30 protein-coding genes and 2 pseudogenes (1 of these 32 only partly in view) are annotated in these 49,463 nt (G+C 60.9%); 16 read left to right on the top strand and 16 right to left on the bottom strand.

The window, feature by feature from the left end; all coding sequences use genetic code 11:
• Window positions 1–161 (top strand): annotated as a pseudogene (locus M8J71_RS01290) (IS982 family transposase); the annotation flags it as partial.
• 20 nt (window positions 162–181) lie between these two features.
• Here M8J71_RS01290 and M8J71_RS01285 read toward each other — a convergent pair.
• Entirely contained in the window at window positions 182–997 is an 816-nt protein-coding gene (locus M8J71_RS01285; RefSeq protein ID WP_256246207.1) for an AAA-associated domain-containing protein, read from the bottom strand.
• Between the two features lie 516 nt (window positions 998–1,513).
• Window positions 1,514–2,740 carry an ATP-binding protein gene (locus M8J71_RS01280; RefSeq protein ID WP_256246206.1) on the bottom strand — a complete coding sequence of 409 codons (1,227 nt, stop codon included), beginning with the start codon at window positions 2,738–2,740 and terminating at the stop codon, window positions 1,514–1,516.
• Between the two features lie 300 nt (window positions 2,741–3,040).
• Here M8J71_RS01280 and M8J71_RS01275 point away from each other — a divergent pair, with 300 nt between their 5' ends.
• Window positions 3,041–3,364, top strand: coding sequence for a hypothetical protein (locus M8J71_RS01275; RefSeq protein ID WP_256246205.1), 324 nt, complete (start codon window positions 3,041–3,043; stop codon window positions 3,362–3,364).
• 7 nt (window positions 3,365–3,371) lie between these two features.
• Here M8J71_RS01275 and M8J71_RS01270 read toward each other — a convergent pair whose 3' ends face one another.
• Window positions 3,372–3,749, bottom strand: coding sequence for a VOC family protein (locus M8J71_RS01270; RefSeq protein ID WP_256246204.1), 378 nt, complete (start codon window positions 3,747–3,749; stop codon window positions 3,372–3,374).
• Between the two features lie 112 nt (window positions 3,750–3,861).
• Between M8J71_RS01270 and M8J71_RS01265 the strand changes: the two genes are divergently transcribed.
• The 3 genes from M8J71_RS01265 to M8J71_RS01255 all read left to right on the top strand — a co-directional run bounded on the left by M8J71_RS01265 (window position 3,862) and on the right by M8J71_RS01255 (window position 5,828).
• Window positions 3,862–4,644, top strand: coding sequence for a GntR family transcriptional regulator (locus tag M8J71_RS01265; RefSeq protein ID WP_256246203.1), 783 nt, complete (start codon window positions 3,862–3,864; stop codon window positions 4,642–4,644).
• A 118-nt stretch (window positions 4,645–4,762) separates the two neighbouring features.
• Window positions 4,763–5,296, top strand: a complete 534-nt coding sequence (locus M8J71_RS01260) for a hypothetical protein (RefSeq protein ID WP_256246202.1) — start codon at window positions 4,763–4,765, stop codon at window positions 5,294–5,296.
• Window positions 5,286–5,828 carry a DUF6036 family nucleotidyltransferase gene (locus M8J71_RS01255; RefSeq protein WP_256246201.1) on the top strand — a complete coding sequence of 181 codons (543 nt, stop codon included), beginning with the start codon at window positions 5,286–5,288 and terminating at the stop codon, window positions 5,826–5,828. Before M8J71_RS01260 ends, M8J71_RS01255 begins: the two co-directional genes overlap by 11 nt.
• A 126-nt stretch (window positions 5,829–5,954) precedes the next feature.
• On the opposite strand, the gene M8J71_RS01250 is transcribed toward M8J71_RS01255, so the two are convergent.
• On the bottom strand, window positions 5,955–7,244 hold the full coding sequence (locus M8J71_RS01250) for a S8 family serine peptidase (RefSeq protein WP_441338909.1): 1,290 nt from the start codon (window positions 7,242–7,244) through the stop codon (window positions 5,955–5,957).
• Between the two features lie 234 nt (window positions 7,245–7,478).
• Here M8J71_RS01250 and M8J71_RS01245 point away from each other — a divergent pair, with 234 nt between their 5' ends.
• Entirely contained in the window at window positions 7,479–8,504 is a 1,026-nt protein-coding gene (locus M8J71_RS01245) for a DUF695 domain-containing protein (protein ID WP_256246200.1), read from the top strand.
• Between the two features lie 28 nt (window positions 8,505–8,532).
• Here M8J71_RS01245 and M8J71_RS01240 read toward each other — a convergent pair whose 3' ends face one another.
• Together M8J71_RS01240 and M8J71_RS01235 are read right to left on the bottom strand one after the other, a co-directional pair.
• Entirely contained in the window at window positions 8,533–9,534 is a 1,002-nt protein-coding gene (locus tag M8J71_RS01240; protein ID WP_256246199.1) for a nucleoside hydrolase, read from the bottom strand.
• A gap of 25 nt (window positions 9,535–9,559) precedes the next feature.
• Window positions 9,560–11,002 carry an MFS transporter gene (locus tag M8J71_RS01235; protein ID WP_256246198.1) on the bottom strand — a complete coding sequence of 481 codons (1,443 nt, stop codon included), beginning with the start codon at window positions 11,000–11,002 and terminating at the stop codon, window positions 9,560–9,562.
• Between the two features lie 142 nt (window positions 11,003–11,144).
• Here M8J71_RS01235 and M8J71_RS01230 point away from each other — a divergent pair, with 142 nt between their 5' ends.
• Window positions 11,145–12,014: a ribokinase gene (locus M8J71_RS01230; RefSeq protein ID WP_256246197.1), complete on the top strand. Its 870-nt coding sequence runs from the start codon at window positions 11,145–11,147 to the stop codon at window positions 12,012–12,014.
• Window positions 12,011–12,547 carry a GNAT family N-acetyltransferase gene (locus tag M8J71_RS01225; RefSeq protein WP_256246196.1) on the top strand — a complete coding sequence of 179 codons (537 nt, stop codon included), beginning with the start codon at window positions 12,011–12,013 and terminating at the stop codon, window positions 12,545–12,547. The genes M8J71_RS01230 and M8J71_RS01225 overlap by 4 nt, the downstream gene beginning before the upstream one ends.
• 269 nt (window positions 12,548–12,816) lie before the next feature.
• Here the strand turns inward: M8J71_RS01225 and M8J71_RS01220 are convergent, their stop codons facing one another.
• Window positions 12,817–13,299 (bottom strand): hypothetical protein, encoded by a 483-nt coding sequence (locus M8J71_RS01220; protein WP_256246195.1) that lies wholly within the window; start codon window positions 13,297–13,299, stop codon window positions 12,817–12,819.
• 886 nt (window positions 13,300–14,185) lie between these two features.
• Here M8J71_RS01220 and M8J71_RS01215 point away from each other — a divergent pair.
• The 8 genes and pseudogenes from M8J71_RS01215 to M8J71_RS01175 all read left to right on the top strand — a co-directional run.
• Window positions 14,186–14,317: pseudogene (locus tag M8J71_RS01215) on the top strand (IS481 family transposase); the annotation flags it as partial.
• Window positions 14,318–15,001: 684 nt separating this feature from the next.
• On the top strand, window positions 15,002–15,319 hold the full coding sequence (locus M8J71_RS01205; RefSeq protein WP_256246194.1) for a hypothetical protein: 318 nt from the start codon (window positions 15,002–15,004) through the stop codon (window positions 15,317–15,319).
• Window positions 15,320–15,495: 176 nt separating this feature from the next.
• Window positions 15,496–19,674 carry a BREX system serine/threonine kinase PglW gene (gene pglW, locus M8J71_RS01200; protein ID WP_256246193.1) on the top strand — a complete coding sequence of 1,393 codons (4,179 nt, stop codon included), beginning with the start codon at window positions 15,496–15,498 and terminating at the stop codon, window positions 19,672–19,674.
• A gap of 2 nt (window positions 19,675–19,676) precedes the next feature.
• Window positions 19,677–23,282, top strand: a complete 3,606-nt coding sequence (pglX, locus tag M8J71_RS01195) for a BREX-2 system adenine-specific DNA-methyltransferase PglX (RefSeq protein ID WP_256246192.1) — start codon at window positions 19,677–19,679, stop codon at window positions 23,280–23,282.
• A complete protein-coding gene (locus M8J71_RS01190) occupies window positions 23,279–26,974 on the top strand; it encodes a hypothetical protein (protein WP_256246191.1) in 3,696 nt (1,231 codons plus the stop codon). Before pglX ends, M8J71_RS01190 begins: the two co-directional genes overlap by 4 nt.
• Window positions 26,971–29,718: a BREX-2 system phosphatase PglZ gene (gene pglZ, locus M8J71_RS01185; protein ID WP_256246190.1), complete on the top strand. Its 2,748-nt coding sequence runs from the start codon at window positions 26,971–26,973 to the stop codon at window positions 29,716–29,718. The genes M8J71_RS01190 and pglZ overlap by 4 nt, the downstream gene beginning before the upstream one ends.
• Window positions 29,711–31,006: a BREX system ATP-binding protein BrxD gene (gene brxD, locus M8J71_RS01180; RefSeq protein ID WP_256246189.1), complete on the top strand. Its 1,296-nt coding sequence runs from the start codon at window positions 29,711–29,713 to the stop codon at window positions 31,004–31,006. The genes pglZ and brxD overlap by 8 nt, the downstream gene beginning before the upstream one ends.
• Window positions 31,003–33,123: a DEAD/DEAH box helicase gene (locus M8J71_RS01175; RefSeq protein ID WP_256246188.1), complete on the top strand. Its 2,121-nt coding sequence runs from the start codon at window positions 31,003–31,005 to the stop codon at window positions 33,121–33,123. Before brxD ends, M8J71_RS01175 begins: the two co-directional genes overlap by 4 nt.
• An 820-nt stretch (window positions 33,124–33,943) precedes the next feature.
• On the opposite strand, the gene M8J71_RS01170 is transcribed toward M8J71_RS01175, so the two are convergent.
• From M8J71_RS01170 to M8J71_RS01135, 9 genes are all read right to left on the bottom strand, one after another.
• A complete protein-coding gene (locus M8J71_RS01170) occupies window positions 33,944–37,174 on the bottom strand; it encodes a helicase-related protein (protein WP_256246187.1) in 3,231 nt (1,076 codons plus the stop codon).
• A complete protein-coding gene (locus M8J71_RS01165; RefSeq protein ID WP_256246186.1) occupies window positions 37,171–39,039 on the bottom strand; it encodes a phospholipase D family protein in 1,869 nt (622 codons plus the stop codon). Before M8J71_RS01165 ends, M8J71_RS01170 begins: the two co-directional genes overlap by 4 nt.
• The gene (locus M8J71_RS01160) at window positions 39,039–40,280 is read right to left on the bottom strand and encodes a DUF6361 family protein (protein WP_256246185.1); all 1,242 of its coding nucleotides are present in this window, start codon (window positions 40,278–40,280) and stop codon (window positions 39,039–39,041) included. The genes M8J71_RS01165 and M8J71_RS01160 overlap by 1 nt, the downstream gene beginning before the upstream one ends.
• Window positions 40,281–40,573: 293 nt before the next feature.
• On the bottom strand, window positions 40,574–41,239 hold the full coding sequence (locus M8J71_RS23540) for a helicase-related protein (protein ID WP_374114789.1): 666 nt from the start codon (window positions 41,237–41,239) through the stop codon (window positions 40,574–40,576).
• Between the two features lie 85 nt (window positions 41,240–41,324).
• Window positions 41,325–41,627, bottom strand: a complete 303-nt coding sequence (locus M8J71_RS23535; RefSeq protein WP_374114788.1) for a winged helix-turn-helix domain-containing protein — start codon at window positions 41,625–41,627, stop codon at window positions 41,325–41,327.
• A 311-nt stretch (window positions 41,628–41,938) separates the two neighbouring features.
• Window positions 41,939–43,603 (bottom strand): DNA cytosine methyltransferase, encoded by a 1,665-nt coding sequence (locus M8J71_RS01150; RefSeq protein WP_256246184.1) that lies wholly within the window; start codon window positions 43,601–43,603, stop codon window positions 41,939–41,941.
• A gap of 139 nt (window positions 43,604–43,742) precedes the next feature.
• Entirely contained in the window at window positions 43,743–45,557 is a 1,815-nt protein-coding gene (gene drmB, locus M8J71_RS01145; protein ID WP_256246183.1) for a DrmB family protein, read from the bottom strand.
• Entirely contained in the window at window positions 45,544–48,615 is a 3,072-nt protein-coding gene (locus tag M8J71_RS01140; protein ID WP_256246182.1) for a helicase-related protein, read from the bottom strand. Before M8J71_RS01140 ends, drmB begins: the two co-directional genes overlap by 14 nt.
• Before the next feature lie 116 nt (window positions 48,616–48,731).
• On the bottom strand, window positions 48,732–49,463 hold the 3' portion of the coding sequence (locus tag M8J71_RS01135; RefSeq protein WP_256246181.1) for a nuclease-related domain-containing DEAD/DEAH box helicase. 792 nt of this gene lie beyond the right edge of the window; 732 of the gene's 1,524 nt are visible here — the last part of the coding sequence; its start codon lies off the right edge, out of view; the stop codon is at window positions 48,732–48,734.

The raw sequence follows: 49,463 nt of genomic DNA, 5'->3' as shown, positions 1-49,463 counted from the left end.
CCCTCAAGGGCCAACTCGGCCTCGAAGAACACGGCGGGCGGACCATGGCTGGCGTCTACGCCCGGGTGGCAGCCAGACTCCTCGCCCTCGCCGCAGGCATCTGGCACAACTGGCGCATCAACGCGCCCCGCAAGCGCTCACTCATTGCCTACGACCACTAAATCCAATAGGACTTAATCATCTAGTCAGGTTCGAGAACATATTTGCGCAAGTTCTTGAATATTTCTGCCACTGTTTCAGTGGTCGTATCCGCCGCTACATGAAATTCCAGAGTGATGTTGACGCTAGGACTATTAGGAACATGAACCACCGGGCTACCTACCTGCATCCGGCCCGCAGCGGGAGCCGCGATCACGTCCGGTTCCGCTGAAAGAGAGCTAAGGGTAGAGAACTCGTCGAGCGCTGGACCCGCAGCTTCGTTGCCCGAAGGAGTGTCGTCGGGCTGCGATTCTTCGTTGGCTAGCAAATAGCTGGCGGCGAATTCCTCTATCGCGGGCCGATCACCGCGGAACTTTGTCTCCGGACGGTTCTTTCCGGCTGTGATGAATTTGCCCAGCCCAGCAGCTTCCGCTACCCGCATGAAAAAAATGACGCCGTCGGTCAATGCTGCTCCCTGAGCACCTTGCAACAGGTTGGTGTGGTGCTTATGCCACTGCTCGCCCACGTCGGTTTTTGTCGGTTCAGACCTATTCGAGTGATACATCCAAGACACTGTCTCTCGGTACAGCGGCACCTTTGCCAGCTGCTCGCGCATGATGCGCGCTCCGCCCTCGACAGTCTGGGTGCCCGCATAGGCCCGCCCTTGGTCCGTGATGCGGATACTTTGAGTATCACGCTCGACAAAGCCGAGGTACTTGGCAGCCTCCAGCTTGCGGTTATCTGTGACCTTTGAACCCAAGTTTGCCTTGACTTTGGCGAGATCCACCCATCCGAAGGTGGGCCGAAGGAACTTGAGCAAGGAGTCCAGATCATCAATCGTTGCCTTGATAGGAATCATCGGATCTCCTCGGATAGTCGACTCAGGGATGCACAGTCTACCGCCGAGGGGCCTCAAGATGCACTCAGAATTTTCTATCGCAGGGACTGCGGCGCGGAAATTCGGCTACCTACAGTAATAAGTGATCAACACAGGCCATAAACCACAGTCGAATTTTTGTATATTCTGAGACAACCTTGAGGTCTCCCTAGCCTTCTTGCCGCGCAACCTGCCATCACTTCAAGAAGCTCACAGCCCGGCGGAGGCGCCGCCTCGTCCCCAATGGGGTGCACACACCGCGCGTCCACCACGATCTTCGCGCTCAGTCCTCGCTCGCCGCCGGACAGCCCAATGAAGCCCATCGCCCGGCACAGGTGGTAGCTGCCCGCCCGGCACATGTCACATTCGTCGCCGTCCGCAAGAAGGGTTCGACGACGACGTCGGCTGTGCAGCGCACTGGCGGGATGATGAGGGCACGGTGGTCTATGTGGCTGCCGGCCACCCGCTGCCTCATACCTAAGAAATGGCGGCACTACTTCAGGTCTTACCCCGTGAGCGCCTCTTCTGGACAGGTGGCACGTCTAATTCGGGTACGGCACGCAGCATGAAGCGGTCAAAATGAGGCACAGTGAATCCTGCGTAGCCATGGGAGGGTGTGTAAAGCAGCCCCATATTGATGAGCTCGGACCTGGTAGGAGCCAACTGCGTGGACTCGCGCCCCATGACAGCGGCCACATCCGCGGCTTTTTGTGACTCCGCACCGAGCTGTGCCATGGCCCGCATGTACGCGATCTGTAACTGTGTTGCCCTATCCAAACGGACGCGGAAGAAGGACGAGTCGAGCTTCGCCTCGTAAGCGTCTTTTGCATCCTCTACGTCCTCAAGCGTGATGACCTCGCCCTCAGCGACTGCCCACACCTGGTACCCAAGCTCTTGCACGAAGTATGGGTAGCCTTCGGTCAGCTCGAAAGCCCGATCCAGCGCATCATCGTTGAACTTTACGCCCTCAAGATGAGCCGGCTCAGCTAGCGCCTTTCTTGCGTCCGCCTTGTCCAGTGAGCTGATTTCTGGAAACTTGAAAAGCCGTTCAGCATAGGACTTTGCGTCCCCCGCCAGCTCTGCAATCTGAGGGAGCCCGGCGCCGACAAATGTCACGGGGAGCTTCCTTTGCACTGACTTGTGGATTGCCTGAATCACGGCTTCCAGCTGCGACGGGCTAAGGAACTGAACTTCGTCGAACAGCATGACCAGTCCCGTCCCATGGTCCTTTGCGGCTTCCCCAATGGCGACTAGTACATCGGTCATGTCCAGGGTGAGGTTGCCATGGTCTGCAAAGCCCTCTGCCGGCGTGACATCGAGGGATAATGTGGGCCCACCGGAGGCGGGATCAATGGACAGGCTGAAGGACTGGAGAACTTGGGCGGCTTTCTTGGCCTTTTCTCCCCACTTGGCCTTCGGTGAGATCTGAAAGAGAGCGGCGCGAAGCTGCGAATATACCGTCTGCCTGAAGTGGCTGTCGTCGTGTTTGCTAGCTTCTAGTTCGAGGACCTTCCATTTGAACTCTTCGGCAATTTGTCGGAACTCTCCCAGCAGCACCGTCTTGCCTACTCCCCGTAGGCCGGTAACGATCATCGATTGATTCGTTCGTCCACGGTCCAGGCGGCGAAGGAGCACACTGAAGTCCTCCAGCAACTCATCTCGTCCAATGACGATCTCTGGAGTCGCACCGGCGTTCGGCGTGTAGGGGTTGTTCACGGGATCCACAACGTCATCTTACAAGCTTTAGAAAGATTTATTAGGTTCAAATAAAGTCTGCAAAGAAGAATAAACCTGTCGACGCTGGCACGACTGCTCCCTGCCTCGTTGGTGGCCGGATCTCGTCGGAGCGCAGGAGGATTCCCGCCCCAGTCGGTCACGGAAACAGCCAGCGCCTGTCGCCGCGCCGAACAACCCATACGTCCGGCCTAAGAAAGCAAGGATGTAGCGAGCCGAACTGGGCCGCCGCGAAGTTCCAGATGCCCGGTGTCACACCCGTACTGCAGCCCCTCGTTCAGTCGGGCGGTAATGCCAGCCGTCCTGCGCTTCCCTCCGAACGCCATGGTGGTGTGGCTGTTCGCCTCAGCCATCCTCGCGCTCATGCCCACATCGAACGTGAGCACCGGTGCGCGGCCGTCATCTGCGGCAGCAGTCCTGCGCGGGCTGGTGGATGGCGTCGTCGCTGCAGCTACTCTGCCGGCTGTTTTCACAGCACTCGTCGTCATCATCGCCGCCGTCGTGAACTCCCGGGATGCTCGCCGCCGCGATCCGGTCCGCCGCTTCACCCGTCAGCGGCGGCGCGCTCCCCCTGACTTCAGTCTGGCCGGTAGCCTGGCGGCGTGCATCCTGTAGGCGCCGGTCAGGGGTCAAGCCGCCGGCGCAGGAGGCAGAACTCGTTGCCCTCGGGGTCGGCCAGGACGTGCCATTGCTCGTCGCCCGTCTGCCCGACGTCGGCCGGGCGGGCCCCCAAGCCAAGCAGCCGTTCCAGCTCGGCGTCCTGGTCCCGGTCCACAGGGTTGATGTCGATGTGCAGGGGAAGGCGCCCGGGCCGCGGGTTGCTGCTCGGGCTCAGGATGATGGTCGGCTGCAGACCGCCGAACCCGGCGTCCGGCGGGCCGATCTCGATGGCTCCGTCCTCCCTGTCGAGCTCGACATATCCGAGGACCCCGCTCCAGAACCCCGCCAGGAGTTCCGGATCGGCGCAGTTGAGGACCAGTTCGCTAATACGGGAGACCATGGACCCCAGTGTACGGAGGCCCTGCCCAAACAGTCAGCAACCGGAGGCTTGTCCAACAAACCCGTCACACCGGTAGGCTGGAACTCCCAAGACCCACAAAGCGAGGCATAACGTGCACCAGGACGCCGCCCGGTTCCTGTCCCAGCCGGTGGCCGCCCAGCCCGGCTCACCCCTCCGCGTCGCGGTGTACTCCCGGATCGCCGAGGCCATCCGCAACGGCCTCCTCACGCCCGGCTCCATGATCCCCACCGAAACCGAACTCGGCGCCGACATGAAAGTCAGCCGCACGGTGGTCCGTGAAGCCCTCATGCTGCTTGAGGAGGACGGCCTCATCAGGGCGAGGCGCGGCGTCGGACGCTTCGTCTCGGACACACTCCCCCGCATCGGTATCGAACGCATCCGCCCCTTCGAGGAAGTCCTCGGCAGCCCCGGGCAGCAGCTCGAGGTCAAGCGCATCCAGGTGGTGCGCCAGCCCGCGTCCGAGTTCGCCGCCCCCGGCGTCGGCGTCGAACCGGGCACCGACTGCTGGCTCTGGGAATCCGTCCTGATCCGCGACGGCGAGGCCGTCGCCCACCTGCAGGAAAACATCTCGGCCCAGCCCGTCAGCCTCGGCAAAAGCGCCGCCGCGCCGCTGAGCATAAAGGACGACGGCGGCGCCACCTTGCTTGCCGCGCTCAACAACCAGCTGGGCCGGCTGCCCGGCCCGGGCGAGTGCCAGATCAGCCTCAGCCAGGTGGGCCCCAGCCGCGCGAAGCTGCTGGACCTACGCCCGTCCGATCCCGTGCTGGTCCTCACCCAGTACGTTCGGTACGGCAACCAACCCTTCTACCTGGCCAAGTGCCTCATCGCAGCCCGTGCGGGGCACCTTTCGGTGATGCAGTCGCTGCAGTCCTGATCCACCCGCAGGCTCAAGCGACTGTCCGCACCTGCTGCATTCCCGCCGTCGTACGCTCACTGGAGTTGCGGCCCCGGCAGTGCTTGCACGGGGGTAGGATACAGATATGTTCCCGTCAATGACCGACGAGCTTATCCGCAAGGCAAAAGAGGCTGGAGCGGCAGCCGAGAAGTCGCGATTGGAGATGCTCGCCGCCTCGGACCGGCGGGCCGAAGCCGTTTTCTCGCTATGGGCTGAAGGAATGCCCATTCGCAAAATCGCCGAGGTCATCGGGGTGAGTCCATCGGTCAGCCAGCGCTTGCTTGAGAAAGCCCGCGAAAGCCGGCCGCGTCTGTCACGCCGTGAAGAACGGGTGTCCTACGAGCTGCATCGGGCAGTGGCCGAAAAGCTCGCCGAGGATCCCCAGCCAGTTCTCAGAAAGGCACGGACCAACCTGCAGAGGATGTCCTTACGCGTACGCGATGCCTATGCGCAGGACTGGGTGACAGAGTGGAACGTGCTCGTTAATGGCGGGGACATCAACCGCATCGTGGAGGGCATGCTGCGGGCTGACGAGCGTGGTATCGATCTTCGCCAGATGACACCGTTCGCCGGGGTTCTCTCCCAGGAGGAGCGACTCGTCGCAATTCACAAGGCAGCGCATGCGTCGTAACGAACTTGAGCACGCCATCCGCGCGGCGACCGAAGTCATCCGGCAGGATGCCGTAATCATCATTGGCAGCCAAGCCATCCTCGGGTCTTTCACAGAAGACGAACTGCCTACCGAAGCGACCCTTTCAGAAGAAGTCGATATAGCTCCTTTGAAGGATGACGACGCCCAGTCCCTCGCCACGGAGCTGGACGCTGCGATCGGTGAAATGTCCCCCTTCAATGAGACGCACGGCTTCTACGTGCAGGGGGTCGGCCAGGGCACCGCGGTCCTCCCGGCTGGCTGGCCGGAACGCCTGGTCAGCGTTAAGAACGCCAACACCAGCGGCCGCAGCGGACTGTGCCTGGAGCCCCACGACCTTTGTGCCGCCAAGCTCATCGCTGGCAGGGCAAAGGATCATCTCTTCGTTGGGGCGCTCCTAAAGTACGGCTTGGTGAAGCCCAGTCTCATTGCGGAACGGCTCCTGGCTGTATCCGGTGACGACGTCCGCCGGGACCGTGCCCTCTCGTGGATTTGGAGCGCCCCCGGGATCTGACGGGGTATGTTCGATCCGGCAACCGGCCCTTCTACCTGGCCAAGTGCCTGATCGCGGCCAGGGCCGGGCACCTCTCAGTGATGCAGTCGCTGCAGTCCTGACCCGGGCCCGGCCCGGAACATCCGGTCAGCATGAGGGGCTCACGGCTTTGCAGGCGTTCACGCGGCCATAGGCCCAGAAGGCACTCATTTCAGTCTTCTTCTCGCCCGAGGACAAAACATTCGCACGGACTGTATCGGCAGTAGGCGCGGCACGTGAACTCCAAGCAAGCGCAGCAACTGCTGCGACGATTGGTGCCGCCATCGACGTGCCGTTTCCGATGTCGTAGCTCAAGGACCTCTTGTTCGGCTCCCTCAGCGCAAAGTCCTGGTTCGGGAAGGTCGAGAAGACGGCGACTCCCGGCGCTGCGATGTCCACCCAGCTGGGGCCGTAAGTTGAGAACGACGCTTTGGCGTCGTTGTTGTCGGTGGCCCCGACGGCGATAACGTTGGTGTAGGCAGCGGGATAGATCTTGGTCTGGTTGTTTCCGTTGCCAGCGGCGGCCACAAGCACCACTCCCCTGTTCCACGCGTTATTGACAGCGGTTTCGAGAGTTCGTGACGCCCGCACTGCAAGGCTCATGTTGATCACCTTCGCGCCATTATTGACCGCCCAATTGATCCCGTTCGCGAGGGCTGAGGTGGATCCCAATCCGGTGTCAGTGAGGACTTTCCCAGCGAGGATGGTGCATCCCGGACACACACCGGCAACGCCAATACCGTTATCAGCGTTAGCGGCAACGATGCCGGCCACATGGGTACCGTGGCCGTACTTGTCTTCGTTGGTTTTCGAGGCAGTGAAGTTGGCACGTGCAACAACCTGCGGATTGATATCGGGGTGATCAAGATCCACACCTGAATGAAGAACGGCGACTTTGGTGCCGCCGCCGGTGGTGGTGGTCCACGCTTCGACGGCGTCGACATCGGCATCACTGGCGCCTTTGGCCACGGTTATTTTCGGCGGGTCCACCGGATCGGTGGAGATGGTGCCGTAATTGTTGAAGAACTCCTGCCCCGTATTCTGCAGCGCGTACTGGCTGCCGAAGAAGGTATCGTCCGTAGCAGCAGTAACCACATTGTCCGGTTCGGCATGCTCCACCACAGGGTTCCGGCTCAGCGCCTCGATGAGCCGAAGTTCCTTACCTTCGGGCACTTTGATGAGGTGCGCCCCGGTATCCCCGATGTCAGGGCCGTCCGTAAGCCCATGCTGCCGCAGCACGCCGGCCGCCGCGCGGTTGTCCCGGAACTTCACCATGATTTGCCCTGTGACGTGAGACGGATCCGGCGCCGCATTACCCACAACTGCCGGGTTGATTGTCCCAAACGCCAACATTGCCGCTGCGAAACCGGCCATAACGATCTTTTTCATGGAGGTCATATTGCTCCAACTGGCGCCGGCTGGATAGGGGAACCAGCCGACTCCCGGCCAAATGCCATCGGGTGAAGGGCATTGTGCGGCATCCGGGCAACATCTATCAGGCGAGGGCCGCCGTCGTTCCCAAAACGACGACCGCGGCCCCACCTTCCTATATCCTCCGTCTAGGCTGAGAATCTATCTGCTTCCGGGGTAGATTCATGCTCGGCGGCACAACGACGGCGAGCAGGGGGAAATATGGGATTTTTCAAGCGCAAGGCAAGTGCGGTCACCGCGCATCCCATTACAGGCTTTTGGCAGTGGTGGGCAGCGGAAGGCAGAACCAGGTTCAGTACTGCTGCGGCAACCGGGGAGTGGGAGAATCTTCCCGACGCCATGAGCAAGCAGCTCGCAACCATTCACCCGGACCTTGCCTGGGACACCGCGCAAGGGCAGGTGTCCCGTCACCTCCTCGTTGTCAGCTCCGAAGGCGATGCCCGTTTGCGCCGGATCGCGGAACAGTGGCTACGGGCGGCGCCGACTTCGGACGAGACTTGGGAGTACGCCGCGGCCCGGCAGCCGCAGGCCGGTGTCCTCGACAACGTCCTCGACCTCAACGGCCGTCAGCTCCACCTCGGAGAAATCCGTTTCGAGCTCACCCCGGACCCGGACAGGGAGTGCCTGGACATCAAGGTTTTCCATCCAGCCTTTGTCGACATGCTGGACGACCAACCCCTGCAGGTGTCCTTCCTGGTCCTCGATTGGATTCTCGGCGAGGACGGGGTGGAACGATGGGTGGGCACCATCAATGCGATCCCCAGCGGGGAGGCCGCCACCGCGACCGCCTCGGATCTTAGGGAGGCCATCAACAACATGGCATCCCAGACGCAGACCGATAGATGGGTTCTACTGCAAGGGACAACCCCGGCCGGTGAAAGAATGCTTGTTAATTCCCGCAGCCCGCTGCGCTGGATCGACTACCCTCTCCTGGACCTTCACACCCAAGTACGCCTGACGTATGAAGACCAGCGGGAGGACGGGCTGCCGACACCGGAGGCCCTCGACAGACTTCGCGCGATTGAGGATGACGTCACTGCAGCCCTGGGAACACGAGGGATCTTGGTAGCCCACGAGACAGCAGCCGGTGCGCGGCTGCTGCATTACTACTCGGACTCCGATGACCAGAACGGACGCGAAGCCATCGAGACCGCTGCCCGTTCGGCCGGTGCAACCACCGGCCACGTCTCCGACCCCGGCTGGACCCGGGTGCGCCAATTTTCCTGACCGCCGGCGCGTCCCCTCCGGGCGGGCGTCAGGCGACAGACCATGCTGAGGCGAGCGCCGCCGTCGTACGCTCCTCGAAGCCAAGCAATGCCTCCACCAGGTGCGGGGCGAAGTCCTCCTCGAGCGTGAGGACCACGCGGCACCGCGCGCCCTGCACCTCCGGGTAGCCCGCATACAGCCCGCGGAGATCGCAGATGGTCTGTCCGCGGCCCGGCCCGGATGAGGTGTCGACGGCGGCACGCACCACGGGCGCAACGGCAGCCTTAACGGCACCAACAGCGAGCGCCGCCGCCAACGGATCGTGCATCGCGGAGCAGGGCCGGCCGTATATGTCCTCGTAGAACCGGAAGTAGTAGCCCAGCATCTCCCCCAGCGCCTGCGGCACCGGCGAGGAAGATTTCAGCAGTCGCTGCCGGTGCGTCTCCTCGAGGACAGAGTTCATAGTCACGTCCAGCGGCACCAGGGTCACGTCCCAGTCGGCGGCCAGCACCAGGGCGGCGGCCTCGGGGTCGTTGAAGATGTTGGCCTCCGCCACGGGGGTGATGTTCCCCGGAGCCAAAGCCGCCCCGCCCATTACGGTCACCGACTCCACCAGCGACGGCAGGGAAGGCTCCAGCCTGAGCGCTTCGGCAATGTTGGTCAGCGGACCGATCGCCAACACCTTCAAAGAACCGCGGTACGCACGCGCCAGCCGCACCAGCATCTCAGCCGCACTCTCGGACACAACGGAACCAGCCGCCGTCGTAAGCGTTACCCCTCCGATCCCGTTCTCGCCGTGCACCCACGGCGCCCCGCCGCCGAAGGAACCGGCAAGGGGGTGGTGCGCACCAAGGGCCACCGGCACATCATCGGAGCCGGCAAGCGCCAGCAGGTCCAGGGTGTTGCGGGCGCCGGTGGCGGCGCTGACGTTGCCGCTGACCGTCCCGATCCCGACGACATCAGCAAAAGGAGAGGCCAGCAGGTAGGCCAGGGCGAGGGCGTCGTCGATGCCGGTGTCGCAGTCCAGGTAGAACGGGGAAGGCGTGGTCATGGTGGTTCTCCTACAGTGAAGGGGGTTAGACGGTCTCGCCCTTGGGGGCGGCGACGAAGAGGCTGACGATGAACGCGGCGGCCGTGATGGCCACCGAGATCCAGAGGGCGGTGGCGTACCCGGCGGCGGTGGCCTGGGCTGCGAACGGCGCCACGAGGACGACGCCGAGGCTCGCCCCGATGCCGAAGGAGGCACCGTTGATGCCGGGCAGCGCGGCCGGGGCTTCCTTGGGTGAGAGGAGCACCGAGAGCCCGTTGATGGCGGTGAGGAAGAAGCCGTTGTAGAAGATGCCCAGGGCCGCGACGGCGATCAGCACCGCCGCCTGGTTGTCCGAGAAGGTGGCGGCGGCGATGGCGCAGGCCAGGCTGAGCCCCGTGCCGAACCGGAGGGTCTTGATCCAGCCGCGGCGGTCGGCCAGCCAGCCGGCCAAAGGCGCGGCAAACACGCCGATCAAAGCGGCGGGGGTGAGGAACAGCAGTGCCGAGATGGAGGCTGTGAGCCCGAAGCCGCCGTCGGGGTCCTGGCTGAGCAGCACCACGGTGAAGTTGATGATGGCGAAGATGCCGGCCAGGGTGAGGACGGTGGTGGCGATGACCGGCCACACCTGGCGGGAGCGCAGGTGGTGGACGGCGATCAGCGGGTGGCTGCGGCGTTTTTCGATCGTCCAGAAGGCGGCGAAGGACGCGACGGTCCCGGCCAGCAAAGCCAAAGTGGAGGGCGCGTTCCAACCTGCAGAAGACCCGCCGGAGACGAAGTAGGTGGTGAACACCAGGAACAGCGACAGGGAGCCGGCGCCCCACCAGTCCATGGCGCCGCGCACGCCCTGCGGCCGTCCGGCCGGGACGATTTTGATGATGCAGGCGGCGGCGATGGCGGTGAGGACCAGGACGACCACGAAGATGGACCGGAAGCCGAGGGTCTCGGCCATGAGCCCGCCCACGTAGCCGTCCACGCCGCCCACTCCCCCGTTGATGGCGGCGATAATGCCCACGGAGGTGCCGAAGACCTTGGCGTGCAGGTTTTCGCTGAGCACGATGTAGGCGAGGGCGAAGACAGCGCTGGAGACGCCCTGCAAAAACCGGCCGGTGACCAGCAGCGGCAGGGTGGGGGCGGTGATGCAGAGGAGGGTGCCGGCGCCCATGATGCCGAGGACCAGGAGCAGCGCGGCGCGGCGGCCGATGAAGTCGCTCCACCGGCCGATCACGGGCCCGGCGATGGCGCCGGCCAGGAAGAACATGGACTGGACGGGGGCGGCGCTGTCGGCACCCTGGCGGAACTCGGCGGCGATCTGCGGCAGTGCGGGGGTGACCATGCTGGCGTTGAGCTGGAAGGACAGCACGCCGAGCAGCAGGGTGGAGATCAGCAGGGCGGCGCGGCGGCCGGCGAATTTGGCTTGGTCGTCGGGAAGTGCGACGGCGGAGGCGGCTTCCGCGGGAGGCGCGGCGGCCGCCGGGGTTGGGGTGTTCACATCAAACTCCTTTGTTCTGCAGGCGGGTCCTGCGCTTGGGATGTGAGTTGTTATACAACCATGTATGACAGACAAGTACAACTATGGTCTACACTATTTCTCAATCCGGCCGCTTCCGGCCCCTCCCCCGTTAGGACTTTCCATGAGCAATCGACTTCCTGCCGTCACTGTTGTCGGCAGCATCAACCTGGACCTGATCGCCACCGCCGAACGGCTGCCCACCGCGGGCGAAACCATCGGCGGCGCCGCGCTGTCCGAGCAGCCCGGCGGCAAGGGCGCCAACCAGGCCGCCGCAGCAGCGCGGCTGGGCGGCAGTGCCCGGATGATCGGCGCCGTGGGCAACGATGCGCAGGGGCGGCGGATGCTGGAGGCGCTGGCTGGTGCCGGCGTGGACACCGCTGACGTTGCTGTGCTGCCGGAGCCGACCGGGACGGCGCTGATTGTGGTGGACCGCGACGGCGAGAACCAGATCGTCGTATGCCCCGGCGCCAACTCGCACCTGTCGCTCGACGGAGTGGAGTTCAGCCCCGAGGAGACGGTCTTGTGTCAACTGGAAGTTGGCTTGGATGTGGTGCTGGAGGCCGCGAGGAAGGCGCAGGGCTTCTTTGTGCTGAACGCGGCGCCGGCCATGGACCTGCCCGGGGAGCTGCTTGAGCGGTGCGACCTGGTGATCGTCAACGAGAGCGAGTACGCCCTGATCCCCGCACTGGCGGAGGCGAAGCTGGTGGCGGTGACGTACGGCAGGGACGGTTCGGCGATGTTCGAGCACGGCCGGAAGGCGGCCGAGGCGTCGTCTGTTGCGGTGACGGTAGCGAACACCGTCGGAGCCGGGGATGCATTCTGCGCGGCGCTGGTCCTGGCGCTCCGGCAGGGGCTGGACTACGCCCAGGCGTTGGCGGTGGCCAATGCCGTCGGAGCTGACGCAGTAGGCGACCCATCCTCCCAGCCGGATTTGGCACGGCTGGGCCACTACCTGGAGCGGATCGCAGCTGCTTCGGGCGCTTCCTCGTGAGTCTTGTGTTCCGCCGGGCCGTGCCGGCCGATTTTCGGGAGGTCCGGCGCATCACCCGCGACGCCTATATCCAGGCCGGGCACTTCGCTGCTGACCACCCTTATATGAGTGTTCTGGAGGATGTAGAGCACCGGGCCGAGCATTCGCAGGTCTGGGTGGCGGAGGCTGCCGGGAAGGTGGTGGCGGCGGTGACGCTAACGTTCGCCGGCCAGCCGTACAGTGAGGTCGCGCAGGACGGCGAGCTGGAGTTCCGGATGTTAGTCGTGGACCCAGCGCACCAGGGCAACGGCCTGGGCCGCGCAGTGGTGCAGGAGATTGTGGAGCACGCGCGGCAGTTGCCCGGTATCTCGGCCATCAGCATCACCAGTGCCACGTTCATGGAGCGCGCCCACAGGCTGTATGAGTCGCTCGGCTTCCGCCGTGCGCCCGAGCGGGACTGGTACGTGCTGGGCGAGGACGTGCTGCTGTGGGTGTTCCGGCTGGAACTCGGTGGTGACCGTGTCGCAACCAGGGCGGTTAAGCCTCGTGACTAGGTTAACCAGTCTCGAAATGCACGTGAAGCTTTCGCGGTCCCATGTGCGTATAGGCCGAACGTACCTAGAACCATCCGGGCAACGAGCTAGTTGTGCTCTTTGCCGTGCAATTTCCTAGAACCGGTTACTGGGTGCTGTCCTCGAAGAACTCCAGAGGAATGTGGTTCCTGCGAAAATTCGGCCCGTCGGCCAACTGGCTTCGACGGCGGCGGGGCCTTCCGAGGTTCCGGCGGCCGCTTCTCGTCATCCTTCTTGCCCATAGCTTCTCTCTAACCAACACGAATAGAAACGCCCAGAACCAGGAGACTGCGGAAGAGGATCGAAGCTCCCAACAACAGAAATCCAATCTGGATCAGTCGTCCACGCCAACTTAGCTTTTGAACTTGATCATTGTATGTAATAACTTGCTCATCAGCATGATCCAATTCCGCCTGAGAAGATCCTGTTTCAAGGAAACGAGCACGCAGCTCTTCCAATTTAGGGTAGTTATCCCGCATAGGAAAAACCGCTAGTACCCCAGCCGCGGCCGCCGCCAGGGTAGTAAGAATGGCAAGAATCGCCCATGCATTTCCTGGAACAGAGGCTCCTAACGTTGATGTCAGGGCGGCTGCTGTGATCAGCAACGCAGCTCGCGAGTTGAGCTGTTCTGCGCGCTTTTTCATCCCTTCAACGCGATCGTCTGCAATCTCGCGGAAAAGATGTACTTGATCCGCTAGGTCGACAAGGGCATCCTCAGGCTGCGGTGAACTCATGAGGCTAACTTTATGTCTTTGTTCTCACGTATCTCGAATCTCCTAAACCATGTAGAGGCTGGGGCACGTGGGCACAGATGACGGCTTCCAGATCCCTTGGATTCCGACGCGCTGGGAAAAATATGAACGCCAATCCGTCTCTTCCTTTTATTCCGGATATCACCACGGCAATGCGGCTTCTCGAGCGGTGCGAGCTGGCCCTCTCCCGACTGCACTGTAGAGGCAGCGCCACGTCGACGCCTACAAGGGCGGTGGGCGTGCGGGAAGTGGTTCAAAACGCGCCGTCGATCTTGGTCGTTGCAAAAACGCCCAACGCCAACTTAGTGACATCTGCTAAGGCAGATGCACCAAGTCCCCTTGAAGGTGGAGTCGTCCGTTATCCACGCCGTGCTGCAAACCCTGATTCAGGCGCGCCGTGATGCCTGCCGTCCTGCGCTTTCCGCCGAACGTTTGAATGGTCTCTCGATGCAGCTCTTCTACATGGTGATCGGGCCGCTTCTGCGGCTGCCTAGATCATCTCAGACTCAACGGAGCCGCTGGACGAGGCGGCCTGATCGAGCCGCTATCCGTGCTCACCACGCCGTGGGGGTGTTCCATAGACAAGAGAGTGTCGACAATTGTCTGCAGGGGAGAATGCTGTATGGAAATTGCCGATCACACGACGACATCGATCTCGTAAACCTTCTCACCTGGCTCACCTATGATGTGGACCCGCAGCTGCAGTTTGCCGTCCATCTGACGGCACAGGTGGTAGCTGACCGCCTAGCTGTATTGACCACGGACGTTAGGAACATGCGGCGTGGTTAGGTGACAAAAAGAAGACCTCCAAGTGGAGTGGGGCTTGTCTAGAGTCCGAACCACAAGGAGGTCTTCAATGTCCCATGCTCGATCAGAGACCGAGCGTGTTGCCGCTTTCGCCGACTGGCTCCATCACTACAATCATCATCGAGGCCACACCTCACTCAAAGGTCAGCCACCGGCCAGCCGCGTCACCAACCTCTCAGGTCAATACACCTAGCACATGTCGTAGTCGCCGTCCACGACATAGGGTTCGACGACGACGTTGTCCTCCTTCGCCAGGCCCGTCAGGGACGTTGGTCAGGGCACTCCCGCTGCTGCTTCCGCCGCCGCCATTGCCTGGGAAAACCTGTCCACCGCGAGCTTGTACTCGCCCGGGTGGCGGGGCGGTGCAGCTGTTCTCCGCCGAGCACCCGGTCCGCACCCACCACGACTGGGCGTGCACCGCGGCGCCCGTCATGGACCCGGCCACCGGTCGGCTGCTGGGCGTGCTGGATGTGTCGGGCCCGCTGGACACGATCAGGGCGGACACGCTACGGATGATGCGGTGCGCGGTTCGGGTGGCCGAGTCGTTGCTGGGAACTTCCAACGGCGGTGCCTCCTTGGGTGGTTCGTCTTCTGTTGTTGCGTCCCGGCAGGGTGTGCGCCGGGCTGTAGCTGCTGTTTCTTCGCTGGAGCTTCTTGGGGACAAGGGACTCGAAGCGTGTTTTGCGGCTGCTGCGCGAGAGGCGGGTCGCCGAGGCGCCGGATGCATACAGGATCGACCTAGGTTTTCCGCCGTGCACGCTGAGGCCGAGGCAAGCTCACGGCCAAGCCAGCCCCACGACGAACCTCATCCGAGGCCACTCCGGGGTTTGCCCCGTCGGCGTTGGCGCGGACCGGCACGCTTTAGAATTGATGGACCATGAGCGAGCAGTTGTTTGACCTGACCCCTGACGGAGAATCCGTGCCGGAGACTCCTTCATCCGAGCCGCCTATCACCGAGTCCCAGATCCAACGACTTCGAAACGCCTTCGCAGCCGCCGGGATAGATTCGATGGATGAACGCCAGAGACTCATCGAGAGTTGCACCATTCGTTCTGTGGCATCGATTCGGGAACTTCGTGCCCGTGACGTTCGCCCCGTCCTGAAACGGATTGAAGAACGCGCCAACGGTCCTCAAGATGCGACCGGCTCCGCATGGGACAACCGCGATGAAGACACCTGGATCGACAAGCTCTAGCAGCGTTCTGGTGCCGGGGTGACAAACCACCACCACTCCGCCAGCACCTGAACCGTTTCTCATAGGTCACCCGCCAATTCGGATACTGTTGTCCTTTTCAGGATCTGCGCCTATATGCTGCTGATTCCAAGCCCAAAAGCGCAACGAGAGTACAAGTTCTCACAGGGGAGAGACGATTGAGAAGTGACAGCCCGCGGTGGCACGAGGTCTCCCCGTCATCATTTAAGCACGAGCAAGCCGGTCTGGAGCTCCTCCGGCAAATGCTCCCCGACGAGGCGCCGTTTGAGGTCTGGACTAACTTCGAGTTTCAGGACAAGGACGGCAGCATCCATGAGGTGGATGCACTGGTGGTTGGCCGGAGCCGCATTTTCCTCGTAGAGCTCAAGCATTTCCAGGGCGTCCTCACCGGTGACCAGAGAACCTGGCGCCGGTTCGGCAATAGCCAAGAGAACCCGCTATTCCTCGCCAACCGTAAGGCCAAACGTCTTTCCGGCCTCATTAACGATTGGCTCCGCAGTCGGAACCTGCGCGACGCCGAGGGTCAACTCTTCCGCTCCCCCTTCATCAAAGAATGTGTCTTTCTCTACGCAGACAACTTTTCCTGCCAACTTCCCCAGGACGCGCGGAAGGGCCTCTACGGACCGGAGCGGTCGACGGACAGCAACCCCAACGACGCACTCCCACCGCTGAGTGAGCGCCTCCTCGAGGAACCGGACCTAGAGCGTCCGCTGAACCCCCTTATTGACAAGGAAGTCCTGAACCAGATCTTCGAGATGATCGGGTTCGCTCGTCAGCGGAAACCTGAGGTGGGTGACTGGCGGATCACCGGCCAAGCCCAGTCCGAGGGGAGCGACTGGCAGGAATGGCCCGTTGTCAACCGCTTCGATGAGCATCACGAGGCCAGGATTCGGTTCTACCCGAGCAAGCCGGGGTCCAACCAGGACGAAATGCAGCGTCACCTCAATCGGGTCCGTCGTGAATTCAGACTCACCCGCGACCTTCGGCACCAAAACATCCTCTCACCGTCCAGCCTGGTCATAAGTGACCATTTGGGCCCCGGCGTGGTGATGGACGTTCGCCCTGACGTGCAAGACCTTCGTGTTTGGATGTCGTCGCATCACTCCGAGCTATCCCTCCGCCAACGGATATCCCTCGTCCGCTCGCTCGCGGAGGCTTTGCGGTATGCGCACCGGCACAACGTAGTGCACCGAGGGCTGCGACCAGACGTCATCCTGGTTGACGCGTCGCAGAGGGATGTCGACGGTACGCCCGCCCTGCTCGTCTCGGATTGGCATATGGCCGGAATGACCACTACAGCAGACGGCCAGTTAAATTCGGGAAGTACCATCCTTTCCGACTCGCTGAGCGAAGGCCTCACGGCCTACGTGGCCCCGGAGGGAAGGTTTGTTACGCCCGGCGAGTCTAAGCTTTCACTTGACGTCTTCGCCTTGGGTGCGGTCTCGTATTTCATCGTTACCGGCCAAGAGCCTGCGGACAATTTTAACGAGCTCAGAGATCGTCTGCGGGAGTCGGCGAGTCTGGATGCAGCAGTCGATCTTGAGGGCATCCCAGCGGGACTGCGCGCGCTGATCATGGACGCCACGCAGTCAAGCGTGGCCCTTCGCAGGGGCAAGATTCCAGATCTTGCCACCTATCTGAAGCGTCTCGACGACGCCGACCTTAGTTCTGCTGTTGAAACCGAGCCCGGCGGCATTGTCAAGCTCGACACCGCGCGGCCGGGTGATCGTCTGACATCCGAATTCACCCTTGAGCGCCGGCTCGGCAAAGGCGCCACTGCATGGGGACTACTCGTCAAGGACGACACCGGAGCGCAGTGCGTTTTGAAGGTGGCGCTCACCCCTGAACACAACGCTAGGCTGGCAGATGAGGCTGACGTTCTTCAGACGGTGACGGCGGCGCGTCCGAAGCGAGTTGTTCATCTGCTTCGCGAGGCGCCAATCAATATTGATGGCCACCTCGCCCTTGTCCTGGCTTTTGCCGGGGAAAATACCTTGGCCGATGAGCTCAGGCAACGGCCGCGTCTCAACATTGATAGGCTCGAGCGCTGGGGAACCGATCTCTTGGCCGGCCTTCGCGAACTCGCCGATGCGGGGGTCGATCACCGGGATATCAAGCCTGCTAACCTCGGCCTAAAGAAAGTCGATAAGAAAGAGCGCCTCGTCCTCTTTGACTTCTCTCTTTCCAAAACCGATGCCCAAGTCACCGGTGCCGGCACCCCGCCTTACCTTGATCCCTTTCTCGGTACGCCTCCCCGCACCACTTGGGATTCGGCTGCCGACCGTTACGCGGCAGCTGTGACGTTGTACCAGATGGCCACGGGTGAACTCATCAGCTACGGCGACCAAGACAGCGACCCCGATGTAGTGCAGGGCGGTCCGAACGTGGACTCGAGCCTCTTCGACAGGTCCATTGCCGGACCCATGGGGACGTTTTTCCGCATGGCCTTGGCCCGCGACGCCACACACCGACACGGTACCGCCGCCGAAATGCTTGTGGCTTGGTCCGCAATTTTCACCGACGAGCTCGGTACGTCGCATGACGACGCCGATTCACAGGCCGAGCGCGCAACGCACACGACTCCGTTGTCACGGTCCGGTTTGACTCCACGAGCTCAGTCCGCGCTCCATGCCATCGGACTCGCTACAGTTGCAGACCTGTTGGCGCAGCAGCTTTTTTCGCTCCGCAACGGGCTCGGCACGGACTTTGCGACCCGAGATGAGGTGGTTAAGCGATACCAGGAATGGAAGCAGCGGCTGGGGCCCGGCAATATTTCTCGCAAAGGAACCCCCGCATCGGACGAGCTCGAAGACCAAGCCCGCAAGCTGGTGGATTCCTTACCGACAAGGAGCCGAGCATCACGACAAGCTCTAGCTCTTATCCTGGGGCTGGACGGCAGGGGTGCAGAATTTGATGTCTTTGCGCCGCAGTCCGCACAGTTCGCAGAGTTCGGGCTGAATAGTCAGCCTGTGCTGTCCCAACGATTCACTTCGCTCCGTGAGGAACTTCGTAGTGACGCTGCTCAAGGGATTCTTCGTAAGACAAATTTCATGCTGTACGAAGCTCTCGAGTCCCTCGGCGGAATCTCCAGCGCCTCCGAACTCGCAGATGTCCTGTCGCTGGAACTCGACCAGTTGACGGCGCGGTATCTCCGTGGGCTAATTTCCGCAACACTCAATTTCGTAGATTTGTCCAACGGAGATCCGCGAGTCGAATCACTGCGCCCATCACGTAGGTCCAACGTCGGGATTCCTCATGGGCTAATGCTTGCCACGAAGTCCATCGCCTTCAGCATTCTGCCCATACTCGGAGAGACATGCGATCAACTGATCGGAGAGTCAGCGGCCACGAATCAGCTGATTCCCTCGACCGTGGTGGTTAGCCAGCTTAGAGAAGCACTTCCTGTTTCCCTCTCCTCACTCCAGGACCTCCGCCTTGTCACGTTGGCCGCGTCGTGGTCGCAACGCACGGGTGCCACGCCAAGAGGGGAGCTCTACTGCCTTTCCATCGATGCTGCCGCAAGGATCCGTCTGACAGTGGGGGCCGTTGCCGATAACTACGGCATCTCAAGCGTGGACCTTGTGGAACAGGTCAAGGCGCGCTTCCCCGATGCCGATGCGTTGCCTTCCGGTGACCGGCTTATTCAAGCAGTCCGTGACTCCGGGCTTGGCTTGGTATTGGCGGATGGAAACATGTTCAGCACCGAGAAGTCAGCCGCAGGAACCACCGGGCTATCTACGAATCTCACACGCTCCATCGTCCGTCCGCGTCCGACGGCGTCTTCGCTTCAGTTCCCCCATGAGCTGGTCCGGTCGCTTCAGGAGCACTCGTTCCTGGCGCTCGCGGCGCAGGACCGTCTCTGTGATCATTACCGAGACGAACTCGGACGACAGTTCAATGCGCGTACATTCGATGTGACGGAGCGCCTCATCGCCCTGATCAAAGACGTAGCAGGAGGCCGGCCTTCGTGGGATGCCATCGTGCTTGCTGACGCCGCAGATAAAAGCACACGTCCCGCTCAAGGACTGAATGAGATTATTCGACGTGCCATCCCCCTGCTTAGTGCAGAAATCACAGCTGAAGCAAGGAGTGCCGGCACTGAAAATTCTCCTTTGCTCCTCGTCGACGCATCCCCCCTAGCAACGTACGGGCACATGAAAGTGCTTGCCGAACTCGCCGACGTAGCAGCCGCGGGTCTGCCTACTTCCGTATGGCTGCTCCTGCCGTCCAAGGTTGGCGGTGCCACACCGACGCTCGACGGTGAACCGCTCCCCCTGGCACACACGGCTCAACTTGTTGTCCTAGATTCCGCTGTATTGTCTGCTAAAGGTGCGTAATTGTGAGTGTTGATGGGGCGTTGCTGACACGGTCGTTGTCTGGGCTGGTGGGTCGGTTTGAAGTTGACCTGCTTGAGCGGCTGGAAGGCCCGTTGTCGGGTGACATAAAGGTCCAGTGGCAGGCCGAGCATGCCGAGGCTGTACGCCTGGAGCGTACGGGCCAGTCGTGGTCGGAGTTCTCCGGTGACCGGATCACCCAGGCAGCGGTCGCTTGGGTCCTGACAAGTGTGTTTGTCCGGTTCTGCGAGGACAACCAGTTGCTGGCTCCGGTCTGGTTTACAGGCCCTGGTGCCCGCGCGGACGAGGCGGTGGCACGGCAGGGAGATTTCATACGCACTGAGGCTGCCGTCAATCCTGATGTGACCGTCCGCGAATGGATTCTTGGTTCAATCGAGTACCTCCAGAAGACCCCCGCGACCGCAGGCCTAGTGGACACATATTCGCCGTTGTGGCTGATCTCCCCCAGCGCTGACGCCTGCGCGGAGCTGATTGCTTTTTGGCGTGCCACCCTCCCGGATGGCGGCCGCGTCTGGGACTTCGCCGACAAGGACCTGTCCACCCGGTTCCTCGGCGACCTCTACCAGGACCTCTCCGAGTCCGCGAAGAAAAAATACGCGCTGCTGCAGACCCCCGAATTCGTTGAGGAATTCATCCTCGACCGCACGCTCACCCCTGCACTGCGTCAGACCAAGGCTTCCGAGATTAGGGTCATCGACCCAACCTGCGGTTCCGGCCACTTCCTGCTCGGTGCGTTCGCACGCGTACTTGATGAGCTCTACATCGAAGCGCCGGCGATGACCACCAGCGGTCGGGTCCAGCTCGCCCTGGATGCCGTGCGCGGGGTGGACCTTAACCCCTTCGCGGCAGCCATCGCACGGTTCCGACTGCTCGTCGCCGCCATGAAAGAAGCCGGCAACCACAACCTCGACAACGACGCCACCTCCTTCAGGATCATGGTCGCCGTCGGCGACTCCCTCCTACACGGCGAGACAGCCGGCACCAAGAGAGCCTTGTCCAACGACCTGTTTTCCCTCGAAGTAGTCACCGAACACCAAGAATTCGTTTTTGCCGACGAGAATAAAGCACTGCTCGACGAAATCCTACGCATCGGTTACTACGACGTCGTGGTCGGAAACCCGCCGTACATTCAAGTCGGTGACAAGGCTCTCAATCGACGTTACCGATCAATTTACGGTACGTGCTACAGAAAGTATGCTTTATCAGCTCCCTTTATGGAGCGCTTCTTTCAGCTGGCGAAACCAGGTGAGAATGCCGGGCACGTTGGCCAGATCACGTCGAACTCTTTCATGAAACGTGAGTTCGGAACAAAGCTCATCGAAGAGTTCCTCGCGACCAAGGTCGATCTCACCGAGGTCATCGACAGCGAAGGCGCCTACATTCCCGGCCATAACGTCAGTGGAACCCCCACCGTGATTATGGTGGGCCGGAATCGTAAACCTGGGCTTACCCCCATTCGGACTGTGATGAGCAAAGGCAAGCGTGAACCGACCAGCGGCACACCTGGGACAGGACCATACTGGATGTCGTTGGCAGTCAACATAGATGCCCCCGGGCATGAGGACGAGTGGACCAGCATCGTAGATCTTAACCGAAAGCAGTTAGCGTTTCATCCATGGTCCATGGCCGGCGGCGGTGCTGACGAAGTAGATGAAGCACTTTCGAAGGCCGCATCATCACTCCTCGGAGCCAGCGTCCGGCGGATAGGATTCTTTGGCATTCAAGGCTCGGATGACGCTTTTACCCGTCCGGTTAATTATGCAGCCCGCAAAGGCCTCGAGCGGACCTACTATAGAGACCTAATTCTGGGTGACGAAGTTCGGGACTTCGCACTTTATCCTAGTCATGAAGTTTGGTTCCCCTACGATAAATTTCATGCCGTGTTATCCCTCGTAAACCATGCGGTAGTGCGCGATCTGCAACCGTACAAATCGTTGCTTCAGCAACGCCCAACATTTTCCGGAAGTTCCTACTCCGAGTCTGGGCAAAGCTGGACCACATGGCATCAACTCCCCAAGGACATAGACGCATCGAAATTAGCAATTTCTTTTGCTTTCATTTCAACGCACAATCATTTTGTTCTTGATCGCGAAGGCAAGGTTTTCAACCGTTCGGCCCCTGTGATTAAACTTCCGGCGAATGCCATGGACGATCATCATTTCGAGCTACTTGGAGTTTTGAATTCAGCCGCTGCTTGCTTCTGGCTCAAACATAAAAGCCAGCCGAAAGGTGGGGCCGCGGATGTGGATTTCCTCCGAACGTATGAGTTCACTGGCACAACGCTTCAGGATTTTCCGTTGCCCTCGCGTCGTCCTGTCGAGCCGGTGCGGTCGATTGATGCTTTGGCGCAGGAGCTGTCGAGGTTCGCGCCCTCCGCGGCACTGACCGCCGACGGGTACGCGTCCAGGCGTGAGGCTCTTGATTCGTTCGCGAAGCAGGAGACCTCGATCCGGGGCCGGATGATTGCTTTACAGGAGGAGCTCGACTGGCAGGTCTACCAGTCCTACGCCCTGACCAGCGCCGAGCTGACCTACACCGGGGAAGTTCCGGAGATCACTTTGGGGGAGCGGGCGTTCGAGATCGCCCTCGCGCGCAAAATCGCCGCCGGCGACGCCACGTCCGAGTGGTTCACCCGGCACGGGTCCACCCCCGTGACGGAGATCCCGGAGTACTGGCCGGCGGAGTACCGGGACCTGGTGCAGCAGCGACTGGACCTGATCGAGGCAGACCGGAACATCAACCTGCTCGAACGCCCCGAATACAAACGCCGCTGGGCCACCGAATCCTGGGACAAGCGCCAAGCCGCCGCCATCGCTGAATGGCTGCTGGACCGGGTCGAAGACTCCCAGTACTGGTTCGACCACGGCACCCCAGTCACGCGCACCGTCGCAGGACTCGCGGACCTCGTCGCCCGCGACCCGGAATTCCTGGAAGTCCTGGAACTCCACACCGGCACCAAAGACCCCGACGTTACCGCCGCCCTGACGAAGCTGCTCACTCCTGAGGCAGTCCCCTACCTGGCCGCCTACCGGTACAAGCCCTCCGGTCTGCGGAAACGCGCCGACTGGGAACACACCTGGGAGCTCCAACGCCGCGAAGACGCAGGCACCTACACCCCGCCCCCCGCTGGCACCGACGCCCCCATCTCCGTACCCCCGAAATACAAGGCTGAGGACTTCGCCCAACCACATTATTGGACCAACCGGGGCAAACTCGACGTCCCTAAGGAACGATTTATTCTCTACCCGGACGCCGGACCCGCCCACGACCCCACACCGGTCTTCGGCTGGGCCGGCTGGGACCACGCCCAACAAGCCCTCGCCCTCGCCACCCTCCTCCAAACCGCCGAAGACGACGGCCAGCCGGATAACAAACTCATCCCCCTAGCCGCCGGCCTGGAAGAACTCGAACCCTGGCTCCACCAATGGCACACCGACATCGACCCCGCCTACAGCGCCTCACCCGCCGCGTTCTTCACGCCCATCCTCGACGAATACACCACTAAACTCGGACTCACCCGCCAACAACTCCATACCTGGAAACCCACACCCGCCACCAGCCGTGCACGAACCAAGAAAGCAACACCATGACAACCCTCCTTAAGGACCTTATTGACATCCCTCTGCACGCGGGTGCAAATGACTACGTCCTTAAGCTGACCGATGGCGTAGAGGACCAGGCGCGTACGCTTCGCGACTACGTGGTCACGCCGGAGCTCACGAAGGCGTTCGACAAGGCCCTGGCGATAATCAGCAGCGCCATTGCCGAAGGGAGTTCCAAAGCCTCGTATCTGGATGGCTCCTTCGGTTCCGGTAAAAGTCACTTCATGGCGGTGCTTTACTCTATTTTGGGAGGAAACCCAGGGGCCCGGGGCATACCTGAACTGGCGCCCGTCATCGCAGAGAACGACAAGGCGCTTTCCGCCAGCAAGATTTTGACCCTCGCATACCACTTTGTTGGCGCCGACACAGTGGAGGACGTCATTCTGGGTGGATATGTAGACCAGATCCGGAGGATGCACCCTGGATGCACTCTCCCCGCTGTGCATGAGACAGATCTGATCCTCGCGGATGCGGACGACGCACGCCGGCGTGAGGGAGACGATAACTTCTTCGCCCGGATTTCCCGCGCAGTGATTGCAGGTGACGACGACGAGTGGGGCGAAGTCCTCGGTGCCGGTTCATGGGACGCGGCTTCCTATGACTCGGCACGCAACGCGGCTGAAGGAGACCGGCGCCGTACCGAGCTGGTGAGTGCCTATCTTGATGTCTACAGCCGCCATTCGACTGGACTTGAACGCAACTACCGGCCTTTACCCCAAGGGCTGGCAGCGGTGAGCGATCATGCAAAGGAGCTCGGCTACGACGCCGTCGTTCTGTTCTGCGATGAAATCATCCTCTGGCTAACTTTCATGGTCTCTAACCACGAAAAATTCAGCCGTGAAGTTCAGAAGATCACCCAGCTTGTGGAAACGGGAGCCGGGCACCGGGCCGTCCCTATCATTTCCTTCCTCGCCCGCCAGCTGAATCTCCAGCAGTTCTTCAGCGACAACGCCGGCGTCGCAGGCAACGAACAGCAGGCACTCGAAACAGCTTTCCGCCACCAGGAGGGCCGATTTGCTCGCGTTGAATTGGGAGAGCACAACCTCCCGCTCGTTGTTCACAAGCGCCTGCTCAGCCCAAAAAACGGTGATGCAGCTCGGATCATTAGTCAGGAGCTGGAACGGTTGGCTCGCAACCAGGATGTGAAAGACGTCCTGCTTGACTCGGTCAATGCGGACGAGAACCACCGCGGCTCGACCCTGGACTCGTTTAGGCTGACCTACCCCTTCGCTCCGGCACTGATCTCGACCCTTCAAGAGCTTTCCGGCGTCATGCAACGTGACCGCACAGCACTGAAAGTTATGCAGCGCCTCCTCGTGGAGCAACGAGACACCCTGACCGTAGACAGCATCATTCCCGTCGGCGACTTGTTCGACATCCTCATGGACGGCGGTAATCCAATCAACAACGCTGCTGCGGCGAAATTCGCGAACGCCCAGCGATTGTACGAGACCAAATTTCAGCCCTTGCTGGCGCGCGAGCATAAGCTCGCGGCGTCAGTTCAGCCAAACGAGATGCCGCTCGACCATCCGTACCGGGCAGACGCGCGTCTGGCGAAGACGCTAGTGCTCAGTGCCCTGGCGCCAAATGTGCCAGCCTTCGCCAACATCACGCCTGCACGCATCGCTGCTCTCAATCACGGCACCATCAAATCTCCACTCGAGAAGCGAGTCCCCGCACTCATGTTGGGCAAGTTGCGCACCTGGCAAACCGACGTCCCAGAGCTACGGATCCCGGCCGACTCTACAAACCCCGTCATACGGCTTGGCCTGAGCGAGGTTGACTACGAGAGTGTGTTGCTCGCGGCCCGCAGCGAGGACACCGGTGGCCGACGCCGGGAACTGCTGCGTGATCTCATCTGCGAGTCGTTCGGGATCGATTCGAGGACCCAGACTGTCAGCCAGACGTTCGATCAGAAGCGGCTGTGGCGAGGGACGGAGCGAAGCATCAGTCTGCTCTTTGCGAACGTCTGCGATACCTCATGGATTGCCGACTCTCAGTTCGAAGCTCCGGCGGGACAGTGGCTGTATATCATCGATTATCCCTTCGATGATTCTGGAAAGACTCATCGGGATGATCTTGAACGGGTCGTTGGCGTCCAGGAACGTATTCCTTCGACTAATACGCTGGTCTGGCTACCGAAGTTCTTCAGCCAAAAGCGTCTGGAGGATCTTGGACGGTTGGTGGTCTGCAACTACGTCCTGCAGAGTGACCAGCGGTGGCGCACCTATACTACTCAGCTCAACGAGACCGACAGGGCCGAGGCCCGGCGGCTCATTGAAACGCAGCGCGATGCGCTACTCGAGCGCATCAAGCACACCGTCAACGGAGCTTACGGGATTACGGAGGCTGCTCCAGGCAGTCTTGTCGCCGATGCAACGCACGAGCAATATCTCAAGAGTCTGAATCCGTCGGTGACGATGCAAAAACCGGCTGGCACGAGTATGGCTCAGGCCTTTGCAAATATCGTCGAAAGCTCCTTCGATGCACTGTATCCCGGCCATCCACGATATGCGAAACAGTGGCGTCCAGTTGATTTCGCGACCGCGGCAGACAACATGCGTCGCGCAGCCCAAGACGCAGACGGCCGACACACCCTGCTGCGTCCAGAGCGCGAGGCCACTTCTAACATCGTCAATGCACTCAAGGTTGGACATGTCAGTGAGACCGACATCGTTCTCACACACCAGCATTTCGACAAGTGGTCAGGCGTCTTCGCAGTAAACATGGGTCGCAACAACCTCAGCGAACGTGACAATGTTGAGGTGAAGCAGGCCCGCCTATGGATCGAGGACGCCCCACCGCCAAGTGGACTGACCAAACTCAGCATGGATCTGATTATTCTCGGTTGGGCCTTGCTGAATGAGCGCAGTTTCTACCGTGGAGGCCAGCTGGTCTCGCCGCCTCCGGCCCCGGGCCTGCTTTCCGACGACATGATCTTGGTCCGCGAATCGCTGCCATCGAAGGAGAACTGGGCTGCCGCCGTCGACCGCGCAGGGAGCATTTTCAACATCGTGGCGAACCACTATATGACGCCGACTGCCGTCAATGAACTCGTCAATCAACTCCGCTTCGCGGCAAAAGAGCATACAGAGCATTCGAAACGGCTTGTACTTGCGCTTCAGGACGCCTACGTCCGTTTGGGGCTGGAAGCCGGCGAACGTCTCGAAATCGCCCAAGCGGCCATGGACCTGCTTGAGTCTATAGGGAAATACGAAAGTAGAGTCGACGTAATCGACGAGCTGGCAACCGCACGCACACCGCACAGCGCAGAAGCCATGGGAAAGTCCATCACCACCGCCGACGATCTCACATCAAGACTCGGGCGCCTGGACTGGGAAGATATATCCTTGGCTGTCAAGAGCAGTGCCGAAAATGATGAGATTGATGCCATCATGAGGAAATTTGCAACGGCGCTGGAGACCAACGAGATTGCCACGCATTTGAGCCATGCAATCGCGGATGCAGCGTCCGATGTCAGCGCATGGATCCGAGCGCGGATTGCTAAGCCAAGGCCCCCTGTCGTTGAACCGCCGTCACCCCTCCCCTCGAGCAAGTCTCGGTCGTTCAGCGCTATCCTGAGCACTGAGCAGAGGGACCAAGCGCTTGCAGACATCCGCGATTTTATGACGGAGCACCATGGCCAAAGCGTCAGCATCATCGTAAAGGTTGATGAATGACCCAGCTTTCGGTCGTTTCGAAGGCGGAGATCCTGGAGAAAATTGACACCGCCAAACGGAAAGATTACACCCACGGCGTCATCGCAATTGCGAGCCGTCCTGAATGGGACGGCCCGGATGGATTCAGCCATGGGGTCGACACGGTCCGCGTCCATCCAGTCGTATCCACGCTCGATATCCGGGCTCGTCTTCTTGAACGAGACCAGGTCAAGTGGCTCGTTCTCCTGACGGACATCCCTGACTCTAAGTTGGGGTTGGGCATCCAGTCGCACCTAGTGGGGACTAGGGTTCAACCCCGCGAACCTTGGCAGGCCATCAACGCAGCATTCAAAGCAACCTCAACCGACGTCCGACTCAAGGCAAGGGCGAAGCAGCCGAGCAGCGACTACCCTGGCGAGTTGCTCGCAGCCATTCAAGGGCTCACCAGCACTCCAGCGGCGCCGAGCGGTTTGCTAACTTCAGACCTCGTTTTTGGCACGTTGGCTTCGCACTACCTTGCTGTGCCCGTCATTTCCACTCCCGAAACAATCCTGGAGTGGAGCGCGATCCCAGCAACAGAACGTTTACTTACGGGACTCCCCGAGTCCATCGGCCATGGGCTAGCCTCCGACGTCGTTAATTGGGTTGCTGAACAGGCGGGCCATTCGATCGCTCCCGCGGCCCAAAGGCTGCTCCGTGAGTTCACCCCGCAGGATATTCTGCCGCTCGGCCTCGTGGCCGAGATGGTTGCAGCTGCCGATCCTTTGCATTCGCCGTGGACCCTCTTAAAGGTGCGAACCGGCTCTACGTTCGGGAGCGCACAGCTGTTGGGCTGGTCCAGCACCGCCAAAAGGTCCCTAAGAGCACTTGAAAAGACGTCTCCGAACGCGGCAGATGCAGCCATTCGCCGCGCCGACCAGCTCGTCCAGGAGTTGGAGGCTGCCGATTTCGTTTCAGTCTCAGATGTTCTCTCGTGCGGTTTCGTGGCGCGGCTCCATGAGTTCGCCCGGGCAATAGAACGCACGCTCAAGCCCGCACCCGATTCTGCTCTCAACGGCCAGGCACTCGCAGAGTGCGAGGCCGCGTTGGCGAAGCTACTGGAACATTCCCGTGCGAACACTTCGGCACACGAAGAGGACTCACAGGCCGCCACCTCCGCCATGCGCTTGCTCCGCTGGTTAGCGCTTCCATCGCACGCGCACGGGTCAACATTCACCGGCGCGGCGCTTGCATACAGATCCAGCACTGGCTGGGCTGACAGGGCTCTGAATAACATATGGACTGGAAGCTCCGATCCTACGTTCGCCTCCGCTTTGGGCAGCGTGGCTGAGCGTGCTTTGGCAAGGCGCCGGGAAGAAGACGAGGCATTTGCACGTCTCCTCGTCAACGCTTCTTCGGCGGGCACCCCTGTAAACGGTATCGAGAACTTCATCTCGGACATCGTGGTTCCCATTGCGCGGGCACAACCGGTGGCTTTGATAGTCGTGGATGGCATGGGTGTCGCTGCTGCCTCTTCCGTGATTGAGTCGATAAGCGAGGCTTTCCCGTCCTTCATGCCTTTCTTTCGCAGCCAAGGGGAACCCGAGTACGCCCTGGCTGCAATGCCATCCATTACGAACTACTCGAGGACGAGCCTCTTCGCGGGGCGGATCGCCATCGGCGGGCAAGCGGAGGAACTCGCCGGCTTCTCCGGACAGATGCGTGGGGCCAACCTCGTTGGCCGCCTCTTTCACAAACGGGAGCTCGAATCCTCGATGGCGGGTTCTCGCCTATCCGGAGATGTTCTGGCCGCCGTCTCGGATTCTGCCGGCATCGATGTCTTTGCCTGCGTTCTGAACACCATCGACGATTCTTTGTCCAAAGCTGATCCAATGGCAACTAAATGGGGAGTGCACAACGTTGCCCACCTCAAGTCAATCCTCACCGAATCGCATCGGGCTGGCCGCGCGGTCATTATGGTTTCTGACCACGGACACATCGTTGATCGCAGGGAAGGAGTTCTCCGCCCTGTGACCGGCGACAGTAGCGCGAGATCTCGTGAGGCAAGTACACCTCCTGCCAACGGCGAGATCGAGATCGCGGGTGACCGCGTCATCGGTGGCCGGGTCATTCTTGCCCTTGACGAGACCCTGCGATACCGCTCACGAACGGCCGGCTACCACGGCGGCGCGAGCCCCGCTGAGATGGTCATTCCGATCACGGTTCTCAGCACCAACTCCGCAAAGCTAGCAGAAGCAGGATGGGCTCCAGCGCCGCCCGAGGGCCCAGTATGGTGGCGCGAACAACTCGGCAAATCGGTTACAACTAGCCCACCGGCAAAGAAATTTGCGTCTAGCAAAGCGGCCAAGTCAAAGCCCGAACCCGACGGCCCAACGCTATTCAACATGCCTGTACCGCCTCCCAGCGCGACTGAAGTGCCGAAGCCGTCTGATGCCTCACCCGGTGAGGTACTGATCCGATCGGCCATCTACAAGAGCCTGCAGAGACAGTCCGTATCCACAGCACTAGTCCCCGACACTGCAGTCCGTGCGCTTGTAGACGCGCTCACAGATGCCCAACGACATTCCGTCAGCGACGACACTGCAGCAGCCATACTCGGAGTTGCAAAGCTTAAGCTCCACGGCGTATTCCCACATGTGATGCGGCTGCTCAACGTTGACCAGTACCCCGTTATTACTCGTGATGTGACCGCCCGTAAGGTGATCCTGGACGTAGGCCTGCTCAAGGATCAGTTCCAGCTTTCATGGAAGGACCCTCATGAGTAGCTCGGCCGTGTTGAGCAAACGCCGGCGGGATGAAGTGGTCGCAGCGCTACGAAACGGCACCGTTCCTCGGAACGGATTGGATGTGCTGGCAGTTGGGCTCGGCAAGTTTGAAAAGGCGCTCGGTTCGGACTTAGACACTGCTGTCCAAGGCGGTTCCGTATTCAAAGCCGTCCGCGGCGAATACGGTTCCGGCAAAACGTTCTTCAGCCGCTGGCTCGGAGAGCAGGCCAAAAGCAGGGGCATGGCCGTGGCTGAAGTTCAGATTTCCGAAACCGAAACGCCACTTCACAAGCTCGAGACTGTCTACCGGCGCATCTGTGAGTCCCTGCAAACTTCTAGCTACCCGCCTTCAGCCTTCAGACTGATCCTGGATGCGTGGCTGTTTGCTCTAGAGGCCGAGTCAGACGGCAACCCCGAAGCACTGCTCGAGAGCCGACTTTCTGAAGTCTCCAAAACCACACCTGCCTTCGCCACCGCCCTTCGCGCCTACCACCATGCCGTTGAAGCAGACGATGTGGATGTAGCGGAAGGCCTTGCCGCTTGGCTGGCCGGGCAGCCCAACGTGGCCGGGAGCGTTAGAAGAAAGGCTGGCATCCGGGGCGACCTGGATCATTTCGGAGCTCTTGGATTCCTGCAAGGCCTGCTCACCGTGCTGCGGGACAGCGGCCACCCAGGCCTGCTCTTAGTGTTGGACGAAGTGGAGACACTGCAGCGCGTGCGCACTGACGTCCGTGAAAAAGCACTAAACGCCTTGCGCCAGCTCATAGACGAAATAGATTCCGGTCGTTTCCCTGGGCTCTTCCTCGTCATCACCGGAACGCCCGCCTTCTTCGACGGTTCCCAAGGTGTGCAGCGGCTCCCTCCCTTGGCTCAACGGCTAGCCACAGATTTCAACCTCGATCCGAAGTTCGACAACCCAAGAGCCATTCAGCTGAGACTCACCGGATTCACAATGGAAAAGCTTAACGAGCTCGGGAGACGCGTCCGCGATGTTTATGCTCACGGCGCTGTAAACGGTGAGCGCATCCGCCAGAAGGTCGATGATACCTATATCCACGACTTTGCCTCGTCCCTCGTAGGCAGACTGGGAGGCAAAGTCGGGATAGCCCCGCGTCTCTTTCTTAAGAAGCTGGTGGATGTTCCGCTCGATCGGACAGATCAGTTCGATGACTTTGACCCGCGCCGCGACTACAAACTCACCATTGACTCGCGGGAACTCTCCATCGAAGAGCGCAACTCAATACCCCAGACGCCAGCCACGGACGTAGATGACGTCCAGTTCACATGACCGTCGGAGAGCTTCATCCCATTGTTGTCCACCACATCGTCAACACTCTGCAATGGTCAGGCCTTCGGCCGCTGCAAGAATCGGCTGTAGAGCCGCTCATGAATGGAGTGGACACGTTGCTCCTGGCGCCGACTGCGGGGGGCAAGACCGAAGCCGCGGCGTTTCCGCTCCTCTCGCGCATGGCCACTGAGCGATGGCAGGGACTGTCCGTCATCTATGTATGCCCGCTCAAGGCACTATTGAACAACCTTCTTCCCAGATTGGAGAAGTACGCGGCGTGGACCGGAAACCGCTGCGGTATTTGGCACGGTGATATCGGGGCGTCGGCCAAGAAACGGATGAGGGAGGACCCACCCTCGATCCTATTAACTACGCCCGAATCGCTGGAGTCTCTCTTAGTCTCCACAAAGACAGATCCAAGGGCTTTCTTTGGCGAGGTTCGGGCTGTTGTAGTGGATGAGATTCATGCCTTTGCTGGAGATGACCGTGGCTGGCATCTGTTGGGCGTGCTTGAACGTGTGTCACGGCTGAGCCGGCATACCATGCAACGCATCGGTCTGTCCGCGACGGTGGGCAACCCAGACGAAATCCTGGGCTGGTTCCAGGGGTCATATGCCGGCCGGCCAGGTGTAGTCGTCAATCCGGACGCGCCGGGCCCGGCGGCGGCTGCAGATGTAACGCTGGACTTTGTCGGAGGCGCCAATTCCACTGCAAACGCCGCCAAGGTTATCGCATCGCTTCACGGCGGAGAGAAGCGACTGGTCTTTTGCGAGAGTCGATTGGAAGTCGAAGAGCTGGCCGTGCGGCTTCGGGAGCTGGGGATGACGACGTTCCTCTCGCATTCGTCGCTTTCCGTTGATGAACGAAGGCAAGCAGAAGAGGCGTTCGCCGAATCCCGGGACTGCATCATCGTGTCCACTTCAACTCTCGAACTCGGTATCGATGTCGGAGATCTGGATCGGATGATTCAGATCGACTCTCCAAGGACTGTCGCCTCTTTTCTGCAGCGATTGGGACGGACAGGAAGACGTCCGGGAACTTCACGCAATGCACTGTTCCTCACCAAGACACCTTCATCGCTGCTCCAAGCGGCGGGACTCCTTCATTTGTGGTCGGAAGGGTTCGTGGAGCCCGTAGTTTCTCCACCTAATCCTCTTCATATTGACGCGCAGCAACTCCTCGCGTTGTGTCTCCAAGAGGGGCGAGTCGGAAGAAACACTTGGGGTGAATGGTTCGGGAACGCGGTCCTGACGGAGGCGCAGCGCGGGCAAGCAGAGTACATGCTGGCCCAAGGATTCCTGGAAGAAGACCAAGGAATGCTGTTCATCGGGAAATCCGCCGAAAAACGCTTTGGACGTCGAAACTTCATGGACCTTTTGGCCGTCTTCACTGCACCGCAGGAGTTCAAGGTACTTCATGGCGGCAGGGAAATCGGACAAATCGATGCCAATACATTCAGCACATCTTCCGACGACGCGCCGATTTCTTTCGTCCTGGCTGGGCGCCGGTGGAAGGTCACGGGAATCGAATGGGGCAAGAAGCGCTGCCATGTGGAAGCATCCGACTTTGCCAAGAAGACCAGGTGGCTGGGCAGCGGTGGCGGAATCGGCTACGCGCTGGCCCAATCCCAGCGCTCGGTGCTTTTGGGCGACGATCCGGGGGGCGTTCGTCTCAGTAAGAGGGCCGTGTCTGCGTTGCAGGAAGTGCGGGCCGAACTTGTCAACACCGTGTCCCCTACCTCCACTGTTCTCGTGCAGGACGGAGAGTTCGGCTCCGAGTGGTGGACCTGGTCCGGAGCGAGTTCCGAATCCGTGCTCGCCAGCACCCTCGGGGGCGTTATCGAGCCGAGCCAGCGCTTCGGCAGCGGGGGCCTCCGTCTCGCAGAGGGATGTGGTCCGGGCGAACTTCGGCGCGTGTCGGCATCATTCCTGAACTCGCCGGACCATCAGTTCATCTTGCCCTATGTCAGCGAGTCGGCAGTTGCCGGACTGAAGTTCAATGAATTACTGCCCCCCGCCATCGCGTCCGCCGTGTTGGCGGAGCGATGTGCGGACGTAGTTGGGGCGCAGCTCACTCTTGAAAGGCCGGTCCGGACTGTGGATACGACCTCAGGCTAAAGGCAGATCTGCCCTGGCTCCGAAACCAGCAAAACGGCGGATTCGACCTTAGCGAAACAGCTTTCCGTTCATGCGCGGTCTTCCACTTCCGAATCACGGCAAGCGTGAACTTCTCCGGCGCTCTGTCCACGATTGTGGGACAAGTAGGACATAGCAACAGCAGGTTATCGAAGTGCGTCAACTGCTCTTCTGAGGCTTCGGGATCCGTTCGTGGTCCTTCTTCGCCCGCAGCGATCATGTCTGGGACTTCAGCCAGTTTGACTGTCGTGTCATCATCAACCACGTACCAAAGAGATCCACTACTACAATTTGGCCTGTAACACAGGCCTGCCCCGGCTGCTACAAGTCGAACAACAGTTTCGTGGGAAATTTTTTCTCCCACTTGACGTTGTACAGCGAGACGAGATTGTTTCGGGACATTGTCGATGATTAGCCTTTGAAGCTTTATTTTCGATTACGAATCGCTGGTCTCGATACTTCCGGTTCAGCACTCTGAACCCCCTTCTGGCTCCGAGTAACGATGGTCAGACGGAGACTCCCCCCAGTCCGCGGCCGGTACACCGAAATACTGCGTTAGGGTGAACGAGGGTAGCAGTATCGGGCCATCCTGCAACTGCCGTTCAGGGCTCAGAACCGCGTACCTTTAGAACCCAAGCAGGCAGAAAGGAGCCTCTCACCCAACCCATGCCCTCCCTCATTCCCTAGAGGGGCCAACCTCGGCTCATTGTAGTCAACACCCGTCCGGTTCCTGCAAGGCACCGGTAAGCACGACGGGCCCAACAAACGGCCATCGACGCTACGTCGGGTGTTGAATATTCGTTCATGAGGCATAATTCGGCGGTGTTAGATCTATGGCTGGCCATTCAGCGCCGGGGCCAAGCAGCTGGATGAGGTCCTCTTGGCGGGGCTGTCCCATCACCGAGCGGTACGCCCCGAGTGTCCGCTGCAGGCGACGGTACTGTTGCGCCTCGCGGCTGAGTGGCATTGCGGGGACGTAGCGCTCAATCGTAGCTTCACCTTCGAACACCCAGTACGGGCTCATAAGCGAGCTGCCAACCGGCTCTGCGGACGCAGCGGCATCGAATAACGACGCCCAGGGATCGTCATAGGCTGGGTCCACGGCAGCCGCTCCGTGCGCGGCAGCAACGTTCTTACGGATCGCGTGCCCCTTGTACCGATGCACGCGCCCCTCACGCTGTTCGAGGTCAACGGGATTGCTGGGAAGGTTCCAGTGCACCACGGAGTGGCTGTAGGTGTGGAAGTCGAGTCCCTCTTGCCCCACGGAGGTGCTGGCAAGAATGAAGGGCCAGAACGGCGAATTATAACTGTCACGGACCGATGACTCGCGTGCACTGGCAGCCTCGGACGTCTGAACACGGCCGAAGCGAGCAGCGATGTGCGAATGCATACGCTGCTGGTTGATGGAGACGTGTCCTCTACTGGAGTCCAAGTCGTGCACGACGTTCTCGGTAGTACGAATTGTTGCTGTTGCCGCGATGTGTTCTGCCAGCGGCAGGGCGCGATTCAGCGGTTCATCAGCAGCGAAGCCTTGGGAATCGATCAGAGTGTGCACGTACTCGTCGAGCACGGACTGGAGGTTGCCGTCGGCGCAGTAGCGTAGGACCTGAAGCCAGTAGCTCCCGCTGTCGGCGTCGGCCATGTCGGTCTCCGCGTTGCGAACAGCCGCCATAATCTCAGGCCGGTTGAACAGCGAGATAAGACCGCGGGAGACCCGCAGCGCGGCGCCACGGACCCGCACCTCGGTCCATGAGTCGACGCCACCGGTCGCGCGGCCGAGGGCGCGGAGTGCGCAGACGCCGGGTCCGGCTACTGCCACAAGCGCGAGGACCCGGGCAAGGTCGGTAGGAACCGGGCCGAGCATCGCGAAGTCCGGATCGGAGGCAAAGGCGAGGTGATCGGCGAGGCGGGAAGTGGCGTCTTCCTCCCCTTCACTTGATTGGAAGGCGCTCAGCAGCCCAGGGTCCTCGAGCACAAGCGCCCGATCAAGGAGGTAGGGAGCGACCCCGTACCAGGCGCGGCCCGGGCCGGGCCCAGCGGCCTCGGCGAGCGGCAGGGCGAGGGCGTCGAGCTGTCGCTGGACTCGAGCGGTGACCTCGTCGAGCAAGAGCTGGGGGTCGAGTGGGAGCGAAGCTCCGAAGGATCGTGCGACTTCGAGCGGATCTCCGAGTCTGGCCAGGGCGACCGAAGGGTGGAGCAGCGCAAGGCTCGGCAGATTCGCCGGGCGGTCCCGCTGAGCTTCCCAACCAAACCGGAGCAGCGGACTGGGGCGGCGGCCATCGTAACGGAGCGGGTTTGACTTGCGAAGCCGACCTGAGGACTCGACGAGCCGGCGCTCGGACTCGTAGCTGACCATCGCAGCAATGGCTTTGGGAACGACACTCCACGCGGAGAATACGAGTCGCTTGGTAAAGGTGCGAACGCCTTCGGCGGCGAACGCACCCCCGGGCTCAACGTAGGGCATCGAGGGCGGCATCCAAGCAAGACGCCATACTCCGCGATCCATTGTGTCGTCTATGAGGGCTCGCATCTTCGGGTTTCCGGGCTCCAGCTTCCGGTAGCTCTGCACGTCCTTCCAGGAGAGCAGTCCCTGGCTGTGGGAGGCGAGTAACGCAGCGAGTTCTGGCTCATCATCTTCTGCAGCTGTCAGGACCCGGCTTGCGACTTGGTACGAGGACCGGTCCATGAAGTTGAAAGGGTATGACGCGGATCGCCAGTACTCAAAAACGTCGTGGCCGCGCACGTGGCGGGCGATGCTGTCGCTCATCATCCAGACGTGCAGATCAGACGGGTGCAGTTCGAGCGGAGGCAGGTGCTTCTCGACCAGCATGCCGTCCTGCTTCGCGGTGGCCCGAAGCCGTTCTGTCCGCGACATAACGTGCCGAAGCTCGGCCGAGACCGCCGCCGTCGCCTGCTCGGCGGTTCCTCGGCCCTCGGTCGTTCCGAGAAGCATGCCCTCGCGGACCTTAAGTAATAACTTCGTGACGCGTTCGGCACGCTCGGGACCCGCCAGAAAGCCGATGGTGGCTTGGAAGTCACGTTGGTGGTCTTCGCCCGAGGGTTCGTCAGGCAGGGTGAACATCTTGTACGGAGTCGCCGACAGGATGAGCGTCTTCGTGCCCGGGCTAGTGATGATGCGTTGCGCGAGTCGTTGGGCATCATTCAGGTGCTGCTCATCTGTGCCAACGCCCGGGAAGAGGTCCTTAAATCTCTGGAACTCATCGAGGATGACAAGGTCCGGGGAGAGGCAGGCGACCGATGCCTGGGCCATGGCGATCCGCAATGCTCCGATCATGGTGCGGCGGCGGCGCTCCATGTCGGTGGATTGGGATTGCTTGCCTCTCCAAGTGCCGAGATCTTCGATCAGGTCGTCGAGCAATGAACCCGCGAACGGGCCGGGGCGAGTGCGCAGGAGCTCTTCGAAGTCACGCATGAGCATTGGGTCAAGATCTGGGCGGCTGCTTTCCCAAGTCAGGCGGGACTCAAAGCGTGCGAAGTCCACGGTGCAAGCGAAGTACCGTATTGCGCTCTTGCGTTGCAGATCACGACCTCCGAGCACCTGCCTGAGCATCCAATGCAGCAGCGCTCTCTCTTGGACCTTGCCGGTGGAGGTGCCGAGACGGAAAGAGGTTCCCGGGGTGAAGGAGATTACGTTGAGGCGTTGCCGGTCCAAGCGACCCATGGTCTTCGGCAGCAGGGTCAGGCGGTCTGCATTGTCTTGCTTCTCGCCACCGGTCAGGTCGCGCAGGCGTTGCAGGTTCTGCCGTGCGATCTGGCTGTTAGAGCAGATGTACACAATCGTGAGCGGCTGGCCGGTGTCCCAGAGGTGGTCAATGGCGCGGGCGGCGACGCCTTTGGCCACGAGGGTCTTACCGAGCCCGACCTCGTCGGCGACTAGGAACCGGTCGACCCGGTCCTCGGCCAGCCAGAGGCGGCCGAAGGCGTGGTCGACCGTCGCCCGTTGAAAGGGTTTGAGACCAGACAGCATCGCCTCGACATCTGGTCGTGCCGTGTCGAGGTCAATGACGGTCATGCAGTCCTCCGGGTGCGGACGACGTTGAGCACGACATCCCACATCTGCAAGAACTCGGCAGGTATCAGGGTCTCGGCCTCCGGGAGTGCACGAATCTCGGCGATCTGATCGGCGACCGCGGCGAGGCGGCCAATGTTCACACCGACCGCGCGGACGAGCGGTTCAAAGAGAACGACTGGCGGAGGGGGAACCGTGTAAGAGGCCTTGGTTCTGGCTTCGCCGACGGGGATCGCGATCGTACCCTCGGTGCGGTCGGAGGCCATCGCCCGGCGATCGTCGTCGATGCCGAGCAGAAACGCCAAATACCGGAGGACACGCTCGGAGCTGTTGAGTATGCCAGCGAGGGCCCGCTGCCGGCGCTCTAGCGGGTCCCCGATAATTGGCACCATGATGAGGCACCGTCGGGTGAGTCGGGCGGCTCCAGAACCGGCGGTGGTCTCGATTGCGATGAACGGGGTGATGTTCTCGATCGCGATGTCCCAGATCGTGGTCTTGCCCAGAGGCCGCCGCTGACCGGGAACTGTCGACAGCCAGATCTCGGTCTCGCCCGGCACTTCGGCCGGGAGAGTGAGTGTAAGGCGTGCCGAGGCGGACGCATCGTCGCGCGGGATGATGTCAAGCCGCGGACGGGGGTCCGACCGCGCGAGCTCGCGATGGAATCCTTCGAGCAGGTAACTGGTGGCGATCGCCGGGTCCTCGGAGGGGTCTTCGGCTGCCGGGGTGTAGGGCTCCATGATCATTTGGAGTCCGGGCTCCTTGGACTCCCGACCCAGGACGGCCTCAACGCCGCAGGTGGCCGTAAGACCCGTGAGGACGGCGTTGAACTCGACGTTACGGCCCCATGCTGCGGCTGTGATGTTGGCGCTGCCGGTGACAACCGTGGACCGGCCGCGAGGATGGTCGACGACGACGGTCTTAGCGTGAAGGCCCGTAAGTTCTCCGCCGGAGACCTGAGCAGCAGCGTCGCTCAGACTCGCGCCGACCTCGTCGGTCTCCTTTTCGGACTCTTGGAAAAGGTCGACGCCGGAAGACAGGACCTGAAGGTCCCAGCCAGCGGTGGCCCGAGCACCGAGCTGATCGAGCGACGCGGCGCGGCTGAGGAGAGTGGCTTCAGAGGTCGTCGCACGCAAGCGTTTTAGGGTGCCAGCGGTCAGGAACGGACTGATCGCGAGCATTCGGTCGGAATGCTCGGTGAACGGCCAGGAACTGTCGGCTGCAAGCCCGAGCGGGAGCAGCTCTCCCCCTGTGAATGGCTCTGGTGACTCGAGCCGCACGGTGCGAAGCGTGGTGCAGAGGTCTTGGATCGCGGTGGCGCGGGATTCGGGCAGCTCGTCAGTGCAGAGAGTCGGAAGCTGGGCGACAAAGTCCGCGGCGGGCGCGGCTTTGATCGTGCCATACGGCCCCTCGTCAAGGACGAGGGCCGTGTCCCAGGAGCTGTCAAAGGTGAGGTTCCTGCTGGCCACGACCACCCGATGGTGGAGGGCACCGTCGTTGGGTCGTACAAAACGGAGTACCCATAGCTTCGGGTGGAACAGTGCGTCCTCGCCCGGCGGTTCGACCTGGAAGATGCTGTCTTCAAGGAATGCGAGGATGCGGCTGTGGGTCGCTGGCACATGAATCGCGGCGGCCTGGCAGAAGACAGTCGTGTGGCCGATGTGCCGCTTGACCGCGTCGAGCATCTGCACGGGGTCGCCGGATCCGATGGCACGTGCGTCGTCAACGTTGCCAAGGGCGAAAGCCATCGGGGCGACGAGCACCGCGGTGAGGTCCAACGAGTAGGTGGTCACGACTGCGACGTCGACGTCGAAGCCGGGCGGAGGAAGCAGCGCGTCGGTGAGCAGGACAGTGGTGTCGGGATTCAGCATTAGACGGCTTCCAGCCCGTCGTAGATGTCCTGCAGGTGGCGTCGAGCGTAGATCCACCGGAACTCAATCCGGTCAACGCCGGATGATCCGCCCCAGGCATCTAGAACTTTCCAGTTTCCTGGGCGGAGCCGAGCGCGGCCGCCCTTGACGGCAGACTCGCGCTCCCTCACCAGACGACGGGCCAGACCGCTGTCAGAGACGGCGTGCGGTGTGCGCGCGAGATCGAACCAGGAAGTGAGGAAGCGCTGAGTCGACGGCGTGAAGGCGCGGCGGCGGTCCTTCATGAGGCGACCGATCGCACGGTGATCAGAGGCGTCGAGCGGGCGGATCTCATTGACACGGTCGGCCCACACTGCGAGCTTCTCCCGGTAGCGCTCGACCGGATCGCCTTGGTAACGTCCGGCATTACCGGATGTCGCCTCCCCGAGCAGCAGGTTGTAGAGCAGGTTCGCGCCTTGGATGACCAGGCTGAAGCGCTCGGCGAGATCGACGAGATCCAGGAGGTTCGGCGGCAGGTCGCGGCGCACCTCTGAGTCCCACAGGTGCGCTGGCGCCGAGGCGGCATCTGTCCAGGTGGCCGGCCTCCGGTGCACGAGGTGTGCCAGCAGAGTGCCGGCACAGGAACGCGTGATCGTCTCGGCGAAGAAAGAGGCCTCCTCGTGTCGGAGATCGAAGGTCGCGCTCTTCAGCAATCCTTGAGGCTGAGAAGGAACACCCGGCACGATGCCGGTAGGCGTGAGCTCGATTGGGGTGTCCACCTCCTCCTGACGAGGCGCCGATCGAAGCTGATCGCTGCGCAACACGCACCGACGGAAGTAGCCTCTGACTGAGAGACCAGACTCGACAATGCCCCAAGAAATTAGCGTTCCCCAATACACCGCGCTCGGTACACGTTGCAGGTCCCGTCCGGCGCGGCGACCGATTATCCCTTCCTTGGCATCTCCCATTCCCCGTTTAAGAGCGTCGATGAAGTCCCGTTCAATGTCGTGGAACGCCCAGGCCATGTCCTCGGCCGTGTCCTTCTGCGAGGCGATCTCAAGGAGCCAAGACACGAAGAGCACGTAGCGCAGACGGGTGTGCAGCGTCGAGGTGCCTGGAAACAAGGTGTCGCTGATCCCGTCCCGGATCGCGCCGATGCCGAGGTCATCGATCGTTCCATGGTCCCGAAACAGCTCGACCGCTTCCATCATCCGTCGGCGCTGTTCTGGGTCGACGGCGAGCCACGCGAAAGTACTAGCCATACCGCAATTATGCAGGCTTGCACCGACAACAGACTGTTGGCAGTCCTTGCCGACAAGTAGAGTCCGGTTTTACTGCCTCGCAATAATTTCCGAGCACGGCCCAAGGGAATCTAGCGGCCGCGAGAACACAGCTCCCCGGCCCGAGCTTAAGGAAGCTAGCAGATTTGGTCTCTGTCTACCCGGAGCCTGTTCGATATACACGGAGACTTGGTGGGGTCACCAAATAGCCCCTAACTACAGTGAAGTCGTAGGAAATCTCGTTACTCGAACAGATGGATCTTCCCGGTAGAGGATCATCTGACCGCCGTGGGCCCGGAAGAAGCAGCGCGTTGTCCGCCAGGTCGGCTCCTCCGAGGTCTCCACCACGCCCGCCGCCGAGGTGATGCGGCAGCGGCTGGCACTTTCCAGTTTGATTGGTTCGGGCTGTCTTTGAAGTAGCTCTGTTCCTGCCTACCCTTACTGCGCCACCGCAGCCGCGGTCGCAAATACATCCGCCGGCATCGCCCGGTGCAGCTTCCAAGTAATCGCGATCGGCTTCTCCCCGGAGTGCTGCACGTAGTCCACCTGTCCGAGACACGCAGGTACGGGAACTCGTCCTCGACAGCCTTCTCCAGCTCCTTACGCCCGTAGCCGGTGAGCGCCCGGTAGCGCAGATCAAAGCGGAATTCACGGCGCTGCTGGCCGATGAAATCCAGGACCGTCAGCACCGCTTTGCCCTCGGCACGGCGCAGCCCGCGTCCCAGCTGCTGGAGGAAGACGGTGGCGCTCTGCGTGGGCCGGAGCAGCAGGATGGTGTCCACCTGCGGCAGGTCCAGGCCTTCGTTGAAGAGGTCGACGGCGAAGATGCAGTTGATCTCCCGTTTCCCCAGGCGCTTGAGGGCTTCCTCACGGTCAGCATTGTCAGTGCTGCCGTCGACGGCGACGGACGCAATGCCGGCACGGTTGAACACCTCGGCCATGTGTTTCGTGATCAAGCTATGACATACGCCGGATGCAAAGGACGAAAGCAAGCAAAGATTCATTACTTTCCAAGGTAAGCAACGCTTATTCCTCTGCAAGCAGGGAAGCTTCTGTCCATCCTCTGTCCGTCAAGGCCCATGTCCCGCTAGTTCGCTCCCTAAGAAGACCATCGCGGACTAAATCTGCTCGTGCAAAACTCGCTCTATTCGCCCAATTCGTTTCGAATGGACGTGATTTTGGGGCCATCTCGTCCTCCGCCGTCCATCTATCTTTATAGGCGGCCCTTAGCCTCATTAGAACTTCGGATCGGCGCAGGCTTCCGTTCTCGCTGCTATGCAAGATAAGTAAGATCCGTGCTTTGAGAGTTTCCTGGCTCGTGAGGGTCATTTTTCTATTATGCGCTCCCCCTGTGATCAACCGCCTGCTTGGGCGGCGGGGCCGGAAACTACATTCCTGCTTGCCTGACCTAGCCAGTGCGAGAGCCAGCTCGGCAATTGTCTCTACGCTATCGAGTTTCCGCAGTACCTTCTTGTGCGGTCCATCAATTTCATCAGTTACGGCTCCATATTCATCTATCCCCGGAGGGTACCCCCAACGCACAGTCTGATCTGGCTGAGGATTCTTTTCCTGTGAGATGACAAGGGGACGTCACTTGCGGCGCTAGTAGGAGGAGGAGCTCGAGCGGGACGGTAATGACATCAAGATGGGGCAGATGCGACCATATCGAGCGACTGAAATGCTAAATCTTCGACGTTTACGTGATGGGTGTCGAAGCCTTCAAAGGCGCGAGCGTCGGAAGGCCTTGCCCTTAGAAGAGCCACCACTTCACTCAATTCACGCCTGTCGGAGTCACCCGGATCCACCAATCGCAAGTAATCATAAATGGATTCAGCGATCTTTTTTCCGAGCGGCACAGGGACTGCGTTTCCGATCTGCTTGGCGATTTCAGTCTTCGACCCGCACCAGCGGAAGTCATCAGGAAAGCCTTGTAGCTTGGCCGCCTCAAAATGCGTGATGGGCCGGTTTTCTGTCGGGTGTAGGTAGCGACCCTTCTCGGGCTTGAAAAATTCGGTTCGGATTGTGACGGCCGGGGCGCCGGAACGCATCCGCCCCATAACATCTCCTGTCCCCGTGTCATGCTCGTCCCACGCTTGAGTCGACAGGTATTCAAGGGTGGCATCATGAGACGCACGTCCGTCCCAGACTTCTACTCGATACACTGCGCTCTTGCTCCGGCGAAGGGACACGCTTTCTATCTCAACAGACCTAACAGCCAGCGATTTGAGAGTGGCGCCTCCGTCGACGACTACCTTGTAGGTACCAAGCACATCTAGGCTCCCCTGCGGGTCACGAGGCGCTCCTCCCTTTTCTAGGATCAACTCCGCACCGCTATGGAAGCGACATAGATACCGGCCACGCAGGTTCTTGCGGTTTCCGTTTGTCGGAATTGCCTTATAGCGGGCGAGCGAAATCGGTTCGGGGCGCCTAGCAAAGTGCAGTTCCGTGGTAAGAAAGGGTCCCGCGATGCTCGACGCGATACCTTTGACTGTCGTCGCTCGCCCTCCGGGAAGCTCTGTCGTTTCGAGTTTCATGCCAGCGGTCCTGCTGAACAGATCCTCGACTGTTTCCCATGGGCTAAGGCTGGTTAGTGCGCCGTCAACACGTTTTCGCTTCAGTTGAGTGGTGCGCGAATGAGTGGGCTCGGGGTATCGCATTGTCTCAACGGGCAGTCCTGCATCCGTTCGAACGCCGATTACAATTGACCGTCGACGTGCCTGACTCGCACCGTAGTCGGCGGCGTTCAGCAGGTAGCGCCGGGCACGCTCCCATTCGGTGTCGTTCTCGTTCGCTCCCGGCGGCTCGACAAGCTGATAATTCGCGAGGTCCCCACTCCCAATCCGGTCCTGGAGATCATTGAACTCAGCTGAGCGAACGAATCGGTCGACATTTTCGATGACGAAAAGTTTGGGCTGGAGTGCGATAACAACACGGATGAACTCTTGCCAGAGTTTATTTCGATCTGCGCGCACCTTGTGCCGATTCAAACCGGAAAACCCCTGGCAAGGGGGACCTCCGACGACAACGTCGACATCGCCTGGACGCCATTTTGGCTCCCACTCGACGATGTCACCACAAAAGATATCCGGTGGATCAAAATAGCGAGTTCGATTCGACTCGGCTCCGAAGTTCATTGTGTAGGAAGCTGCAGCTGCTGGTTCCCATTCGACCGCGCCAATGCTACGAAAAACTGGAGTACTGCCACCCTTCGGACGGAACTGATGAAAGCCTTCAGAAAGCCCCCCGCATCCCGAGAACAGGTCAAGGACCGTAATAGGCGCCTCGACTGTGTTCTCTGCTGCCATTCGTCCATCCTAACTGGCGTGCGGCCCCCTAGCCGCCAACCAAGCGGGTGACAAACATCAGTTCCAGAAGTTTCTTGACCACGGCCAGCGTTCCTCACAGGATCACGGAAAACTAGTTCCGTGGGCAGCACTGGGCTTATTATGTGGACCTCGCCAACGACCTGACTTCCTCCAGCACGCCGTCCAGCAACCCCGGGACGTTGCTTCCGCCAAGGACAAGCTGTCGGTCGAGAAGCCGGTTGGCGGTTTCACACGAGGTTTCGCTGACCAGCGAACAGCCGTGGCAGGCCGAAAGGTTCAGGCTTGACGTGCCCTGCCGATCGCTCTCAATGCACACAGGGTCGTTCGAGCAAACGTCTGCATCGTCAAGTGCTGCGAGGAGCAATGGCACCAGCTTGTCGGGATCGCCGAGTCTTACGAGACCTCCAAGTGTGCCTTGGGCATCCCCGGCTGCTGTATATATCAAAATGCCTGCAGTGCTGTCCGGGCGGTCAGCGTGTGCATAGATCCGCTCTTGGAGAGACGCCGAGGCATACCCACTGGCATATGCGAGACGGCGGACTAAAAGGTGCGCGAGAGTGTGCAGAGCGACATAGCGAGGCTCGGGGAAGTCGAGGCGCTGCGCCCAAGGGGTCTCACTGCGCCTGCCCACGAGGATGCCTGCACGCGCCTGAACCTCTGGCCGGTTCTCCCACTCACTAAGGAACTGCTCGTTGAACTGAAGAAATATCCCCTCGCCGTACATCTCGATTGCAGGAAAGACTGGCCTTCGTTTAGCGTCGATCGAGAGGTCTGCACTGATCATTTCGGCATCCGCGGAATAGCGTCGGAACCCCTTGAGCACCCGGACTTCACGCACCCTCCTGACTTGTCCAACGGCAGTCAGGCGAGCGGCGAGAGCTGAAGGAACGTCCTGACGACCGCTTAGGGTCCAGCCATCCACGACAAAGTCGCCTTCGCTTCGGTCTCGTCCTGGCTTATCCAGCTTCTTGAGGAAAGCTGCCCATTCGCCATCCTTCAAGTCGAGCAAGATGTCGTCTTTTGGTTCGTCTCCTCCGGCCGCGACACTCAGGACGTCACCAGAGCTAATACCGAGCTCGTCCGCGATCCATCCAGCGATGACCTCCGCCTGGGGGCCGCCGTTGTCGGCGACGACCTTATCGAAGAACATGTGGCTGCGGATGGTGTCGGCCATCTCGTCCGAACGAGGGCGCTCCTCTGGAATGTCGAGGGCGGATATGCGTTCCGCGATGTAATTGCCGGTCGCACCGCGCTGCACTGCGAAGAGCGTGTGATCACACGCGTTGCCGGGGGTGGGGTCCTGCCAGGGCTGGACGCCCTTGCAGCGGATCCCGTCCCGGGTGAGCGCGTCTTTTGTAACAAGCTCAGACAGGGGCCTTGACCGTTTGCACCCGCCGCATTCTACGCGCAGCGACTTCAGACCTTCACCGTGGCTAGCCGAGCGGACGAAACGAAGCTCCTTATAGGCGCGACAAAAGCGGACGGGCTCCGTCACGCCGGCGTCGCGGCCACGATGGGCCCACATGAACCATGGGATGTCTTGGAGGTGGCTGCCCTTTTCGCAGACGGCAACGTAACGCATAGGGACGAGCGACCCTTCGCAGGAGCACCTATTTGTCCATTTTCCCTTTTTCTTCCCCGTCTGTTGTGACAGTCGCGAGCACCTTTCGCAGAACCTCCAGGTAGGAAACCTCCAGTACAGCAGGCCGAGCGTATCTTTTCCTGCCCGGTCAGAGTGGGTCGGAGCCTCGCGCAGAATGCTCGACCCGAGCCGCTCCACAAGGCGTTCGCAGTGAATCTCGAGAGCGAACCGTTTGTCCCACCACGACGTGTCGGGTGCAATCAGGGACTCACCCCGAACGTCTACGATTGCTCCCACACCGAACGGCGACACGGTTTCCGACAGCCGCAAGTCGTGCTTAATCCGTTCCACTTGTTCCCTCCTCGAAAGGCTCGCGTACGCCCACGGCCACGTTCGGTTCTACGGACCGCATGGAGTCGGCAACGAGCCAGCCCTCTCCCGGCTGCCCAAAGCGCTTGAACAGTGCAGCATCGGATTGTTTTTGACGGTCGTACATCAGGCCAGAACCGGATTCGCGGGCCTCCCTCGCCCGCCGGTCCCACTCGTTGAGTAGCATCCTGACGCTTTCGCCGGTGTCGTCCATTTCGATTTTGTCGGCCCGTCCCACTAGGCCAACAAACCTGTCAACGAGCCCCACGATAGTGTCCCTCTGGCGGACATCGTTCAGGTCCAGGCGGATAGCGGCATCGTTCCCAGCGAGTTCAGGTACCAGATGACGCAAAAGGGCGGCAAGGGCTCCGGCGAGCGAGCGAGCGCGTGAGGCCAACGACCACGGCGTCACACTGGTCGGCTCCACATTGCGATACAACACTTCGTGGTAGCCGCGGAAGGTCTCGAAGTGCGAGCGGTCGCGCGCGCGGTTGGACCGGAACAACGTCGTGACGACCCCTTGGACCTTGCCACGTCCTACGCGGCTGGTGGCCTGAATGTATTCTGAAGTCGTTTTGGGTTGTCCGACCATCAACATCAAAGCAAGGCGAGGGATGTCAATTCCTACGGAGAGCATGTTGGACGAGAGCACGACGTCTATCGCCTGGTCAGAGTCGTCTGCGCTTCGCTTGAGTTCACGGAGATCGTTCGGGAGCTCCTCCGGTCCGCGACGGCTGGTGAGCTCAAGAACCCTTTCTGCCCTAACCGCGCGAAGGTCATGCCCGAGCCGCTCAGCCCGCGGTTCCAGGCGAGCGTTGACGTCGTCGACGACTAAGGTGCCGGTTCGACCAAGTTCACGCAAGCTGTTGTGGTACATCACGGCGGTCCAGTAGGCGTCACGGCTGACGCCCGGGCTTCCCAACTTATCGAGCACTGCTGGGATCTCGATCAGTGGTGAGGCCGCTGAGACCGTGGCCGACATCTGCGACAGCGCTTGCGGCATCAGACCGAGATATAGGCGCCCCTCTCCGCTCGTGACGGGCCGCGAAAAGAAAGTGCGGTCGTCGTCGAGACCCGACGGCGGATACAAAGCGACGGGTCGCCCGTACAGCCCTTGAACCTGTTCGTCAGAGGACCTGATCGTTGCCGTCGAAGCAACGATCTTGGGGATGGCTCCCCCGGCGGAGAGCAGCAGCTGAATCACGGCATCGAAGACTGCGACCGTCGTTCCCAGGGGCCCCGACAGGAGGTGCAGCTCGTCCTGGATGATCATGGACGGCTGCCGGAACGCTGTATTCAGGCCCAGCAAGCGACCCGCATCCGGGCGAAACTGCAGGCGGGCAAACTTGTCAACGGTCGCGAGTAGGATCGTTGGCGGCTTCTCGTAGAGCACCTCATCTACAACCGCAACGGGAAGCTCATCGTTGAAAGGGCATGAACTACTGGTGCAGTGGATGACAACGTCACGACCTATAAGCTTGACGCCATACTCATTCAGCTTCGACGATCGCGAAATGGGTAATAGTACGGTGGCGCACCACGGGCAGCTCTCAATCTGGAACTGGTTTGCCTCTTCTGGACGCGCCGCTTTGTGAAGTCTCTCTAGTGCCCCTTTAGCATCACGTCGCGTTCCCGGGGTGACCTCATTGCCCACCCATAAGCCGATGGTGAATGGCGCCATCCCCTTAACGCGTGGGTCACCTAGTCCATCAGCCCTGCGAAGGATTTCCATCGCGCAGACAAGGGAGGCAGCGCGCTGGAACTGCTGGGAGGTGAGTAGGCGAAGAGTGTACCGGGTCAGTACTGCAGTGCCGCCTCCTGCCGGTCCATGGGAAATTCTTCGGCGGAAGATCTCGATCGCCGCGAGCCCAAGGTACGCTTCTGTCTTGCCACCACCCGTTGGAAACCAGATCAGGTCGACGAGCTCGCGCTCGGAGTGGGTCTCGTCGACGGTGGAGGCGAGAGCAACCAACAGGAATCCGAGCTGGAACGGCCGCCAACGAGGCTCCGATGGTGCATCAGTCCGATTGCGCGCCGCCTGCCGCATTTGAAGGCCCATGGCTGCCATAGCAAGTGAGAAGGCCGAGCGGAGATCAGACTGATCGTCCTGTCGCAAAAGAGCGACGGTTTCAAGCATGCGGGAGAAGGCCACTTCGGAGCGATCGACAATCCGTGTGGCGACTGGGGCGTCGGATCCGAACGAACTTACCCGGACCTTTTCGGAGGCAACCCATGTCCCGAAAGCGTCCACGAAGGCGTCCAAGGATGCGAGAACTTCGACCGGCGACGAGTCGAGACGCGAGAGGTGGTCGAGACGCAGGGCCTGCGCCTCAGGGGTCGACTCATCGAAGGCTGTGGTCTCGATAGCCGGCACCACGAATGATGGCACCGCGTCGAGCCACACGCGATTGCAGTTACCGTCGGACAGCTCCCAATTGGCAGCCATGCCGTGGCCAACGGCATAGACCTTTCGGTTCCGGTACCGGAGGCGAAGCTCGGCCGATTCGTCGTCGAAATCAAATGCCCTTGTGGTGTCGTACTCCAGGATCGAACCCGGTTCCTGCGGAGTGACCGCAAGCGAAACCTGATAGAGCATGTTGGCCGCGTCAATCCGGTCGTCGCCGGTCGAAGAGGCCATGATGCGCACATGAACGGTCACTAGGAATGCATCGCCAAAGGACCTCCACCGCGACCCAATCTGGATCGGTACGGCACCTGCTGCGTCCTCGTGGTGCGGCTGATCCCGCCCTAGCACAAGTCCCTCAAAGCTGAAGGGGGCACGGCGCCAGCGTGGCGGGCCCTCCCCCTCAACAGCAGCGTAGGTCGCACCGGTCAGGTCGCACCGGATCGCCAAGTGGTTAGTGACGAAGGAGATCGCAACCGATGACGGCCGCCAGTCTTCCGCGATCGGTACTCCGGCACCTGCCTCCTCCACCTCCCCGGACGAGGAGACCGCCGCGTCGACGTCGACGTCGTCGACGTCTGGCAGAGCAGCGCCCTCGTCGACAACTGGCGAAGCGTGCTCATGTGGGAAGAGCATGCCAACGGCATACTGCCTGCTCGGAAGATTTTCTATAACCTCGTCGTCGCCTCCGTCTGGCCCGACGTATGCAGACCGAAGGTGCTTAAGCACACACTCTTGTTCATGGGTGAGGGTCATTGTGCAGATACCATCCGCTGTCTCACGAGCTGCTTTAGTCGCCGCTTGTCATCCTTAGACACGATGACGTGGAGCGAGACCCGTGCCCGGGTAACGGCGACGTAGAAGGCCGCTAACCCTGCATCGTCGAGGGGTTCGGGCAGGCCACATACGATTACGTGCTCAGCTTCGAGTCCCTTGGCGAACCTGGGGGAGGTAACCGTAATTCCGTCGGCGCCGCGCGTAGGCGCCTTGTTCGAGGTTGGGTCTATTACCCAGATCTCACCCCGGGGGACCCCGTCGTTTACAAGCTGCGCTGCAGCAGCCGCACCGTCCAACAAGGTGACCCGACCCTCAGTGGTAATCCAGTTGACTCGTTCGCCGTGTACGATCCCCGGGTCGCCGACATCTGCGCCGAGGTACTCCTGGACGACATGTACGATCGCACTGGTGTTTCGCACGTTTAGGTCGAGATCGACTGTCACGGCCTCGTCCGTTACGAGTGCGGCAACGTCAGGGTCGTAGTCACCGTCGACGTGAGCCTGGTTGTTGGGGTCAAGGAACATACGCCAACGCCCGCCGGCCCGACCACCGACAATCACGGCGTCTATGCGGTCCATAGCTTCCGCTGTCATCATGTCTTGGGCCTCGTCGATCAGCACCACGTCATAGCGACCCACAGTAGGAAGTTTTTCGAACGGTATAAGGTCAACGGGCCGCCCAGCGAGGTGGGGAGCAAAGTACCCTGC

It is taken from the genome of Pseudarthrobacter sp. R1, assembly GCF_024494415.1.
Taxonomy (GTDB): domain Bacteria; phylum Actinomycetota; class Actinomycetes; order Actinomycetales; family Micrococcaceae; genus Arthrobacter.
Note: the sequence above shows the minus strand (reverse complement) of the source record. Positions and strands in the feature narration are given on the sequence as shown.

Coding starts and splice junctions, on each gene's coding strand:
- M8J71_RS01240 (WP_256246199.1), bottom strand. CDS start 9,534: ATGACCACGCCTTCCCCGTTCTACCTGGACTGCGACACCGGCATCGAC.
- M8J71_RS01285 (WP_256246207.1), bottom strand. CDS start 997: ATGATTCCTATCAAGGCAACGATTGATGATCTGGACTCCTTGCTCAAG.
- M8J71_RS01275 (WP_256246205.1), top strand. CDS start 3,041: ATGCCAGCCGTCCTGCGCTTCCCTCCGAACGCCATGGTGGTGTGGCTG.
- M8J71_RS01165 (WP_256246186.1), bottom strand. CDS start 39,039: ATGCTGAATCCCGACACCACTGTCCTGCTCACCGACGCGCTGCTTCCT.
- M8J71_RS01230 (WP_256246197.1), top strand. CDS start 11,145: ATGAGCAATCGACTTCCTGCCGTCACTGTTGTCGGCAGCATCAACCTG.
- M8J71_RS23540 (WP_374114789.1), bottom strand. CDS start 41,239: ATGGCCGAGGTGTTCAACCGTGCCGGCATTGCGTCCGTCGCCGTCGAC.
- pglZ (WP_256246190.1), top strand. CDS start 26,971: ATGACCCAGCTTTCGGTCGTTTCGAAGGCGGAGATCCTGGAGAAAATT.
- brxD (WP_256246189.1), top strand. CDS start 29,711: ATGAGTAGCTCGGCCGTGTTGAGCAAACGCCGGCGGGATGAAGTGGTC.
- M8J71_RS01260 (WP_256246202.1), top strand. CDS start 4,763: ATGACCGACGAGCTTATCCGCAAGGCAAAAGAGGCTGGAGCGGCAGCC.
- M8J71_RS01175 (WP_256246188.1), top strand. CDS start 31,003: ATGACCGTCGGAGAGCTTCATCCCATTGTTGTCCACCACATCGTCAAC.
- M8J71_RS01170 (WP_256246187.1), bottom strand. CDS start 37,174: ATGACCGTCATTGACCTCGACACGGCACGACCAGATGTCGAGGCGATG.
- M8J71_RS01160 (WP_256246185.1), bottom strand. CDS start 40,280: ATGGCTAGTACTTTCGCGTGGCTCGCCGTCGACCCAGAACAGCGCCGA.
- M8J71_RS01220 (WP_256246195.1), bottom strand. CDS start 13,299: ATGAGTTCACCGCAGCCTGAGGATGCCCTTGTCGACCTAGCGGATCAA.
- M8J71_RS01270 (WP_256246204.1), bottom strand. CDS start 3,749: ATGGTCTCCCGTATTAGCGAACTGGTCCTCAACTGCGCCGATCCGGAA.
- M8J71_RS01245 (WP_256246200.1), top strand. CDS start 7,479: ATGGGATTTTTCAAGCGCAAGGCAAGTGCGGTCACCGCGCATCCCATT.
- M8J71_RS01150 (WP_256246184.1), bottom strand. CDS start 43,603: ATGGCAGCAGAGAACACAGTCGAGGCGCCTATTACGGTCCTTGACCTG.
- M8J71_RS01140 (WP_256246182.1), bottom strand. CDS start 48,615: ATGCTCTTCCCACATGAGCACGCTTCGCCAGTTGTCGACGAGGGCGCT.
- M8J71_RS23535 (WP_374114788.1), bottom strand. CDS start 41,627: ATGACCCTCACGAGCCAGGAAACTCTCAAAGCACGGATCTTACTTATC.
- M8J71_RS01250 (WP_441338909.1), bottom strand. CDS start 7,244: ATGACCTCCATGAAAAAGATCGTTATGGCCGGTTTCGCAGCGGCAATG.
- M8J71_RS01190 (WP_256246191.1), top strand. CDS start 23,279: ATGACAACCCTCCTTAAGGACCTTATTGACATCCCTCTGCACGCGGGT.
- M8J71_RS01205 (WP_256246194.1), top strand. CDS start 15,002: ATGAGCGAGCAGTTGTTTGACCTGACCCCTGACGGAGAATCCGTGCCG.
- M8J71_RS01255 (WP_256246201.1), top strand. CDS start 5,286: ATGCGTCGTAACGAACTTGAGCACGCCATCCGCGCGGCGACCGAAGTC.